The 57,671-nt window shown below is 60.6% G+C and carries 51 protein-coding genes and 1 pseudogene (1 of these 52 running past the window's edge); 42 read left to right on the top strand and 10 right to left on the bottom strand.

Going from position 1 to position 57,671, the window contains the following annotated elements:
• Positions 1-685: the 3' portion of a glutathione S-transferase family protein gene (locus tag AC1ECN_RS23020; protein WP_130663240.1), read on the top strand. The gene continues 2 nt to the left of window position 1, outside the view; 685 of the gene's 687 nt are visible here — the last part of the coding sequence; its start codon straddles the left edge of the window (only 1 of its three bases is visible, at position 1); its stop codon occupies positions 683-685.
• Between the two features lie 96 nt (positions 686-781).
• Complete coding sequence (locus tag AC1ECN_RS23015) at positions 782-1,753, top strand: alpha/beta fold hydrolase (RefSeq protein WP_130663241.1); 972 nt, start codon at positions 782-784, stop codon at positions 1,751-1,753.
• A gap of 74 nt (positions 1,754-1,827) precedes the next feature.
• Here the strand turns inward: AC1ECN_RS23015 and AC1ECN_RS23010 are convergent, their stop codons facing one another.
• Positions 1,828-2,040: a hypothetical protein gene (locus tag AC1ECN_RS23010; protein WP_226532357.1), complete on the bottom strand. Its 213-nt coding sequence runs from the start codon at positions 2,038-2,040 to the stop codon at positions 1,828-1,830.
• 21 nt (positions 2,041-2,061) lie between these two features.
• On the opposite strand from AC1ECN_RS23010, the gene AC1ECN_RS23005 reads away from it, so the two are divergent.
• The 25 genes from AC1ECN_RS23005 (at position 2,062) to AC1ECN_RS22885 (ending at position 30,233) form a co-directional block, all read left to right on the top strand.
• A complete protein-coding gene (locus AC1ECN_RS23005) occupies positions 2,062-2,484 on the top strand; it encodes a MarR family winged helix-turn-helix transcriptional regulator (RefSeq protein ID WP_024321542.1) in 423 nt (140 codons plus the stop codon).
• Positions 2,485-2,553: 69 nt separating this feature from the next.
• Complete coding sequence (locus AC1ECN_RS23000) at positions 2,554-3,447, top strand: NmrA family NAD(P)-binding protein (protein WP_477954180.1); 894 nt, start codon at positions 2,554-2,556, stop codon at positions 3,445-3,447.
• Positions 3,448-3,567: 120 nt separating this feature from the next.
• Positions 3,568-4,344, top strand: coding sequence for an SDR family NAD(P)-dependent oxidoreductase (locus tag AC1ECN_RS22995; protein WP_477954178.1), 777 nt, complete (start codon positions 3,568-3,570; stop codon positions 4,342-4,344).
• Between the two features lie 300 nt (positions 4,345-4,644).
• Positions 4,645-5,673 carry a ketopantoate reductase family protein gene (locus AC1ECN_RS22990; protein WP_024321545.1) on the top strand — a complete coding sequence of 343 codons (1,029 nt, stop codon included), beginning with the start codon at positions 4,645-4,647 and terminating at the stop codon, positions 5,671-5,673.
• Positions 5,674-5,725: 52 nt separating this feature from the next.
• Positions 5,726-6,295 carry a TetR/AcrR family transcriptional regulator gene (locus AC1ECN_RS22985; RefSeq protein WP_024321546.1) on the top strand — a complete coding sequence of 190 codons (570 nt, stop codon included), beginning with the start codon at positions 5,726-5,728 and terminating at the stop codon, positions 6,293-6,295.
• A 13-nt stretch (positions 6,296-6,308) separates the two neighbouring features.
• On the top strand, positions 6,309-6,911 hold the full coding sequence (locus tag AC1ECN_RS22980) for a 2-hydroxychromene-2-carboxylate isomerase (RefSeq protein WP_027688090.1): 603 nt from the start codon (positions 6,309-6,311) through the stop codon (positions 6,909-6,911).
• Positions 6,912-6,951: 40 nt separating this feature from the next.
• Positions 6,952-9,285 (top strand): molybdopterin guanine dinucleotide-containing S/N-oxide reductase, encoded by a 2,334-nt coding sequence (locus AC1ECN_RS22975; RefSeq protein ID WP_477954175.1) that lies wholly within the window; start codon positions 6,952-6,954, stop codon positions 9,283-9,285.
• Positions 9,286-9,822: 537 nt separating this feature from the next.
• Entirely contained in the window at positions 9,823-11,469 is a 1,647-nt protein-coding gene (locus AC1ECN_RS22970) for an ABC transporter substrate-binding protein (RefSeq protein WP_477954173.1), read from the top strand.
• A gap of 39 nt (positions 11,470-11,508) precedes the next feature.
• Positions 11,509-12,519 (top strand): ABC transporter permease, encoded by a 1,011-nt coding sequence (locus AC1ECN_RS22965; RefSeq protein ID WP_027688093.1) that lies wholly within the window; start codon positions 11,509-11,511, stop codon positions 12,517-12,519.
• Positions 12,516-13,364: an ABC transporter permease gene (locus tag AC1ECN_RS22960; RefSeq protein WP_027688094.1), complete on the top strand. Its 849-nt coding sequence runs from the start codon at positions 12,516-12,518 to the stop codon at positions 13,362-13,364. Before AC1ECN_RS22965 ends, AC1ECN_RS22960 begins: the two co-directional genes overlap by 4 nt.
• Entirely contained in the window at positions 13,343-15,073 is a 1,731-nt protein-coding gene (locus AC1ECN_RS22955; RefSeq protein ID WP_024321552.1) for a dipeptide ABC transporter ATP-binding protein, read from the top strand. Before AC1ECN_RS22960 ends, AC1ECN_RS22955 begins: the two co-directional genes overlap by 22 nt.
• Complete coding sequence (locus AC1ECN_RS22950) at positions 15,070-16,152, top strand: LLM class flavin-dependent oxidoreductase (RefSeq protein ID WP_477954171.1); 1,083 nt, start codon at positions 15,070-15,072, stop codon at positions 16,150-16,152. The genes AC1ECN_RS22955 and AC1ECN_RS22950 overlap by 4 nt, the downstream gene beginning before the upstream one ends.
• A 202-nt stretch (positions 16,153-16,354) precedes the next feature.
• On the top strand, positions 16,355-17,461 hold the full coding sequence (locus AC1ECN_RS22945) for an LLM class flavin-dependent oxidoreductase (RefSeq protein ID WP_130673675.1): 1,107 nt from the start codon (positions 16,355-16,357) through the stop codon (positions 17,459-17,461).
• 116 nt (positions 17,462-17,577) lie between these two features.
• Entirely contained in the window at positions 17,578-18,759 is a 1,182-nt protein-coding gene (locus AC1ECN_RS22940) for an acyl-CoA dehydrogenase family protein (RefSeq protein WP_130663244.1), read from the top strand.
• 73 nt (positions 18,760-18,832) lie between these two features.
• Positions 18,833-19,393: an FMN reductase gene (gene msuE, locus AC1ECN_RS22935; protein WP_130663245.1), complete on the top strand. Its 561-nt coding sequence runs from the start codon at positions 18,833-18,835 to the stop codon at positions 19,391-19,393.
• Positions 19,394-19,410: 17 nt separating this feature from the next.
• Positions 19,411-20,415, top strand: a complete 1,005-nt coding sequence (locus tag AC1ECN_RS22930) for a C-terminal binding protein (protein WP_024321557.1) — start codon at positions 19,411-19,413, stop codon at positions 20,413-20,415.
• 279 nt (positions 20,416-20,694) lie between these two features.
• The gene (locus AC1ECN_RS22925) at positions 20,695-21,981 is read left to right on the top strand and encodes a GGDEF domain-containing protein (RefSeq protein ID WP_024321558.1); all 1,287 of its coding nucleotides are present in this window, start codon (positions 20,695-20,697) and stop codon (positions 21,979-21,981) included.
• 151 nt (positions 21,982-22,132) lie between these two features.
• Positions 22,133-22,876 carry a FadR/GntR family transcriptional regulator gene (locus AC1ECN_RS22920; RefSeq protein ID WP_024321559.1) on the top strand — a complete coding sequence of 248 codons (744 nt, stop codon included), beginning with the start codon at positions 22,133-22,135 and terminating at the stop codon, positions 22,874-22,876.
• Complete coding sequence (locus tag AC1ECN_RS22915; protein WP_024321560.1) at positions 22,860-24,458, top strand: ABC transporter substrate-binding protein; 1,599 nt, start codon at positions 22,860-22,862, stop codon at positions 24,456-24,458. Before AC1ECN_RS22920 ends, AC1ECN_RS22915 begins: the two co-directional genes overlap by 17 nt.
• A gap of 58 nt (positions 24,459-24,516) precedes the next feature.
• Positions 24,517-25,476: an ABC transporter permease gene (locus tag AC1ECN_RS22910; RefSeq protein WP_130663249.1), complete on the top strand. Its 960-nt coding sequence runs from the start codon at positions 24,517-24,519 to the stop codon at positions 25,474-25,476.
• A 2-nt stretch (positions 25,477-25,478) separates the two neighbouring features.
• Positions 25,479-26,357: an ABC transporter permease gene (locus AC1ECN_RS22905; RefSeq protein ID WP_003550548.1), complete on the top strand. Its 879-nt coding sequence runs from the start codon at positions 25,479-25,481 to the stop codon at positions 26,355-26,357.
• 18 nt (positions 26,358-26,375) lie between these two features.
• On the top strand, positions 26,376-27,293 hold the full coding sequence (locus AC1ECN_RS22900) for a dihydrodipicolinate synthase family protein (RefSeq protein WP_027688105.1): 918 nt from the start codon (positions 26,376-26,378) through the stop codon (positions 27,291-27,293).
• Between the two features lie 8 nt (positions 27,294-27,301).
• The gene (locus AC1ECN_RS22895) at positions 27,302-28,318 is read left to right on the top strand and encodes an ABC transporter ATP-binding protein (protein ID WP_130726058.1); all 1,017 of its coding nucleotides are present in this window, start codon (positions 27,302-27,304) and stop codon (positions 28,316-28,318) included.
• Positions 28,319-29,272: an ABC transporter ATP-binding protein gene (locus AC1ECN_RS22890; RefSeq protein WP_027688107.1), complete on the top strand. Its 954-nt coding sequence runs from the start codon at positions 28,319-28,321 to the stop codon at positions 29,270-29,272.
• Positions 29,273-29,297: 25 nt separating this feature from the next.
• Positions 29,298-30,233: a dihydrodipicolinate synthase family protein gene (locus tag AC1ECN_RS22885; RefSeq protein ID WP_130726059.1), complete on the top strand. Its 936-nt coding sequence runs from the start codon at positions 29,298-29,300 to the stop codon at positions 30,231-30,233.
• A 47-nt stretch (positions 30,234-30,280) separates the two neighbouring features.
• Here AC1ECN_RS22885 and AC1ECN_RS22880 read toward each other — a convergent pair whose 3' ends face one another.
• Positions 30,281-31,045 carry an IclR family transcriptional regulator gene (locus tag AC1ECN_RS22880; RefSeq protein ID WP_130726060.1) on the bottom strand — a complete coding sequence of 255 codons (765 nt, stop codon included), beginning with the start codon at positions 31,043-31,045 and terminating at the stop codon, positions 30,281-30,283.
• A gap of 193 nt (positions 31,046-31,238) precedes the next feature.
• On the opposite strand from AC1ECN_RS22880, the gene AC1ECN_RS22875 reads away from it, so the two are divergent.
• From AC1ECN_RS22875 to AC1ECN_RS22845, 7 genes are all read left to right on the top strand, one after another.
• Entirely contained in the window at positions 31,239-32,813 is a 1,575-nt protein-coding gene (locus tag AC1ECN_RS22875) for an ABC transporter substrate-binding protein (protein ID WP_130726061.1), read from the top strand.
• A gap of 145 nt (positions 32,814-32,958) precedes the next feature.
• Positions 32,959-33,813, top strand: coding sequence for an alpha/beta hydrolase (locus AC1ECN_RS22870; RefSeq protein ID WP_130673665.1), 855 nt, complete (start codon positions 32,959-32,961; stop codon positions 33,811-33,813).
• Entirely contained in the window at positions 33,810-35,420 is a 1,611-nt protein-coding gene (gene ggt / locus AC1ECN_RS22865) for a gamma-glutamyltransferase (protein ID WP_024321570.1), read from the top strand. Before AC1ECN_RS22870 ends, ggt begins: the two co-directional genes overlap by 4 nt.
• A 128-nt stretch (positions 35,421-35,548) precedes the next feature.
• The gene (locus AC1ECN_RS22860; protein WP_024321571.1) at positions 35,549-36,523 is read left to right on the top strand and encodes an ABC transporter permease; all 975 of its coding nucleotides are present in this window, start codon (positions 35,549-35,551) and stop codon (positions 36,521-36,523) included.
• Between the two features lie 4 nt (positions 36,524-36,527).
• Positions 36,528-37,442 carry an ABC transporter permease gene (locus AC1ECN_RS22855; protein ID WP_477954162.1) on the top strand — a complete coding sequence of 305 codons (915 nt, stop codon included), beginning with the start codon at positions 36,528-36,530 and terminating at the stop codon, positions 37,440-37,442.
• Complete coding sequence (locus AC1ECN_RS22850) at positions 37,439-38,416, top strand: ABC transporter ATP-binding protein (RefSeq protein WP_130689985.1); 978 nt, start codon at positions 37,439-37,441, stop codon at positions 38,414-38,416. Before AC1ECN_RS22855 ends, AC1ECN_RS22850 begins: the two co-directional genes overlap by 4 nt.
• On the top strand, positions 38,416-39,420 hold the full coding sequence (locus AC1ECN_RS22845; RefSeq protein ID WP_130690090.1) for an ABC transporter ATP-binding protein: 1,005 nt from the start codon (positions 38,416-38,418) through the stop codon (positions 39,418-39,420). Before AC1ECN_RS22850 ends, AC1ECN_RS22845 begins: the two co-directional genes overlap by 1 nt.
• Before the next feature lie 46 nt (positions 39,421-39,466).
• Here the strand turns inward: AC1ECN_RS22845 and AC1ECN_RS22840 are convergent, their stop codons facing one another.
• Entirely contained in the window at positions 39,467-39,892 is a 426-nt protein-coding gene (locus AC1ECN_RS22840; RefSeq protein WP_164582401.1) for a CBS domain-containing protein, read from the bottom strand.
• A gap of 325 nt (positions 39,893-40,217) precedes the next feature.
• Positions 40,218-41,266, bottom strand: a pseudogene (locus tag AC1ECN_RS22835) (AI-2E family transporter).
• A 137-nt stretch (positions 41,267-41,403) separates the two neighbouring features.
• Here AC1ECN_RS22835 and AC1ECN_RS22830 point away from each other — a divergent pair.
• From AC1ECN_RS22830 to AC1ECN_RS22820, 3 genes are all read left to right on the top strand, one after another.
• The gene (locus tag AC1ECN_RS22830) at positions 41,404-42,378 is read left to right on the top strand and encodes an alpha/beta fold hydrolase (protein ID WP_024321577.1); all 975 of its coding nucleotides are present in this window, start codon (positions 41,404-41,406) and stop codon (positions 42,376-42,378) included.
• A gap of 164 nt (positions 42,379-42,542) precedes the next feature.
• On the top strand, positions 42,543-43,217 hold the full coding sequence (locus tag AC1ECN_RS22825; protein ID WP_024321578.1) for a L,D-transpeptidase: 675 nt from the start codon (positions 42,543-42,545) through the stop codon (positions 43,215-43,217).
• 14 nt (positions 43,218-43,231) lie between these two features.
• A complete protein-coding gene (locus AC1ECN_RS22820) occupies positions 43,232-43,768 on the top strand; it encodes an OmpA family protein (protein WP_024321579.1) in 537 nt (178 codons plus the stop codon).
• 93 nt (positions 43,769-43,861) lie between these two features.
• Here AC1ECN_RS22820 and AC1ECN_RS22815 read toward each other — a convergent pair whose 3' ends face one another.
• Positions 43,862-46,324, bottom strand: coding sequence for a glycoside hydrolase family 3 C-terminal domain-containing protein (locus AC1ECN_RS22815; RefSeq protein WP_477954159.1), 2,463 nt, complete (start codon positions 46,322-46,324; stop codon positions 43,862-43,864).
• 200 nt (positions 46,325-46,524) lie between these two features.
• Between AC1ECN_RS22815 and AC1ECN_RS22810 the strand changes: the two genes are divergently transcribed.
• Positions 46,525-47,163, top strand: a complete 639-nt coding sequence (locus AC1ECN_RS22810; protein WP_027688118.1) for a TetR/AcrR family transcriptional regulator — start codon at positions 46,525-46,527, stop codon at positions 47,161-47,163.
• 62 nt (positions 47,164-47,225) lie between these two features.
• Here the strand turns inward: AC1ECN_RS22810 and AC1ECN_RS22805 are convergent, their stop codons facing one another.
• Entirely contained in the window at positions 47,226-48,062 is an 837-nt protein-coding gene (locus AC1ECN_RS22805; protein WP_027688119.1) for an alpha/beta hydrolase, read from the bottom strand.
• 124 nt (positions 48,063-48,186) lie between these two features.
• Here AC1ECN_RS22805 and AC1ECN_RS22800 point away from each other — a divergent pair, with 124 nt between their 5' ends.
• Positions 48,187-49,098: a LysR family transcriptional regulator gene (locus AC1ECN_RS22800; protein WP_477954156.1), complete on the top strand. Its 912-nt coding sequence runs from the start codon at positions 48,187-48,189 to the stop codon at positions 49,096-49,098.
• A gap of 46 nt (positions 49,099-49,144) precedes the next feature.
• Here AC1ECN_RS22800 and AC1ECN_RS22795 read toward each other — a convergent pair whose 3' ends face one another.
• From AC1ECN_RS22795 to AC1ECN_RS22780, 4 genes are all read right to left on the bottom strand, one after another.
• A complete protein-coding gene (locus AC1ECN_RS22795; protein ID WP_130673659.1) occupies positions 49,145-49,744 on the bottom strand; it encodes an RES family NAD+ phosphorylase in 600 nt (199 codons plus the stop codon).
• On the bottom strand, positions 49,741-50,463 hold the full coding sequence (locus AC1ECN_RS22790; protein WP_027688122.1) for an antitoxin Xre/MbcA/ParS-like domain-containing protein: 723 nt from the start codon (positions 50,461-50,463) through the stop codon (positions 49,741-49,743). The genes AC1ECN_RS22795 and AC1ECN_RS22790 overlap by 4 nt, the downstream gene beginning before the upstream one ends.
• 148 nt (positions 50,464-50,611) lie before the next feature.
• A complete protein-coding gene (locus AC1ECN_RS22785) occupies positions 50,612-53,638 on the bottom strand; it encodes an alpha-mannosidase (protein WP_477954155.1) in 3,027 nt (1,008 codons plus the stop codon).
• 281 nt (positions 53,639-53,919) lie between these two features.
• A complete protein-coding gene (locus AC1ECN_RS22780) occupies positions 53,920-54,939 on the bottom strand; it encodes a LacI family DNA-binding transcriptional regulator (RefSeq protein WP_477954154.1) in 1,020 nt (339 codons plus the stop codon).
• Between the two features lie 170 nt (positions 54,940-55,109).
• Between AC1ECN_RS22780 and AC1ECN_RS22775 the strand changes: the two genes are divergently transcribed.
• The 3 genes from AC1ECN_RS22775 to AC1ECN_RS22765 form a co-directional block, all read left to right on the top strand.
• Positions 55,110-56,369, top strand: coding sequence for an ABC transporter substrate-binding protein (locus AC1ECN_RS22775; protein WP_027688125.1), 1,260 nt, complete (start codon positions 55,110-55,112; stop codon positions 56,367-56,369).
• 63 nt (positions 56,370-56,432) lie between these two features.
• Positions 56,433-57,314, top strand: a complete 882-nt coding sequence (locus AC1ECN_RS22770; protein ID WP_020047465.1) for a carbohydrate ABC transporter permease — start codon at positions 56,433-56,435, stop codon at positions 57,312-57,314.
• The coding region (locus AC1ECN_RS22765; RefSeq protein WP_477954152.1) for an ABC transporter permease family protein at positions 57,307-57,671 on the top strand (365 nt) is incomplete at its 3' end. The genes AC1ECN_RS22770 and AC1ECN_RS22765, both read left to right, overlap by 8 nt.

The following is a 57,671-nucleotide window of genomic DNA, read 5'->3' as shown; positions in this document are numbered from 1 at the left end:
GAAAATCTTCGATCGCCCTGGCTTTCCAAATCCGGCCCGTATCCGCATCGTGCTCGCCGAGAAGGGGTTCGAACCGCAGGTCGAGTTCGTCTCCGTCGACCTCATCGGCGCCGAACATAAGCAGCCGGCCTTCCTCGAAAAGAACCCGTCTGGCGTCCTGCCGGTTCTCCAGCTCGACGATGGCACCTACATCAGTGAGTCCACCGCCATCACCGAATATCTCGACAATCTCAACGGCGATCCACGGCTCACCGGCAAGACGCCGAAGGAAAAGGCCGTCATCCACATGATGCAGAAGCGGGCCGAGACCGAGCTACTCGATGCGGTCGGCAACTACTTCCATCATGCGACGCCCGGCCTCGGCGCCGAGCTGCAAGTATTCAAGAGCCCGGAATGGGCCGGCCGTCAGGACTGGGGCAACCGCCAGCGCGATAAGGCGCTAGCCGGAATGAGGTATTTCGACACGGTGCTGCAGGACCGTTCGTTCGTCGCCGGCGATACATTCTCGATGGCCGACATCACGGTGTTTGCCGGGCTGATGTTCGCGGACGCCGCCGGCATTGCCATCCCTGAAGATCATTCCGCGCTGAAGTCCTGGCGCGCAAAAGTCTCCGAACTGCCGAGCGTCAAGAATCGCAGCGGCCAGATGTTCGTCGCGGAGGATCTGCGGAGGCTCGGCTTCTAATCCCCCGCACGAAAAGCGATGCGAACACCGCACCGACGCCCAACCACAGTCGCCAATCGCGCCGCCCATGCGGCATAATTCTCACGGAGTTTCCTCATGTCTACGGTTTCAACACCCGACAGCGCTTCCCGGCGCAACCTGCTGAAAGGGGTCGCCGTCGCCGGCGTCGGACTGGCGGCGGCCGGTGCCAGCGCGAACTCGGCGGCAGCAAAAACGCCCGCGTCAATCCATACCGGGAAGCCCACAGGCGACCGCCTGGTCACGAAAGACGGCACCAGCCTCTACTTCAAGGACTGGGGCACCGGTCCGGCCGTGGTGTTCAGCCATGGCTATCCACTCTCGTCCGACGCCTGGGAAGACCAGATGTTCTTCCTGTTGCAGAACGGCTATCGCGTCATCGCCCATGACCGTCGGGGCTTTGGCCGGTCGAGCCAGCCGTCCGGCGGTTACGACTACGACACCTTCGCCGACGATCTGGCGCAACTGGTCGAGGCGCTCGATCTGCGCGAGGCAACCTTCGTCGGCCATTCGATGGGCGGTGGCGAGGTCGCACGCTATGTCGCGCGTCACGGCCAAAGCCGGGTCGCCAAGGTCGCCTTCGTCTCCTCGGTGACACCCTTCCTGCTGAAGACTGCGACCAATCCGAACGGTGCTCCCAAAGAGCTGTTCGATACGTTCCGCGCCGCCGTGCAGGCAAACCGGTCACAGTGGAATCTCGACGTCACCATGCCGTACTACAGCTTCAATCGTCCGGGGGCGCATGTCTCGGAAGGCCTACGGGAGAGCTACTGGCGGCAGGGACAGGTAACCGGCTTGCTAGCCGCCTACCATGCGCTCGGGGCGTTTTCGGAAACCGATTTCCGCGATGACCTCAGGAAGATCACCGTTCCCGCGCTGGTGGTCCACGGCAGCGACGACCAGATCGTGCCGCTGGAAATCTCCGCGAAGTTGACCGCGGGGCTCGTTCCACATGCCAAGTTCATTGTCTACGAAGGCGGCTCGCATGGTCTGCTGCACGTCGACAAGGACCGCTTGAACGCCGACCTGCTGGCGTTCCTTCGCGGCTGATGGCGTGCAAAGGCCGGGGGCCGGCCGTAGCCCGGCCGCCGGCCTTTGCGTACGATCGAATGCGGGTCTGGCGATCAGGACGCCGCGATCTCGTTCATCGACGCGTCGTAAAAGAGATCGTCACCAAACTCCTCCCCGACGATGCCGCCCAGTTCTGCCGACAGTGACACCGCGGCGTCCAAAGGCGAAAATGTCATCGTCACCCGCTGCACGAGCCCGGTCTCGTCGCGCTCGATGACCCCCACCGCTTCCAGATCGAGGCCGGTGCGAGACTTGACACTGTGCAATTGCACATTTAGATGTACCCCATGCCGACACCCACTGGTCCCCATCTCTGTTACGCCCTCGCCGCCCGCCAGAACGCGCGGCATCTGAGCCGTCTTTACGACAATCATCTGGCGCCTGCCGGACTGTCGGTCTCGCAGTTCTCGATTCTGTCACTGCTGGAAGCCTACCAGAGCCTCAAGATCACCAGTCTGGCCGAAATGCTGAGCATGGAGCGCACGACTCTGGTCCGCGCGCTGAAGCCGCTGCAGGCAGCCGGATGGGTTGTCGCCGGCAGAACCAGCGGCCGCGCCTTCGATGTCACCCTCTCCCCTTCCGGCGTCGCGAAGGTATCGGAGGCAGTCCCCCTTTGGGAAAACGCCCAGGCCGCGTTTGAGCGGGAGGTTGGACAGGACCGCGCCGTGCGCATGCGCGATGAAATTCTGGAGCTGAACCTCGGCGGGTAGCTCCCCTTTTTTTACCGAAAAGTGTGTAATTACACATTTTATGATGCAGCCAAACACAAGGAGATGAAAATGACCGACACGTTCCTCGTTACCGGCGCCACCGGTGAGACCGGCCGCTACACCGTCCAGCGCCTGCTCGAGAAGGGCCACGCCGTCCGCGCGATGGTCCACAGGCAAGACGAGCGCGCCGACGCGCTTCGCAGCGAAGGCGCGGAGGTCGTGGTCGGCGATCTCTTCGAACATGACGACGTGATCCGCGCCGCCGCAGGCGCCACCTCCGCGTATTTCTGCYATCCCGTCCGTCCGGGCATCATCCAGACGACCGCATACTTCGCCGATGCAGCCAAACGCGCCGGGCTTAAAGCCGTGATCAACATGTCGCAGATCTCGGCGCGCGAGGACTCCAAGAGCCATGCGGCGCGCGATCACTGGATCGCCGAGCGGATCTTCGACTGGTCGGGCGTCCCCACCATCCACCTGCGACCGACCTTCTTCTCGCAATGGCTGCTTTACCCGTTTGCGCGCAAGACGATCGTCGAGCAGAGAATCATCGATCTGCCATACGGCGCTGGCCGTCATGCGCCGATCGCCGCCGAGGATCAAGCCCGCCTGATCGCCACGCTTCTGGCGGAACCGGCCGCCCATATCGGCAAGACCTACAGGCTTCATGGGCCGACCGAGCTTGACCAGCCGGGCATCGCCGCAGCCATCAGCGAGGTGCTCGGCCGCAAGATCAGCTACCAGCCGCTGACCATCCCCGCCTATCGCGATCGGCTGGAAAAGTTCGGCCTGCCGGAATTTTTGATCCAGCATTTCTGCGCGATCGCCCTCGACTATCAGAACGGCATCTTCTCGGGCGCAGACAAGATCATCGCCGAAGTGACGGGCGTGCCACCGATGACCGTTCAGGACTTCGTCACGTCGCACCGGGCCGCCTTCAATACGCTGAACGCGGCGGCGTAAGCCGCTCCGGCATCGAGGACAGGACATTGGCTTCACCGGGTCCGAAGCGCCGGCTCCGTCCAACCCGCTGGTGGCGGCGCGATGCACGCGCCGCCCGGCCAACCTTCCAGGAGAAGCAAGTTGAACATCGACCTTTCAGGTAAAGTCGCGCTGGTTACAGGATCCACCGAAGGCATCGGATTTGCCATTKCCCGCGCCCTCCATGAGGCGGGCGCAGCGGTAATTATCAACGGCCGCAGCCAGCAAAAGGTCGATGCGGCGGTGGCGCGCCTCGGCGGCCCTGCGCGCGGTCATGCGCTCGACCTCGCCGGCGCCGAGGGGTGCGACGCGATGATCCGGGCCGAACCCGAGCCGGACATCGTCGTCAGCAACCTCGGCATTTTTCTGCCCCTGGACTTCTTCGAGACCGACGATGCGATCTGGGACCGCCATTGGCAGGTCAACGTCATGGCAGGCGTGCGCCTGGCGCGCGCCTACCTTCCGAAAATGGCTGCCAAATCGTGGGGGCGCTTCATCTTCCTCGGTTCGGAATCCGCCTTCAATATCCCTGTCGAGATGATCCACTACGGCGTCAGCAAGACCGCCGACGTTGCAGTTGCACGCGGTCTCGCCAAGCGCATGGCTGGCACGGGAGTGACGGTGAACTCGGTGCTACCGGGCCCGACCATGTCCGAAGGCGCCGCCGAGATGCTCAAGGGGCATGTCACCGCCGAGCGGTCCTTCGAGCAAGCCGGCATCGACTTCGTCAAGACGCATCGTCCGACCTCCATCATCGAGCGGCCGGCAACCGTCGAGGAGGTTGCGAACATGGTGGTCTACGTCGCGTCCCTCCAGGCGTCCGCGACGACCGGCGCGGCACTGAGAGTCGATGGCGGCGTCGTAGACTCGCTCGTCTAGCGCCCGATCGAAACGCGCGCCCCGCCGGTTCTCCGGCCTCCAGATCGCAGGAGAACCGTTAGGCTACGGAGTCCCCGGACCTTCCCCCTCGGCTCCTCGACCAGCTCGGTCGGCAGAGATCAAGGTGGCCGTAAAACGTCCAGATTCCAAACTATTTTCTACGAAAGCAGGAGAGAAAGAGAACGACCTGTCTTTCTTCGGTCCATTTACATGCCTATGTTTCAAACGTGGGCTTGTCGACCTCCTGGCTGACGCCACACGCTAGTCCGCATTGGTCATAAATCAGATTTGGGAAGAGAGATGACACGATACGTTATCGTGGGGGCAGGCGCGGTTGGTGCGAGCCTCGCTGCGCAGTTCGAACTTTCCGGCATCACATATGCGCTCGTCGGACGCGGCGCACAGATCGGTCATATAAAGAAGTATGGTCTGAGCTACCAACGTCCCTCTGGCAAGCGACAGATCGGGCTTAACGCTTTCGACCTCAGCGACCCGCCCAAATTGGCCCTCGATGATATCCTGTTGTTAACGGTCAAAACTCAGGACGCGGCAAGCTCCCTGGCCTCCTGGTCATGGCGTCAAGTGTCGGATTCAGCGGGGGCAACGGCTGCCAGTCTCGCCATCGTCACCTTTCAAAATGGCTTGGCGACAGAAGCGATGGCGCTCAGAACTTTCGCCAGGGTTTACGGAGCCAGTATTCTGACGCCTGCACGGTTTACCGAGACCGGCTCCGTTGCGGTGGCGGGTGATCCGCAGGTCGGCGTGGTCACCATAGGGCGTTTCCCGTCGGGTTTTGATGAAACAGCCGAGCAGATTGCGGCGGACCTCACCCGCGCAAATTATCTGGCGGAAACCAGCAATGATATCCGCCGTTGGAAATCAGCCAAACTTCTTCACAACGTCAGAAACGTCTTGGAATTGTTCGTTGGGGCCGAGGATCTCCGCGTCTCAATCGCCGATGCGCTGGTCAATGAAGCTCGTCAAGCTCTTGAGGCTGCCGGTTATAACCTCGCCTCACCCTCGGAGCGGACCACAGATCTTTCAGGGTGGCGCATAGCTCAGGACAGTGGCATCCATCCCGGTCAACAATCGACTTGGCAGAGTTTTACCAGAGGCGCTTCGAGTGAAGTCGATTTTCTCAACGGCGAAATCGTCTTGCTGGGTCGTTTGCACAATATTCCGACACCCTACAATGAGGTTGTCCAGAATCTTGCTGGCAGATTGGAGCATCAGGGCGGCTTCACGAAAGCACTGGCGCTTGACGCGATTCAATCACTTGTCGACAGACCCGATCAGGGCAGCAACACCGGTCTCGCCGCAGCGACCTGATGTGTCGCCTTCCAATTGTTCAACGATGCAACCACCAACCTGAAGCGATCCAATGAGAGAACCAATATCAGAACAGATCCTCGCCGCAGCCGGCGGGCTATTTTACAGCGAAGGTATTCGGGCTGTTGGGATAGATCGCATTATCGAAGAAGCGAAAGTTGCAAAGGCAACGCTCTATCGACACTTCCCGTCCAAAGATCATCTTGTTGCAGCCTATCTCCAGGATCGCCACGAACGTGTTATTCGCTCCTTGCGGGAGGCCTTGGACGCGACGGGTGCTCCGAGAGACCAGGTCAGAGTTATTTTCGAGCGCCTGTATGAAAAGGCCGACAGCCCGGAGTTCCGGGGCTGCGCATTTGCTCTTGCGGTAGCCGAGCATGGCGATTCCGAACGCGTCGTGACGGTCGCTCGCACACATAAGAAAGCCGTAGGCGACATCTTCCGCGCCGTCATATCCAAGGCCGGGCTCGGCCTTGACCAGACGGCCGCGCATCTATCGCTTCTTTATGAAGGCGCGCTTGCGACGGTGGCAGTGGGACGTGACCCGACAGCGGTTCTCGTCGCCCGAGACTGCGCACTTTCCGTCTTCGACGCCGCGATCCCACACGACCGGACATCTTGAGAGCACCAGAATAATGACAAAGATCATTGACTATTTCTTCGGCATCGGCTCGCCATGGGCTTTCATCGGTTTGGACCCATTCGCGGCACTGGCGTCCGAACAGAACGCAACGATCCGCCCGTATGTCATCCCCCTGATCGAGGATAATGGCGCGATCTATTCTCGCAACCGGCCGGAGGCCCGTCGCGCTTATTGGACGAAGGATCTCAAGCGTTGGGCGGCCATCCGGGGCAAAACGTTGAACTTCGAAAACCGTGCAGCCTTGTCGGATCCAACGCCCGCCGGCTTCCTTGTCCTTGCCGCCATCGATGCGGGCGAAGACTGGCTCAGGCTGACGAAAGCCCTGCAGGAAGCCTTCTGGTCAGGCGGTCAAAATATCGGTGACGCAGAGGTCCGTCGTGCGATCGCCGATGCCGCGGGTTTCGATGGCGCGGCTTTGGAAATACGTGCCCAGGGCGAAACTGTGCAATCCGCCTGGAAAGCAAATTATGAGACGGCCAGGGGCGCCGGCGTCTTCGGGCTTCCGACCTTCCGCTATGACGGCGAACTTTACTGGGGGCAGGACAGCCTGCCCTTCCTCGAGCGTCATATGAAGGGCGAAAAGCTCATCGCCTGATCCATCGCGAAAAAGGCTTGACCGCCGAGGATACTGTCAAATGAACAGGTTCAAGACCCATAGCTCCCATTGGGGCGCGTTTTCAGGCCGATACGAAAACGGAAGTCTTGAAGTCAGGCCTCATCCGGGCGATCCGGATCCGTCGCCATTGCTGGGCAATATTCCGGCGATCGCCCATAGCCCTATGCGCATCAGGCGGCCGGCGATCCGGCGCGGCTGGCTCGAAGGCACGCCGGATCACGCGCAGAATCGCGGGGCGGACGACTATGTCGAGGTCAGTTGGCGGCGCGCAGCTGACCTTGTCGCAAAAGAGCTGCAGCGCGTTTACAGAAATTTTGGTCCGGAGTCCGTGTTCGGGGGATCCTACGGCTGGTCGAGTGCCGGACGCTTCCACCATGCGCAAAGCCAGATCCATCGGTTTCTCAACGTGCTGGGTGGTTACGTCAGTTCCGTCAACACCTACAGCTCCGGCGCTGCAATGGTCATCCTCCCGCACGTGTTGGGACCATACGACCATTTCGACCGCAAGAGCGTCACCTGGGATGCCATCGAGCGGAGCAGCGAACTGGTTGTCGCCTTCGGCGGAATGGCGCTCAAGAACACGGACGTGCATGGCGGCGGCATCAGCGCGCATATCGTGCGCCAAAAGCTGAACGGTGCGAGCGCCCGCGGGGCGCGCTTTGTCCTCGTCAGCCCGCTGAAGAACGATTTTCCAGCCGAACTGAATGCACAATGGCTGCCGATTATACCGGGTACCGATGTCGCGCTGATGCTCGGCCTTGCGCATGCGCTCGCCCGTGAGGGACTGCACGATCGCGGATTTCTCGACCGCTATACCGTTGGCTACGAGCGTTTCGAGGCCTACCTGCTTGGCCGCAGCGATGGCGTCGAAAAGAGCCCGGAATGGGCGTCCCACATCTGCGGAATCGGCGCTGACGTTATCAGGAATCTCGCGCGTGCCATGGCCGGCGCCAGGACATTAATTACCGTCAGCCATTCCCTCCAGCGAGCCGACCACGGCGAGCAGCCGGTCTGGATGGGCATSGTGCTGGCCGCAATGCTCGGGCAGATCGGACTGGATGGCGGCGGCTATGCCTATTCCCTCGGCGCTTTGGGGAATATCGGTAAGGGCCAGCTTGGCGTTCCATTGCCGACCCTTGGCCAGTTCAAAAATCCCGTGGCGGATTTCATTCCCGTCGCGCGTATCGCCGACATGCTCCTCAATCCAGGCGATGAATTTCACTATAACGGCCAGGCGATGCGTTATCCCGACATCCGCCTCGTCTATTGGGCGGGAGGCAACCCGTTCCATCACCATCAGGATATCAACAGGCTGCGGGCGGCCTTCAAGAAACCGGAGACCATCATCGTCCATGAGACGGCCTGGACCTCGTCGGCGCGTCACGCGGACATCGTGCTGCCGGCGACGACCACGCTCGAGCGTGACGATATTGGTGCGGCGGACCGCGATCCGCTGATGGTCGCCATGAAGAAGCTGATCGAGCCGGTCGGCGAAGCACGGGACGATTATGAGATTTTCTCCGAGATAGCGGGCCGTCTCGGCAAGATCGAAGAGTTCACCGAAAACCGGACCAGCAAGGAATGGCTCGCCTTTCTTTTCGAGACGACGCAAAAGGCGCTTGCCGCCGCCGGGCACCAGGCTCCCGCCTTCGAGGCGTTCTGGGAGCGTGGAGAGATGCGCCTGCCGCTCAAGCCCAACGATGGCGGACCAGCGCGCGCCTTTCGAGACGATCCGTCTGGATCTCCGCTACAGACGCCATCCAGAAAGATCGAGATCTTTTCCGAGACGGTCGAAAGCTTCGGCTATGACGATTGCCGCGGCCATCCGCGATGGTATCCGCCCAGGGCAGAGACAGAGGGGGATGAAAGCCGCTTCCCACTCCATCTGGTCTGCAACCAGCCGCATCAGCGGCTGCACAGTCAGCTGGACTACGGCGATTTCAGCCGTTCCACCAAGATAAAAGGCCGGGAACCCGTTCGCATCAACCCGGTTGACGCGGCCGAGCGCGGCATCTCGGATGGCGATATTGTCAGGCTGTTCAACGCGCGCGGCAGTTGCCTTGCGGCAGCGGTGATCAGCGAAGGCGTGCGAGAGAGCGTGATGCAGCTTGCGACGGGCGCGTGGTTCGAACCGGACGATGCGGCCGCCGACAAGGCCATGTGCGTGCACGGCAATCCGAATATCCTTACCCGCGACGTCGGAACCTCCCAGCTCGCCCAGGCGTCGACCGGGCAGCTCACCAGAGTGGAGGTAGAACGTTTCGTCGGCGAGCTTCCCCCTGTGCGGATATTCGAGACGATGAAATTCGTGGAGGGTGCTGCCGAGCCCGGCAGGATCGCCGATCCAAAGTGAATCCCCGATGGCACCTGCCGCCCGGCGAACCCTGCCTATAGAGGCCGTTGCCTCCTGGGGTCACTGAACAACAAGGGCTGGAAATCCTCGATCCAAACGCGCCCTCTTGTTGAAAAACGTGCCGCGTTAAGGATCTCCACACACCGCAAAAAGCTGATCCTTACCGGGACCGGAAACGAAACAAAAAAATCTACAAAAACTATAGAAAAAGAATAACCAGTCTTTCTTGGTCGACGCGCATTGCCTAGGCTGTTCCCCATGAATTCTGTCAAAGAAACTGAGGAACGCATCCGATGCCGAGAGGCAAATAGCGATCAGAAAGCGAGCCTTGCGGCCGCGCCACGACACTCATCAGGCTGCTTAACCCAGTCATAATCATCTCGCGGTCAGGGCGAGCGCCTCGCCGGTCGATAGGTCTGCCGGCGGATGATGCCGTACGCCTGATGCAGCGACACCAGGATCAAAATGTATGTGCGGAACGGCAACAGCCCGCGCCGCAACCCTATCGAACACAACCCGAACCATCAGGATTTGCTCATGACCGAACGTTCTACGTTGCTCTCTCTTTCCCGGCGCCGTCTGCTGATAACGACGTCCGTGACGGCGACTGCACTTTTGGTGGTAACGGCAGGCTTCACTTCGGCTCAGAGCGCTGACGGCAATGGCGGTGAGATCACTTTCCTGATCGACTCGCTGGGTGACACCTGGATCCCGAACAACAGCGCGATCTCCAGCTTCCAAGGCCACATCTGGGGCCACGTGGCCGACAAGCTCCTCTACGTCGACGCTGACGGCAAGGTCAGCCCCTGGATCGCGGAGAAGTGGGAGCAGAACGACACGGCCACCGAGTTCACCCTGCACCTGAAGAGCGGCGTGACTTTCTCCGACGGCACCGCGCTCGATGCGTCGGCCGTCGTCGCCAACCTCGATATCTGGTACGCCGGCCGCAAGAGTGACGGTATCAACCCGATTGGGCTCTTTCCGAAGACCTACGACCACGCCGAAGCAATCGACGCGGCCACGGTGAAGGTCTTCTTCAAGAAGCCGACACTCGGCTTCATCCCGACCCTCGGTTATCACGGCTCGATCCTCATCTCCCCGAAGACCCTCGCGCAGCCCGCCGCCCAGCAGGCCGACCTCAGCAAGACTTCCGGAAGCGGCCCGTACGTGGTTGAATCCTGGAAGGAGGGCGACTTCGTCAAGCTGGTCAAGCGCAAGGATTACAACTGGGGTCCGGCGGCGGTCGGCCACACCGGTCCAGCCTATCTCGACACAATTACCTACAAGCTGGTGTCCGAGCCCTCGCTTCGCGTTGCCGCTGTGCAGTCCGGCCAAGCCGACGTCGCTTACAACGCCTCGCCGCAGGAGCTGGAATCTCTCAAGGCAGAGGGCTTCACCACCGCGACGCCACGCTATCTCGGCTTCGTGAACGGCTGGGCAATCAACACCAAGCTCGCGCCATATGATGACGTGAAAGTACGCCAGGCCCTCCAGGCCGGTATCAATCGCCAGGAGATCATCGACACCGTCTACACACCCGACTGGAAGCTCGCGACGTCGTTCATCCAGAGCAACGTGCCCGGAGCGACCGACCAAAGCGACCTCTTGGCTTACAACCCCGAAAAGGCCGAGAAGCTCCTCGACGAGGCAGGCTGGACCAAGGGCGCCAACGGCATCCGCACCAAGAACGGCGAGCCGCTGGTGCTGACGCTGCATTCCAACCCCTACCTCGCAACGTCGAAATCGGTCGACGAACTCATCGCCCAGCAACTCGGCAAGATCGGGTGGAAAGTCGCTATCCGTGCCTACGATGTCGTCACCTTCGGCCAAAAGGTCAAATACGGCGGTCCGGCCGTACCGGCCTACGAGGTGACGCGCAGCTTCATCGACGCAGGCACCGTCGCCAGCATCCTGACGAACGCCAACAACGGCGAGAACTGGTTCGCCCTCGACGAGAGCGACAAGACGCTCAACGAGCTACGCGACAAGATCGCCAGCGCTGGTTCCACCGAAAGCCGCAAACCGCTCCTCGACGAACTGCAGAAGTACATCCTCGACCAGGGCTACTTCATCCCGCGCACGCAAATCGTCCAACGCATCTACGTGCAGTCTCCCAAGCTCAAGGGCGAGATCTACAACGGCGTTGCCTATGCCAGCTACTACACGGYCACGAAAAGCGAATAGTCCCGCAATTCAACCGGACAACGCAAGAAGGTGACAGGCATGAGCAAAGCTTACCTCAACTACGCCGCAAAGCGCCTCGTGCAGGCGATCGTCGTGATCCTGCTGGCTTATGTCTTCACCTTCGTCGTCGTCAGCATCCTGCCCGGCGACCCGATAACCAATGTCCTGAACAATCCTCAAAACGGGTTCACGCAGGAGGAGATCAAGGAGATCATCGCCGCCCAGGGTCTGGATAAGCCGATCCCGGTGCAGCTATGGACATCCTTTTCCGGCTTCGTGACCGGCGATCTGGGCCTGTCGATGCGGACCAATCGGCCCGTGTCGACCCTGATCGCCGAGGTGCTGCCGTCGACGTTGGTCCTTGCTTCCGCGGGCCTCGTCGTCGCGCTGCTGTTGTCGGCGGTGATCGCCTATGGCACGCAGTTTCTTCCAAAACAGTTTGGCCAAGGCCTGCTGCGAGGTTTCCCGTCATTGTTCCTGTCGGTGCCCAACTTCGTGATCGGCCTGGTGCTGATCCACCTCTTCGGTTTCCAGCTCGGCGTCTTTCGCGTGATCGAGCCCGACAGCTTCTGGGCGACACTTTTCGCGGCGATCGCGCTCGGCATCCCCATCTCCGCGCAAATCGCCGAAGTCCTCATCGCCAACCTCGACCATGAGTCCGGGCAGGAATACGCCGCCGTCGCGCGCGGTCGCGGCCTTTCGCAAATGCGCCTGTTCGCCAAGCACCTGCTCAAGCCGTCGTCGCTCCCTGTCGTCACCGTCATCGCGCTGACCATCGGCGAACTGCTTGGCGGCTCGCTGATCACCGAGACGGTGTTCGGACGCACCGGTCTCGGCAGCCTGGTGCAAAGGTCGGTGAGCACGCAGGACCTGCCCGTGCTTCAGGCGGTCGTCTCGCTGGCGGCGGTGGTCTTCGTGATCGTCAACCTGATCGCCGATCTTGCCTACCCGCTGCTCGACCCGCGCGTAAAGCTCCTCGGCGCTCCCGAGCGTCGTCCAACCACAGCCGACGAAATTTCCGTCGGCATTTCCAAGGTGGTGACGCCATGACCCTCGCCTCCACCTACTCACCCTCGCGCGTCACCGCGGTCGGGCGGCTGACGGCGCTGCGCGTACCGCCGGTCGTCGCGCTCTCTTTGGCGATCGTCGCGCTGGCGATCGCCTGGTCGCTCGCCCCGAGCCTGTTCACCAGCTATGACCCGGTCAACGGCGTTCCCGCGCAAAAGCTGCTGGGCCCCAGTGCGGCGCACTGGTTCGGCACTGATCACCTCGGTCGCGACCTCTATACCCGCGTCGTCTATGGCACGGCCTCCTCTGTGGCGAGCGCGCTGATCGCCGTGGTCATCGGCGTTGTCGCCGGCGGCCTCATCGGCCTGCTGGCCGGCTTCTTCGGCGGCTGGGTGGATACCCTGTTTGCCCGCCTGGTCGACGTGCTGCTTGCAATTCCAAAATTCCTGCTGGCCGTCATCGTCGTCACCGCGATCGGCTTCGACACCACCAACGCCGCCATCGCAACCGGCGTCTCGGCGGTGGCTCTCTTCGCCCGGGTGATGCGCTCGGAGGTCATCAAGACCCGGCAGGCGACGTTCGTCGAGTCTTCATTTCTCCTGGGTGGCTCGCGCTGGCACATCCTGTGGCGCCACGTGCTGCCGAACGCGTCGCGCTCGGTGCTGCCGCTTGCAGTGCTGCAGTTCGGCGACTCGATCCTGGTGATCGCCAGCCTCGCTTTCCTCGGTTACGGCGACCCGCCGCCCGCCTCCGACTGGGGCCTGCTGATCTCGATCGGCAAGGATTACCTCAAATGGCCGTGGCTCGTTTACGCGCCCGCATTCGTCACGATCGCAACCGTCCTTTCTGTGAACAGGATCAGCCGATGGCTTCGCAAGACAGACTGACTGAGCTTTTCGCCCGTATTGACGCCACCGGATCGGCGCTCCCGCAATCGGCCCCCCTGCTCCGGATCGACGGGCTGTCGGTTTCCTACGGACCGCAGGAAGTCGTCAGCAACGTCGGGTTTGAACTCGGCCGCGGCAAGAGCCTCGCCCTCATCGGAGAGTCGGGATCGGGCAAATCGACGATCGCGCGCGCGGTGTTGCGACTGCTCCCCACGGGTGGACGCGCGACCGGCCGCGTCGAGTTCAACGGCCAGGAGGTGTTGGGGCTCTCGGAACGTCGTTTCCGGCCACTGCGAGGACGTGCGATCGGGTTCGTGCCGCAAGACCCCGGCAATTCGCTCAACCCCGTCCGGACGATCGGCGCCCAGGCGATGGAGGCGGCCGCGCTCATCGACGAACCCAACACGGCAATCCGCAAGGCGCTCGTCCTGGAAACCTTCGCCCAGGTCGGGCTCGACAACCCCCAGCGCGTATACGACTCCTACCCGCACCAACTGTCCGGCGGCATGCTGCAGCGCGTGTTGATCGGCCTTGCCGTTCTTCCACGCCCGTTGCTGCTGGTCGCGGACGAGCCGACCTCGGCGCTCGACGTCACGATCCAGAAGCGCATCCTCGACCTGCTTTCCAAGTTGCAGCACGAGCTTGAGATCAGCTTGCTCCTCATCACCCACGACCTGGCGATCGCCGCCGAGCGGGCCGATGCGCTGGTGGTCCTCAAGGACGGCGTCGTTCAGGAAGCCGGCAACACTGCGGCTGTCTTCTCTGCGCCCGCCTCGGCATATGCTAGGAAGTTGCATGCCGACGTCCCGGCGCTCAACCCGGACCGCTACCGTGCGCTGCGCGATCCCGCCTTCCGTTTCCTCGGGACCAAGGCCGACAAGGCACCGAAGATCGAGGTTAGCGGCGTCACCAAGACGTTCACGGTGGACGGCAAGGTTCTGACGGCCGTCAACGACGTGTCGTTTGCCGTCCAGGCTGGCACCACACACGCGCTGGTCGGCGAATCCGGTTCGGGCAAGACGACGGCAATCCGGCTGCTGCTTGGGCTCGAACAACCCGACATCGGCACGATCGCGGTCGCCGGCGAGCAGCTCCATGGTCGTTCGCACGAGTCGCTGCGCGCGGTATGGCGCCACCTTCAGCTCGTCTATCAGAATCCGTTCACCTCGCTGGACCCGACCTGGAAAGTCGAGCAGCTGGTGCGCGAACCGCTCGACCGGTTCAAGATCGGAACAGCCAACGAACGCGCCGAGCGAGTCCGCGAAGCGCTGGCCAATGTCGGACTAGGAGAACACCTGCTTTTGCGCAAGCCGGAAGCCTTGTCAGGTGGCCAGCGCCAGCGCGTGGCGATCGCCCGAGCGCTGGTCCTCAAGCCTGATGTGATCGTGCTCGATGAGCCCACTTCCGCGCTCGACGTCAGCGTCCAGGCGGATATCGTCGAGGTGCTGCTTTCGCTGCAGGCCAAGCTTGGCTTGACCTATGTATTCGTATCCCACGACCTGGCCCTGGTTCGCCAACTCGCCCACACCGTCTCGGTGATGCAGTGCGGACGCATCGTCGAACATGGGATCGTCACCGACATCTTTGAAAGACCCCAGCAGCCCTATACCCGCTCGCTGCTGGAATCGATCCCATCCGGCATTGCCGGGGATGCCCGCGTGTCACGCCTGGAACCCCGTCGCATCATCAGCAGGGAAAAGATCGCATGACCATCGCTGCCCCTCTAAATCCTCAGCCCGCGTCGTTCCGCCCAAAGCGGCGGCTTGGCTTCAACACCAGGGTATCGTTCAATGACGAGACCGGACCGGCGCAAGGTCTGCGCGACGGGATCGCGTTGTTCAAGGAAGCCGAGCGGCTGGGTTACCAGTCGGGCTGGGCCTATCAGCGACATTTCGATCACTACCTCTCCTCGCCGCTTCCGTTCTTCGCCGCCGCCGGTCAGCACATCAGGCGGATCAACCTGGGATCGGCGGTCATCCCGATGCGCTACCAGGATCCTATCCTGCTTGCCGAAGCGGCCGGTACGACCGACTTGCTCATCGATGGCCGGCTTGAACTTGCGATATCGACCGGCGCCAACGCGGCGTTCGACGCGGTGTTCGGTGCAGCCGACACCGACGCCCGGACGGAAGCCAAACGGCGCCAGGCACGCTTCCTCTCGGCGATTGCGGGCGAAGTCCTCCATACTGTCGTTTCGCCGGGCCAGGGTGCTCCGCAAGGTGCGGAATTGCGGGTAACGCCGCATAGCCCGACCCTGYGCTCCCGCATTCGGCAAGGTTCAGCCAGCCTCAGCTCGGCCGTGCAGGCAGCCGAACTCGGGATCGGACTCATCTCGGGAACCGTGCAGCACGGCCAGGCCGAGGGCGAGACTTTCGGGCAGTACCAGGCTCGCATCATCGAGACGTTCCGTACCACCTGGCTCACGATCTGGGGAACGGAGCCGCCACCCGTCGCCGTCGCCGCCTCCATCCTGGTTGGGACGACCGCAGAACTTCGAGAGAAATACGCTGCCTATGACCTCGAGCGTCGCACCATCGGAATTGCCGCGTCGCGTCCCAAAGGTGCCCTCGCGCCTCCCAGCCAGCCTGTCGGCGCTCAGATCTCGCCTGTCTTCCAGGGCACGCCCGATCAAGTGATTGAAGCCGTGTTCAATGACCCGGGCCTCGCAGCCGCGGACGAGGTCGTGCTCTTCCTGCCCCCCGCCTTCGGCCTCGCGGAGAACGTAAGGTTGCTGACCGATCTGGCCGAGACAGTTGCTCCAGCACTTGGCTGGTCGCCTGCCTTGTAACCCATGCAGAGGCTAAACGGCTTGATGCCAGGACAGTCAAAGACGGCCTGCGTCAACGCCATGGCGGGGAGTGGGTCCTATTCCATCCGTCGCGATAGCGAATATTTTCTATAAAATCGATAGAAAGAGAATGACCTGTCTTCCTCGTGGCGCTGCCGCGCCTTAACGTCAATGCAATGGTCTGCAACCTGAAGGAGCTCACATGCCCGCGGAATTCATTAGCGTCAGCTTTCCCAACGCGTCGAACGACCTCAACCCCATTCCCGACGCACCTGTGGATCCTCGGTTCCTGGAGCGCTATGCACGTGCCCTCGATGATTACGGTTTCAACTACACGCTGATCCCCTACTCCTCCTCGTCCTTCGATCCCTTCACGCTCGGCGCAACCGTCCTGGCGCACACGAAGCATATCAAGATCATCGTGGCTTTGCGCCCGAACACCGTCTATCCGACGGTCGCAGCCAAATCGCTTGCAACACTCGATCAGTTGAGCGGCGGGCGTGTCGTCGTTCACTTCATTGCAGGCGGCAGCGACGAAGAGCAGGCGCGCGAAGGCGACTTCCTCAACAAGGAGGAGCGTTACGAGCGGCAGGAAGAATACATCAGGATCCTCCGTCTGGCCTGGACGTCGAAAGAACCCTTCGACTTCGATGGGAAATACTACCAGTTCAAGCAATTCCGCAGCGCTGTGCGCCCAACCAGTGGCCTGATCCCGATTTCGGTCGGCGGTTCGTCGGATGCCGCCTATCGCATCGGGGGTTCTCTGGGCGACATTTTCGGGCTCTGGGGCGAGCCGCTTGCAGAAACAAAGCAGCAGATCGAACGGATATACACAGAAGCGGCAAAGGCAGGCCGGACGGATCGCCCTCGCATATGGGTTACCTTCCGGCCGATCGTGGCGGAAACGGACGAGTTGGCATGGGAGAAGGCGCATAGAGTTCTCGACCAGTTGAACGAAAACCGTCAGAAAGGCTTGGCACGCGCACCACTCAATGCGGCACGCCCGGCCAATGTCGGCTCTCAGCGGCTTCTTGACATCGCGGCGCGCGGCGATGTCCATGACCGCGCTCTATGGTATCCGACGGTGACCGCGACCAATGCTGGCGGCGCCACCACTGCGCTGGTGGGTTCGCCGCGCACCATTGCCGATTCCATCCTCGACTACATCGATCTTGGCTGCGATCTGATCTCGATCCGCGGCTATGACAATTACAATGATGCGGTCGATTACGGCCGTTACATCCTGCCGCTGGTGCGCGAAGGCATTCGCGAACGGGAAGAGGCGAATAAGAAGAAAAGTGCTGCGTGATATGTGCAGTCTGGCCCGAGCGCCGGACTGCACACCCCCTTTTCTCAACGCAGCCGGATCTGCTGTCCTTTGCCTAGGGGCATTGTTCCCTTAACAGCCAGAAAGCGTCGACCCGCATGGCCTATGATGTAATCGTTCCAGATGAAACCGTGCGTGTTCTCGCGGAAGCCGCACCGGATGCGGATCGAACCGGCCAATTTCCCTGGACCGGTATCTATGCCGTTCATCAGAGCGGCCTGCTCGAGAGCACCGTTGCAACCCGCTATGGCGGTGAAGGCGGAACACTCGGYGATGCGGCCCACATTCTGGCGGCGCTGGGGCGGGGTGATCCCTCGGTGGCGCTGATCAGCGCCATGACGATCTTCAATCATCTCGGCCAAGCCGCAAAGAACCATTGGCCTGATGATCTGTACAGGCGTCTGCTGGCGGAGGCTAAGCAGAAACCGTTATTGCTCAACGCCGCGCGCGTCGAGCCGGAACTGGGGTCTCCGGCACGTGGCGGTCTACCCGCGACCGTTGCCCGCCGCACGGCAAACGGCTGGTCGATCACGGGTCGCAAGCGCTTCGTGACCGGCGCATACGGTCTGACGCATTTCCTTGTCTGGGCGCATACCGACGAGACGCCCGCGCGTGTCGGAACGTTCGTCGTGCCGAACGGATTGCCCGGCATCGATGTGATCGAGAACTGGAACAGCCTGGGCATGCGCGCCACAGGTTCGCATGACGTCGAATATACCGACGTCGAGATCTCGGCGGAAAACGTGCTGGAACTCGTCGATCCGTCGGTGGCCCAGCAGGACAATCGCGCCCATGCGGCGATGACCTTGGCGCTGACCGCGATCTATCTCGGCGCGGCCGAAGCCGCGCAAGCGGCCTTCATCCGCTTCGCACATGAACGCGTGCCGGCCAATCTGGGCCATCCCATTGCCCGAACAGAGCGGTTTGTGGCGCTCTCGGGCGAGATCGACCTGCTGGTCGCTGGCGCCCGGCAGATCATTTTTGGCGCGCTTGAGGCCGACCATGGTGACGCGGAAAGGATGATAAGGGCTCGGCTGATCGCGGGCCGGCAACTGCGTGAAGCCGTGCAGATCGCGGTACGCGGCATCGGCAATCCGGGTCTTAGTGCCGACTTGGGGCTTGAACGGCATTTCAGGGATATCCAATCCGTGCTCGTCCACGCGCCGCAGGAAGATACATCCATTTCGATATTGGGCCGTGCCGCCTTTGACCGATGGAATAAAGAGGAAACTGCCCGCTCGAGCTATCCGGCAGAGCTGGCGGTCCTCAAAACAGCATAGCAAACAGAGCGCCTCGCCCGATGACCTCCCTCCTCCCTCGCATGATCGAGGCGAACTCGCGAAAGGAATTTAGATGAGCAACGATCTGATCGTCGGCTTCTCGGGCAATCTGTCCCGCCCGTCCAGCACCAGGCGCTTCGTGGAGAGCGTCGCGGAATCGCTGGCGAAGCAGGCAGGCCTGCAGCATGCGGTGTTCGACATCGAGGACCTCGGCACCTCACTGGCGGCCGCAAGATCGGTCGCGGACCTCGATCCCTCAGCAAAAAAGGTGATCCAAACAATCATCGAAGCTGAAGCGCTCGTCATCGGCTCGCCAACCTACAAGGGGAGCTATACCGGCCTGTTCAAGCACGTCTTCGATCTCCTCGATCCGGCAGACCTGCGCGGCAAACCCGTCATCCTGACGGCAACCGGCGGGGGCGATCGACACTCCCTCGTTGTCGAGCATCAGCTTCGCCCGCTGTTTGCTTTTTTCGAGGCCTTTGTGCTGCCGACGGCAATCTACGCCTCAAGCCGCGATTTCACGGATGGCATTCCGTCAACGGCTATTCTCGGTCGCGTAAACCAGGCGCTGGCGGAGGCTTCCGTCCTTGTGAAGGTCCGATCGACAGCAGACGCGATTGCCGCAGAATAAGCAGTCGGCGGGCAAAAATGACTGCACCAAAGAAATACGTCGTCGGCATCACCGATCACATGTTCGGCGCGCCTGATCTCGAGGCAGAAGTGCTCGGCGACGATGTCGAGATCGAGTTCTTCGCCAGCACCGACGAAGCATCTTTCGATCCAGATCGATTGGCGAGGCTCGATGCCCTGATGGTCTGGGGCGCGCGGCTCGGGTCGCGCAGCATCGCCCATCTTTCCCGCTGCAAAGGCGTCGTGCGCTACGGTGTCGGCTACGAGAAGATCGATCTTTCGGCTCTGGCGGATGCAGGCATTCCGTTCGCCAACAATCCCGATTATGGCACGGAGGAAGTCGCCGACCATGCAGTCGCGATGATCCTGTCCCTGCACCGGCGACTCTGGGAGCACGACGCTCGCGCCCGTGGCTACACGTCCGGATGGCAGGTCCATAGCCTGAAGCCGCTTAGCCGCTCGAACCGGGCCGCGGTGGGTGTTGTCGGCGTCGGGCGGATCGGCACAGCGGTGGTGAACCGCCTGAAGCCATTTGGATTCCGCATCCTGGGTTATGATCCCGGCCAGCCGCCAGGTCATGAGAAGGCGATCGGCTATGAACGCACCGACCGGCTTGACGACCTCTTCGCCCAGGCGGATATCATCACCCTGCATTGCCCGGCAAATAACCAGACGCGTGGCATTCTGGACGGGAGTGGGCTTTCCCGGCTCAAGCCTGGAGCCATCCTGGTCAACACCGCGCGCGGAGAGCTGCTCGACGATCTCGATGCGCTCGAAGCCTCACTGCGAAACGGCCAACTCGCGGCGGCGGCAATCGACACGCTGGCGCAGGAGCCGCCGCGCGAGCATCCGCTGCTGACAGCATGGCGCGATAGGAGTGACTGGCTTGAGGGGCGGCTGGTAATAACGCCACACAATGCCTTCTACTCCGATCATGCAGCCATCGAGATGCGCCACAACGCAGCGCAGACGGTCAAAATCCTGCTCGACGAGGGCCGGCTGCGAAATCAGATCACGGCGTGAGCGGCTGTCATTTGGAAACGAGACGTCAGGTCGAGCGCTTGCTATCCCGCTCTGACCGGAGGGCAAATCAGGTGTAGGTCTACCGACTGAAGGGTGATCGCCTTGACAGGAATCGAACCGTGAATTCAGCCTGGCACGCATGAGACTTTGGCTCGATATGACACGTTAACGACATACTGTCGTCCGCTGGTACAAAATCATTAGGGCAAGCATATCGTCTTTTGGAGCGGAATTCGCGGTTCGTCTTGCCGCCGGTCGTCTGCTCCCTAGATCCGACACATGGATACCGAGCGAACCACAGCTCCTATCAAATCGGTAAGAGCGTCTTCGCGGAAACCTCTCCAGAGGTTGAGCCCGGCCATTGTAGAGCAAGTCGAGCGCCTGCTCGGTGGACGCACGCGTGATATCCGTCTCAATGGCGAGCTGGCTCGGCTTTTTGGCGAACGCTCCTGGCCGCGGACTGCCAAGATCATCCGCGCGTGGATGGTTTGGGTTATCGTGCTCGACGTCCTGACGTTGGGCCTCAACGCGATCTTGCTTCCGACCGAAACCGTCATGTCGATGCTTTGGCCTGCGTCTATCCTTCCCCCCGCAGCTCTTGTCGCCGCGATAGCCTTCCTGCGGCCGCGCGCTTTGTGGGTGCAGGGAGTTTTCCTCCTCTCGGCTGTTTTTCTCATCCTCCTGTCCGTCGCCTTGGTGGGCGTGAACACCGGTGGCGAGTTTTACGAGCGGCATTTGACCATCATGCTTTTTGTGGCCGTCACCGCCATTATCATATTTCCCGTTCCACTCGGTTGGGCGATGGCGATCGGTGCTGCTGCCCTCGGTATCTACCTTGTGTTTCAACTGCGCAATCCGGGTATCGAAGCGGGAAGTGCTCTGGCCGGGACGCTGTTTTTCGCAAGCGGTGTGGCTGCAACCGTCGTTGCCCGACGCACCGCCACCATCTTCGCTCAGAAGACTTTTCTACTTGAGTTACGAGATCGAAGTCGCCTCGCAGAGCTTACTGATGCTAATTCGCAGCTGGAATTGCTGGCGCGGACAGATCCGCTGACGGGTGTCGCCAACCGGCGTTCGATGATGGAAACGCTCCATCATTTCTGGGATGAGGACCTAAAACGAACGAACGGCGCGGCGATGCTGATGTGCGATGTCGACGACTTCAAGCGCCTCAACGATAATCTCGGGCATGCCGAAGGCGACCGCTGCCTGGTGAAAGTTGCCGGCATCATTCAGAGCAGCATGAGGGACGAGCGGGACCAGGTCGCCCGGTATGGAGGCGAAGAATTTCTCGTCTTTCTCCCAGGCTCTGATGAACAAGAGGCCCGGGGGGTTGCTGAGAGAATTCGCAGCCGAGTAGAAGCTGCATCTCTTCCAAATCCTACCTCCCGCGTCGGCCCCTGGGTCACTGTCAGCATCGGAATAGCAATATTGATGCAAAACAGCGAACTCGTGTCGGCAGAGCACATGCAGCGCCAAGCGGATGCGGCGCTCTATCTTGCCAAAAAGACCGGGCGCAACTGCGCGATGGTCCATGCTTCAGAGGTCGGTCAAGCCTCCGACTAAAGCCCTTCGCCTTTTTTATTGTCCAAAAGGACGACCTTAAACGGCTGCAAGCCGGGTCCGGTGCCAGCCGCCCATACTTGACCATTTGACAGATATCCTACAAGTGGATATGCAACATGCATCTTATCGGCGATGCGAGAAAGTGACCGGCATGACACTGAAATCGATGAAGCCGCTGACGCGCGCGCCGCTGCTGCATGTCTCCGTTCAGGAAAGTCTGCGCGCCTACATCGACGACAACGGCCTTGCGCCCGGAACCCTGCTTCCGGCGGAAGGAGAGCTTGCCACCCAGCTCGGTGTCAGCCGCAATTCGCTGAGGGAAGGCATTAAGGCGCTGGAATCGCTCGGCGTGCTGGAGACGCGGCGCGGTGTCGGCATTTTCGTGAAGGCCTTTTCCTTCGAGCCGCTTCTCGACAACCTCGCTTACGGCCTCGGCGGCGCCCTGCGACAAATCGAGGAAGTCCTCGAAATCCGGCGCACGTTGGAAGTGGGATTGATCGGCAAGACGATCGACGTGATCGAGGAGGAGGACATCGCCGAGCTGCGTGCCACCGTCAATCGGATGCGCGCCCATGCCGAGCGCGGTGAAACCTTTGCGGAAGACGACCAACTGTTCCACCGACTGCTGTTTCGCTGCCAGGACAATGAAACGCTCGTGCGGCTGATCGATGTCTTCTGGCTCGCCTTCTACAAGGCATCGGATTTCGTCAATCTCGAAAATACCGATCCGATGGCGACGTGGCGCGACCATGCCGCGATCGTCGATGCGATCGAGGCAAGAGATCTGGAGGAGGCGCGCAGACGCCTGGATCGTCACTACGAGGGCATTGCCCGGGTGATTGCCAACAACAAGACAAGTTCAAACGTGGGAGGAACACATGAAAAGACTGTCTAGATTATCCGTTATTGCGCTTGGCGCCCTGCTGTCGACGGCGGCCGTTCCGGCTCTTGTCGTTTCGGGCGTTGCAGCTGAGGCTCAGGCAGCCACGCTATCCGGCGGCTTCGATGTCGGCCCCGGAGGCTTCCAGGGCAACTTCAATCCGCTCGCCGCGACCGCCGGCTTCACCTGGCTCAGCGTCTACTACGAACCGCTGATCACCTATGATGAGAAGCTGCAGAAGGTCGTCGGCGCGCTGGCAAGCTCCTACGAGGTCAGCTCGGACCAGATGACCTACACGTTCAAGCTGGCAGACGCCAAATGGCATGACGGCAAACCGTTCACCGCCAAGGACACGAAGTTCACCATCACCCTTGCGATGGATGCGAAAACCGGCTCGGTGCTCGCTGCCCGGCTGAAGGGCATATCGTCGGTCGAGACGCCGGACGATCACACGGTTGTCATCAAGCTCAGCGCACCCAGCAGCAGTTTTCTCGACACGATGACCAAGGTGATGATGCTCCCCGAGCATGCGCTCTCCTCGATTCCGGCCGACCAGCTGGCGAAGAACGCGTGGTGGTCCACAGCTCCGATCGGCACTGGTCCGTTCAAATTCACCAAATACGTCTCGGATCAATATGTCGAACTTGCTGCAAACACTGATTATCGCGGTGGCAAACCCGCACTGGAACGCGTCATCAATCGCTATTTCGCCAACCCGACCGCAGCGATCGCGGCGCTGAGAGCCGGCGAAATCCAGTTCACCTATGTCGATTCCAACGACGTGCCGACCTTCAAGGACAACAAGGACTTCAAGGTCATCGAAGGCAACTCTTTCGTCGTTAACTATCTCGGCTTCAACCACGATTCCCCGCTCTGGAAGGACGTGCGCGTCCGCCAGGCGGTGATGTACGCGATCAATCGCGATGCCATCATCCAGAGCCTCTATGGCGGTGCGGCCAAGCCTGCCAATTGCGCCTATGTTGCCGAACAGCTGATACCCCCTGATATCGATAGCTATGCCTATGATCCCGAGAAGGCCAAGAAGCTTTTGACGGATGCCGGCTGGGACCAGATCAATGGCGGCAAGCCGATCACGCTTCTGACCTATTACACCACGCCGCTGGCGACCAACGTGCTTGCCGCAGTCCAGGCGATGCTTGCCCAGGTCGGCATCAACATCGTCCCGCGCGCCGTCGATGCGCCGACCTATAACAGCATCGTGCTCAATGCGACGCCGGACGTTGCCCAGTTCCAGATGGTTTATGCCGGGCTGCAGAACGGGCCGGATGCCGGAAGCATCAATGTCGGCCTCAACGAGAAGCAGATCCCTCCGGCCGGACCGAATGTCGCCAGGGTTCGCATGCCTGACCTCACCAAGGCGCTCGATAGTGCCTTGGCCGAGCCGGACAGTGCCAAGCGGGATGCCGCCTACCAGGACGTCTGCAAGGTGATGAACACGAACCTGCCCTGGGCGACGCTCTGGGTGGCAAACCGCTACGGCATCGTCTCGACCAAGGTGAAGGATTTCGTCTGGACGCCGGCGCCAGGCGGCGGCCCCTACCAGGCCAACCCGCAGAAATGGTCGATCGCCGAATAGGCGGTTTCCGGGAAAGCCTTGAGGGTGGCTTCGGCCACCCTGACAAGACGGATGAACCATGCTCCAATACAGTCTCAGACGCCTGGTCATAGGAATAGGCATGCTCGTCGCCCTGAGCATGCTGATCTTCCTGCTGCTGCGCCTGACGCCCGGCGATCCGATCGATGCCTTTATCGATCCGAACCTGCCGATGTCGCCGTCAGACCTTGCCGATCTGCGCAGAAACCTCGGGCTCGATCAGCCCTTGCCCGCGCAGTATCTGGGCTGGTTGCAGCAGGCGCTGACCGGCAATCTCGGCTATTCGATCAAGCGTCTCGATCAGCCGGTTCTCGGCCTGGTGCTGTCACGGATCGGCCCGACGGTGCTCTTGATGGGCACTGCACTTGTCTTCGCCATCGTCGCAGGCATCGCCTGCGGAGTGATCGGCGCCGTCCGCCGCAATTCGCTTGCCGATCTCTCCTTATCCGTGGTTGCGCTTGCCGGCATTTCGAGCCCGGCATTCCTCAGCGCGCTGATCGGCCTTTATATTTTCTCCGTCCGCCTGCACTGGATGCCATCAGGCGGCATGCTGACGCCGGGCGAGGAATTCTCGGTGGGCGATCTCCTCCACCATCTGATCCTGCCGGCGGCACTTCTGTCTGTCGCGCAAGCCGCATTGATCATGCGTTACATGCGCGCTTCGCTGCTCGAAGTCCTGAACCAGGATTACGTGCGCACCGCCCGCGCCAAGGGCGTTCGCGAGTTCTGGGTCATCACCAAGCATGCCTTGCGCAATGCGCTTCTTCCGATCGTCACGCTGATCGGCTCCACCATCGGGCTTGCAATCGGCGGCGCCATCTTCATCGAGAGCGTCTTCAACTGGCCGGGCATGGGTCTCTTGCTCGTCGACGCAGTGCAGACCCGCGACTACCCCGTCATYATGGGGGCGACGCTCGTCATCGGCACCTGCGTTATCGTCGTCAATCTTCTGACCGATATCACCTATGCGGTCGTCGACCCGCGCATCAAGGTGGGCTGATCATGCTGGCACGCTCTTCCGAACGCCGGAGCCCCGGACCACTTGCCCGCGCCTTCAGTCGGTTTCTGCTCAATCGCGCAGCCGTTGCCGGCGTCTGCATTGCCATTCCGATGCTGCTGCTGATCCTTTCCTATCCGCTATGGTGGGCTTTCCGGCCGAACGACATCGATCTTCTGGCCATGAATAGCGGCCCGACGGCGACGCACTGGTTCGGAGCCGATGGTGTCGGCCGCGACGTCTTCGCCCGCGTGCTCGAAGGCGGCCGGATTTCGCTGCTGGTCGCCGTCGCATCCACCGCGCTTTCCGCGGTCATCGGTTTTCTTTTCGGGGCAATCTCGGCGCTGGCAGGACGCTGGACGGACGCCGTCTCGATGCGCTTCGTCGATCTGGTGATGACCCTGCCGCCCGTCATCTTCCTGCTTGTGCTCGCCTCGATTGCCGGCACCGGCATCTGGCCGACGGTGCTGGTCATCTCGCTGCTCTCCTGGCCGCTGCTTGCGCGCATGATCCGCTCGCGGCTGCTGGAATTGCGTGAACGCGACTTCGTCATGGCCGCTCGCGGCATGGGCGCCGGCATCGGACATCTGCTCTTTCGCCACGGCCTGCCGAACTCGATCGATATCCTGGTGGTCTATGCAACGCTGCAGATTGCCAATGCCATCCTGCTCGAGGCGGGGCTGTCCTTTCTCGGTCTCGGCATCGCCCCGCCGGCAGCAAGCTGGGGCAACATGCTGAACGCGGCCCGCTCGACCGCCGTGCTCGAACAATATCCGTGGCAATGGCTCTTCCCCGGCGCCGCGCTCATCCTTGCCGTCCTGGCGATCAACTTCATTGGCGATGGCCTCAGAGATGCCTTCGACCCGCGTGCCGAACTGAACTGACAATCGAAAGAAGCGAAAATGACCAAATTCAAGGGTGTCGTTCCCCCCGTCGTAACACCGCTCAATCCGGATCTCACCGTCGACTACCCATCCTATACGCGCGTGCTCGAGCATCTGATCGGTGCCGGCTGCCATGGCGTATTCGTGCTCGGCTCGACGAGCGAGGTGATCTTCCATGACGAAAAGACCCGGCGGGACATCATCGAACATTCGGCCATGGTGGTGAATGGCCGGGTGCCGCTGATCGTCGGGGTCATCGATCCAACCACGGATCGCGTCATCGCTCATGCAAAGGTCGCAAAGGCCGCTGGCGCCGATGCGGTCGTGGTGACGGCGCCATTCTATACGGTCACCAGCCAGTCCGAGATCCTCGACCACTTCCGTTATATCCGCGACGCGGTGGACATTCCGCTGATCGCCTACGACATTCCCGTCTGCGTTCACGTCAAGCTGCAGCGCCAGACCGTGGTCACGCTTGCCAGGGAAGGCGCGATTATCGGCCTCAAGGATTCCAGCGGCGACGACGGCAACTTCCGCTATGCGCTCCTCGATCTTGCCGAGCACAAGGACGTCTTCCTGATGACCGGCTCCGAGATCGTCGTCGACACCGCCCTGCTGATGGGCGCCCATGGCGTTGTCCCCGGTATCGCCAATGTCGATCCGCACGGCTATGTCCGCCTTTGGAATGCTGCGCAGCGCGGCGACTGGGTCGCCGCGAAGAAGGAACAGGAGCGCCTCTGCCGCCTCTTCGAAATCGTCTGGGTCGCGCAGGGCCGCGTCAGCGGCGGCGCAGCCGGCATCGGCGCCTTCAAGACCGCCATGCGCAGCCTCGGCATCATCGATTCCGCCGTCATGCCGCGGCCGCGTGCCTCCCTCAACGAAGCCGAAACCGCGCGGATCGATGAGATCCTGCGTGCAACCGGTCTGCTGAACTGAGCCAGCTGATGGAACAGACCGCCGAACCCGTACTCGACATCAGAGGATTGCGAACGATCTTCCGCATCCGCGGCGGTGAGATCACGGCGGTCAACAATATCGACCTGACCGTTGCCGCTGGCGAGACGCTCGCGCTCGTCGGCGAATCCGGCTCCGGCAAGTCGGTCACAAGCCTATCGGTCATGCGGCTGCTCACCCGAAACATCGGCGTGATCGCCGCAGGCAGCATCCGCCTTGCGACGAGCGACGGCGTGGTCCGCGATCTCGTCTCCCTCGACGACGAGAGCATGCGCAGGATCAGGGGCGACGACATCGGCATGATATTCCAGGAGCCGATGTCGAGCCTCAATCCCGTCTTTACCATCGGTGACCAGATCGCCGAGCCGATCCGCATCCATCGCGGTGCCGATCGCAAGGCGGCGATGAACGCAGCCGTCGCGTTGCTTGAAAGCGTCGGCATACCGGACGCTCGACGCCGTGCCGGCCAATATCCGCACGAACTGTCGGGCGGCATGCGGCAGCGTGCGACGATCGCCATGGCGCTCGCCTGTGATCCGGCGCTGTTGATCGCCGACGAGCCGACCACGGCGCTCGATGTGACGATCCAGGCGCAGATTCTCGACCTGCTCCTCAAACTGCAGCGCGAGCGCGGCATGGCCATGCTCTTTGTCACCCACAATCTCGGCGTCGTCGCCGAAATCGCCCATCGCGTCGCGGTGATGTATGCTGGACGGATCGTCGAAGAAGGGCCGGTCGGCGAGGTCTTCCGCAATCCGAAGCATCCCTACACGATGGGCCTTCTCGCCTCCATGCCGCGCCTTGGCCATGCGGCGCGGATGAAACAGGCCGGCGAAAAGCTCGCTGCGATCCCCGGCATGGTCCCGAGCCTGATGAACATGCCGAGCGGCTGCGCCTTTTCCCCGCGCTGCAAGTTCGCGATCGAAGCCTGTCGCGTCACGGTTCCCGCGCTCGAACAGGTCAATCCGCAGCACCGCAGCCGCTGCATCAGATGGCAGGAGATCTAGATGAGCGCACCGCTGCTTTCCGTCCGCGACCTTTCGAAACATTATACCTCCCGCGGCACGCGGCTGAACATTCTTCAGGGCATCTCCTTCGATATCGGCAAGGGTGAAGTCGTCGGGCTTGTCGGCGAATCCGGCAGCGGAAAGACCACGATCGGGCGTTCCGTCCTTCGCCTCGTCGAACCCTCGTCCGGCAGCGTCCGTTTCGACGGGACGGAGCTCACAGCGCTTTCCGCCTCCGCGCTCAGACGGCAACGGCCGCGCATGCAGTATATATTCCAGGACCCCTTCGCCAGCCTGTCGCCGCGCATGACCATCGGTGAGATCCTGACGGAAGGCTTGCAGATCCAAGGGATCGGCACTGCCCGCGACAGGCTCGACCGGGCACGGTCGGCCTTGGCAGAGGTCGAACTGCCCGCCGATGCGATCAATCGGTACGCGCATGAATTTTCCGGTGGCCAGCGCCAACGCATCGGCATTGCCCGGGCGTTGACCTTGTCGCCCGACTTCATCGTCGCCGACGAGCCGGTCTCGGCGCTCGACGTGTCGATCCAGGCGCAGGTGATCAACCTGCTGCGCGACCTGCAGCAGCGGCTTGGCCTGACCATGCTGTTCATCTCGCATGACCTCGCCGTCGTCGAATATATCTGCGACCGGGTGATCGTGCTCTATCTCGGCCGCATCATGGAAGTCGCGCCGAGTGCCGATCTCTATGCGAGACCGCAGCATCCCTATACGCGCGCCTTGCTCTCGGCGATTCCCTCGCCTGATCCGGATGCCCGCCGTAACAGGCAGATCCTGAAAGGCGATATTCCAAGTCCGGCCAATCCGCCGAGCGGATGTGTTTTTCGCACACGCTGTCCGAGCGCGCTCGAGGCCTGTGCCGGCGCCGTTCCGCAACTGCGGGAAGTCGCGCCGGGCCACTTCAAGGCCTGCATTCGCGACGACCTCAACTGATCCGTCATCCATCGGGGAAAAACAGATGAACGCGAAGATGCCGCGTCCCGCCATCGGCGGAAATTGGGCGAGCCTGCTTCTGCCGATCGCAGCCGATGACAACATCGAATTCGGCAAGCTCGGTGAAGAGATCGACATCCTCATCGATGCCGGCGTCGATGGTATTTACTCAAATGGCACGGCCGGCGAATTCCACAATCAGACGGAGGTGGAGTTCGACAGGATCCAGGCAATGCTGGCCGAGCGCTGCAAGGCGTCTTCAAAGCCATTCGTCATCGGCGCCTGCCAGCCCGACCCGCTGATCATGCTCAATCGCGTCCGCCGCGCCGCCGCGCTCGATCCCCGCGCCATTCAGGTCATATTGCCGGACTGGTGGCCGCTCAACGATGCCGAAGCGATCGACTTCCTGAAACGAGCGGCCGAGGCTGCCGACGGAATTCCGTTCATCCTCTACAATCCGCCGCACGCAAAACGCGTGCTAGCACCAAAGGAGCTGGGCATGGTCTGCGCCGCGGTGCCTGAGGTGATCGGCATCAAGCTCGCCGATGGCGACGCCTCCTGGTATGCCGAGGCGCGCCGGCATCTGTCCGGGCTGTCACTCTTCGTCCCCGGCCATCATCTCGCAACCGGCACCAAGGAAGGTGTGGCAGCAGGCTCCTTTTCCAATGTGGCCTGCCTTAGTCCCCGCGGCGCTCAGACCTGGACGGTTTCGATGCGAAACGATATCGACGCCGCACTCGATCTGGAGCGACGCATCTGCACGTTCATGGACGCGCATATCGTCCCGTTTCGCCAGGAATTCGGCTATTCGAATGCCGCTCTCGACAAGCTTTTGAGTACGATCGGCAATTGGGGACCTGTGGGCACCCGTTTGCGGTTTCCCTATCGCTCGATAGACATGGCAGAAGCGGTCAGGTTGCGACCGATCGCACGCGCCGAACTCCCCGATCTTTTCCGCTGAGTTTGCTTAAAGAAGGGGCTTTCCGATATGGCGCAGAACGAAAAGCTCTACCATCCCAGCCGGGCCGATATCTTGCTGGAGGCCTCCTTCAGCAGAACGATGAAGCGGTCGACATCGCTTTTTTGCGTGCGAAAGGCCGGGGCGCCGACATTCACCGCGGCGATCACGGATCCGTCGAATGCCAGAACCGGCACCGAGACGGAGACGAGTTGATCGCTGACTTCACCGTAACTCACACAAAATCCCTGGCGGCGGATTTTATCCAATTCAGCAACCAGCTTGCCACGATCCGTGATCGTGCGCTTGGTCAGCCGCGGTAAAGTCTCGGGGATCATTTGCAGCTGCACCTGGGGGTGGAGATAGGCGAGAAGCACCTTGTAGGAGCCTGCGGTGAGCGGCCGTCTTCGCCCGATCATCGCCTGCACCCGCAAGTCGCGCATCGGTTCGAACTTTGCAATACACAGGGATTCCCCATTGTCGATGATCCTGAGCTGGGTCGTTTCGTTCGCCTTCTGGCCGACTTCTTCAAGAATAGGATTGGCTATTCGCACCAGATCAACCTGTGTCGAGGCAGCGGTGCCGAGAATGATCGCAGTCGTTCCCAGCCGGTAAGTGCCCGTATCGCTCTTCCGCACCAGGCCGCGCCGTTCCAGTGTGCGTAACATGCGCAAAATTCTCGGCTTGGTTTCCCCAATGTTCTGTGCGACCTCGGTCAGTCTGATGTCCGGGTTTTTGGCGACATTCAGCAATACCTCGATGCAGACATCAACAGATTGCACGATATCACTTTTTGACGGTTGTCTTTTGTCCATGGGACCAGAATTTTCTCCGCGACCAAAGCTGAAGGATTGGCGTATTTTCAAGTTACGCCTATCGTAACGCGCTTGTTTTCCGTTTGACAGCCCCCTTGAGGGCCCCTTACCAATTTGTGTCGAGAGTGGACGGGAACCTGCTCGTACCGACCAAACAAGGTCGGCCTAAAAACGCTAAACCGGGATTGRAGAAATGGCCGCAAAAACATTGACGCGGGCAGCGATCGGGCTGCTTGGCACGATCGCTATTCCTGCGATGGTCGCCGCACAGGAAACCCCGCTGACGATCGGGATGTCGACGACGCCGACGACGCTGGATCCTCATGAAGACAGTTCGGCGCCAAACAATGCGACCTCGCGCCATATCTGGGACAGCCTCATAAACCTCACGGGAACGTCGTCAAATGCGCCGGAACTCGCCACCGAATGGAAGGTCGTCGACCCTACCCACTGGGAATTCAAGCTGCGGAAGGGCGTGAAATTCCATGACGGCAGCGAGTTCAACGCCGATGACGTCATCGCTTCGCTTCTGCGTGCCCGCGACAAGCCCAGCCAGAGCTTTGCCTCCTACACCCGCAATATTGTCAATGTCACCGCCACGGATCCCTATACCATCGTCGTCGAGACAAAGGTTCCGGATCCGATCCTGCTGAATTCCGTCAGCCGAATTCGCATTATCAGCGCCGATTGCAAGGAGGCACCGGTCCAGGATTTCGACAACGGCAAGTGTGCAATCGGAACCGGGGCCTATTCCTTCGTCTCCTATTCGCCAGGCAGCAACCTGACCTTGAAGCGCAATGACAGCTATTTCGCAGGCCCCTCGCACTGGTCGAACGTCACGCTGCGCTTCCTGCCCGATGACGGCGCCCGTCTGGCATCGCTTCTCTCCAACGAGATCGACATTGTCGAAACCCTTCCTGCCGATGGAATGGCACGCGTGGAAGCGAGCGATAATCTGCAAGTCATCAACGGCCTGTCTTCCCGCTTTGTTTATCTTGGCCTCGATGTCAGCCGCGATGTTTCGCCTTTCGTGAAGGCTGCGGATGGTTCCGATCTCGACAAGAACCCGCTCAAGGATGAACGGGTGCGTCAAGCAATGCTGATGTCGATCAACCGGCCGGCAATCGTCGACCGCGTCATGCAGAAGAACGGCACGGTGGCCGACCAATTCGTCACCCAAGGCTATGCGGGCTATTCCGAAAAAGTCGAGAAGGTGGGTTATGATCCCGCCGCCGCCAAGGCGCTTCTGGCCGAGGCCGGTTATCCCGATGGCTTCAGCCTGACCCTGCACGGTCCCTCTGGCCGTTACGTCAAGGATGCCGAAGTTCTGCAGGCGGTCGGCCAGATGTTCACACGCATCGGGATCAAATCGAAAGTCGAGGTCCTACCCTGGTCGATGTATTCGGAAGCCTATTCAAAGGGCACTTACAGCACCTATTTCGGCTCCTGGGGTGTGAACACCGGCGAAACCACCAATCCGACTGTCGCGCTCGTCGCGACGCGCGACGAGAAAAAGGGGACCGGCAGATATAACGGCGGCGGCGTGTCCGATCCGAAGATCGACGAGGTGCTGGCCAAGGCGAGTTCGACACTCGATGAAGCTGCACGCGCGCCCCTTCTCGAGGAGCTGTCGACCGAGACCTTCAACAACCTCTGGCTCCTCCCAATGCATTACGAAAACGTCGTGCTGGGTGCGAAGAAGACCGTGTCCTACACCCCGCGCGGCGACAAATATACGCTCGCTTATGACGTGAAGCCGGCGGACTGATGCATGTCGTCCAAAAGCGTGCAGCGGTTTTGGGACAAATAAAGATTTGAAGTGCGTCGCATCGATCCATTCGATGCGACGCGGTTTAACAGCAGCATGGGGCCGCACCAGGGCCGTCCCTTTCTTCATCTCCCAGGAGACATTCATGCAGGAACTTGGAACGGGCGATGCCGTCGCCCGGGCGAAGGCCATCTATGACTATGGCCAGACGGCCATCTTCGCCTCTCAGGCCGATCCCCGCCTCCATATGGTGCTTTATGTGCCACCGACGGCGGCAGACGGCCGCAAGCTCGACCTCCTGGTCGCGGTCCACGGCACCGGGCGCACGTCGGCCATCGACTTCCGCGACGGTTTTGCCGAATTCGGGCTCTACAACGACTGTGCCATCCTTTGCCCGATCTTCCCGGTTGGCGTTCTCGGCGATGGTGCGCGTTCCGGCTACAAGTTTCTTGAGGAAGGCGACATCCGCTACGATCAGGTCGTCCTTGCCATGGTCGTGGAGATGGCCGACAAATACCGCCAGGACTGGTCCAAATTCGCCATGTTCGGCTTCTCCGGTGGCGGGCATTTCGTGCACCGTTTCACCATCCTGCATCCGGAAAAGCTCTGGGCGGCATCGATTGGCGCACCTGGTTCCGTCACTCTTCTGGATCCGACGCGTGACTGGTGGGTCGGCATTCGGGATCTGGAGGCGCGCTTCGGCAAGGCCTTCCGACCCGAAGATCTCGCCAAGGTGCCGGTGCATATGATCGTCGGCGACGCCGATCTGGAGACCTGGGAAATCACCCACAAGCCGGGTGGCAAATATTATATGGATGGCGCAAATGACGCCGGCAAAACGCGGCCCGAACGCCTTGCCGCCTTGGCGAGCTCATTCCGCAAAGCGGGTGTCGATGTGACGTTCGATCGTGTTCCGGGCGTCTCTCACGACCGGATGAAAGTTCTGGGCTACGTCAAGGCCTTCCTGGCAAAGGTGCTGGAGGGTAGTCGCGCAAAATGAGAAATGCAACGATCGTAGCGCCTCAGCCGGAGGCCGTCGAAGCCGGCGCCGAAGTTCTCGAACGCGGCGGCAATGCCATCGACGCAGCACTTGCCTGTGCTTTCGTCCAGGGCGTGGTCGACCCACAAATGGCCGGCATCGGCGGCTTCGGCTCCATGCATGTCTACATGCCGAAAAAGGGCATGCACGAGATCCTCGAATTTTATGCGCGCGCGCCGTTGAAGGCTGCGCCGGACATGTGGCTCGACAAGATCAAGCACCAGAGCCGCGACGGCTTCGGCTACGTGCTTGAAGGCAATATTTCCGATATCGGCTACCTTGCCGTCTGCACTCCGGGCTCGCTCAAGGGCTATGAGACCGCGCTGCGCGACTACGGCACCTTCGATTGGGCCGATCTCATCAAACCGGCCATCCGCCTTGCCCGTAACGGTTTCATGATCCGAAACCACATGCACTGGTATTGGGCCAAGGACCAGTCGAACGACGGTTTTGCCAACACGCTCGACAAGCTGCGCTTTTCTGAAACGGGCCGGAAAGTCTATTTCCACGACGACGGCACGCTCAAGAATGTCGGCGACCTGCTCGTCAACAAGGACATGGCAGAGACCCTCGAACGCATCGCGCGAAGCGGCGGCTCGGACATCTTCTATCACGGCGAACTGGCCGAACAGATCGCCGGCGATTTTAAGGAAAATGGCGGCTTGATCGATCGGCAGGATCTGGCGCGCTACGAATTGTCGAAGGTAGAGCCGGTTTGGGGCGACTACCGCGGCAACCGCATCGCCACCTCGCCTCCGCCAGGCTCGGGCTTCCCGATGCTGGAACTCCTGCATATCATGGAGCAGTTCGATGTCGGCTCGCTGCAGCATGGCAGCGCCGAACATGTCCGCATCCTGTTCGAAGCCATGAAGCGGATGACGATCGACAAGGACGCGCATATGGGCGATCCCGCCTATGTCGACGTGCCCTATGAAAAGCTGCTGTCGAAAGAGCATGCAAAGGTGCATGCCGGCGCGATCAAGGCGGGCGAGATCGCCAGCGTATCGCGCCTTGATGGGTCGCAGCGCGACACCACCCACATCTCGGTGATCGACAAGGACGGCAATGCCGTCGCGATGACCCACACCCTCGGCAGTCCCTCGGGCGCGATCACCGACGGCCTCGGCTTCATGTACAATGGCACGATGAGCCGCTTCAATCCGCTTCCCGGTAAGCCCGGCTCCATCGCGCCCGGCAAGCGGCGTCCCAGCTCGGCGGCGCCGACGATCGTCTTTAAGGGCGACGAACCCAGCATCGTCATCGGAGCGCCAGGCGGCAGCTATATTGCGCCCGCCGTTGCGCAATGCCTGATGAACATGATCGATTTCGACATGTCCGTGCTCGAAGCCGTCTCGGCGCCGAGGATCGTAGGGGTGTCAAATACGATCGACATCTGCAATCGCATTCGACACTCTGTCGAAGACGAGCTGCGGGCGCAGGGCTACCCGGTGGCGCGGTCGCCGCAGACATATGCGTTCGCCGCAGTCCACGCGATCAAGATTGACGGCGGCATCTCGAAAGGCGCGGCCGATCCGCAGCGCGACGGGATGGCGATCTCCGTCGCTTAAAGCATGTCGCGCAAAAGTGCGCAGCGGTTTTGCGACAACGACGTGCGTAGAAACAAAGACGTCGATTCAAAACGTTACAGCGTCCTGCGGCTCTCGAAAAGACGAGCGGCGCTGTAGGGAGAGGTTCAATGGTCACATCCATCATCAGGCGGTTGATACAGGCGCTGTTCGTCGTTGTCGCGATGACGATCATTGTCTTCATCGGCGTCAATGTGATCGGCAACCCGGTCGACATCCTGATTAACCCGGACGCCAATCAGGCCGAGCGGGCACTCGTCATCGCGCATTACGGTCTGGATCAGCCGCTGTGGAAACAGTATCTGCTGTTTCTTCAGGGACTTCTGCACGGGGACTTCGGCAACAGCTTCGTTTATGGGCGGCCGGCGCTCGGTCTGATCCTCGAACGTCTCCCGGCAACGCTCGAACTGGCGATCACGGCTCTCGGCATCGCGCTGCTGTTCGGCCTGCCGCTTGGGCTATATGCAGGGCTCTACCCCAATCGGATTTCCTCCAAGCTGATCATGAGCGGCTCGATTCTGGGCTTCTCGCTTCCGACCTTCTGGGTCGGTCTCATGCTGATCATGGTGTTTTCCGTCGAGCTCGGCTGGTTGCCGACGAATGGCCGCGGCCCAACGCGGGAACTGCTCGGCGCACAATGGTCGTTTCTGACCGCAGACGGCATCCGGCACCTCTTATTGCCCGCCTTCAACCTGGCTCTGTTCAAGACGTCGCTCATTCTTCGGCTGACCCGCGCCGGCGTGCAGGAGGTCCTTCCTCAGGACTATGTGAAGTTTGCCCGCGCCAAGGGATTGCGAGAGCGGCGGATCATTTCCGTGCACGTTCTCAAGAACCTGATGATCCCGGTGGTGACCATCATCGGGCTCGAGTTCGGCTCACTGATCGCCTTTTCGGTCGTCACCGAAAGCATCTTTGCGTGGCCGGGCATGGGCAAGCTCATCATCGACTCGATCAATGTTCTCGATCGCCCCGTCATCGTCGCCTACCTGATGATGATGGTGCTGCTTTTCGTCGTCCTCAATTTCATCATCGATATCTGTTACACCCTTCTGGATCCGCGGGTCCGGCTGGAAGGAAAGGCTTGACCCCATGGCCGAACCAAACACGCAAGACACAAGCGCTCCAGCGCCCGAACCCAGTCGTCTGTCGAAAGGGATCGCGGATTTCTTCAGCTCTCCGGCAGCCGCGATCGCCTTCCTCGCGCTGGTGATCATCTGTTGCCTGGCGCTGTTTGCGCCATGGATCTCTCCGCAAAATCCCTATGATTTGATGCAGCTCGACATCATGGATGGACGGCTGCCGCCGGGGTCCGAATCCATGACCGGGCTTGTCTATCACGTCGGTACCGACAGCCAGGGCCGCGATATCCTGTCCGGCATCCTCTATGGCCTGCGCACCTCTTTGCTGGTGGGCGTTCTGTCGGCTTTTGCTGCTGCCATCATCGGAACCTCAGCCGGATTGTTCGCCGCTTACATGGGAGGGCGCACGGAAACCGCGATGATGCGGCTCGTCGACCTGCAGCTCTCGTTTCCGACCATCTTGATGGCGCTGATGATGCTCGCCGTGCTCGGCAAGGGCGTGTCCAACGTGGTGATCGCACTGATCATCGCCGAGTGGGCGACCTATGCCCGCACCGTCCGCGGCACCGCTCTGGTCGAGCGCGAGAAGGAATATATCGAGGCGGCCCGGATGCTGCGCCTGCCCGGATGGCGCATCCTCTTCAGGCACCTGCTGCCGAACTGTCTTGCGCCGGTCATCGTCATCGCCACCATGCAGATCGCCCGGGCAATCGGTCTGGAAGCAACCTTGTCCTTCCTCGGTCTCGGTGCATCCGTGACCGAACCCTCGCTCGGCATGCTGATCTCGACGGGCTACCAGTATCTTCTGACGGGCCTCTACTGGATCAGCTTCTTTCCCGGCATTGCCCTTCTGGTCACGATCGCGGCGATCAATCTCGTCGGCGACCGGCTGCGCGATGTGCTCAACCCGAGGAACATGTCATGACCCCATTGCTGCAAGTGAGCAATCTCGTCACCGAATTCGGTAACGGCAGGGGACGGCCCAGCCTTTGCGCCGTCAATGATGTGTCGTTCACGGTGGAGCGCGGCAAGGTCCTTGGTCTTGTGGGAGAATCCGGATCCGGAAAGTCGGTGACCGGCTTCTCGATCATGCGGCTCCTCGATAAACCCGGCCGGGTTGCCGGCGGCAGGATCATCTTCGACGGCGCCGACATCGCGAAATATTCGGATGAAGAGATGCGGCAGCTGCGCGGCAAGCGGATCGCCATGGTATTCCAGGATCCGATGATGACGCTCAACCCGGTCCTGACGGTCGGTACGCAGATGGTGGAAGCCGTCCAGGCACACGACCGGGTTTCGAAGGATGCCGCCCGGCAGCGGGCGCGGGATGCTTTGGCGCTGGTCGGAATACCAAGCCCTGAAGAAAGGCTTGCCGCCTACCCGCATCAGTTCTCCGGGGGAATGCGCCAGCGTGTGGCGATCGCCATTGCGCTTCTTCACAAGCCGGACCTCATCATCGCCGATGAACCAACAACGGCGCTTGATGTGACGATCCAGAGCCAGATCATCTCCGAATTCCAGAAACTCACCGAAGAGGGAAATACGGCGGTGATCTGGATCACCCACGATCTGGCGATCGTTTCAAGATTGGCCGACGAGATCGCCGTCATGTATGCCGGCCGCCTTGTGGAGACCGGACCGGTGGGCAAGGTTCTGACCGATCCTCACCATCCCTACACGGCCGGTCTGATCGCGTCCGTTCCCTCGCAAAACAGACGCGGAGAGCCGCTTCGCCAGATCCGCGGCATGACACCGGCGATCAACCGGCTCCCACAGGGGTGCAGTTTTCGTACGCGCTGTGATCGGGCAACCGACGGCTGTCTGGTCATGCCGGCGCTCATGCCGGAAGGCGATCGCTCCTTCCGCTGCATTCATCCCGTAACGAAAGAGGTAGCATGATGACGGCGACCGCCACGCCCCTGATCGAAGCGAGGAACGTGTCGCAGCGCTTCGGAGCCAAGCCCGACCTTGCCGCCAAGATCGCGCTCAAGCTCAAGCTGGCCAAACCTGCGCCTGTCGTTCACGCGCTTGATAATGTCAGCCTCAGCATTAGGCCCGGAGAGGTTGTCGGCCTTGTCGGCGAAAGCGGATGCGGAAAGTCGACGCTCGGCCGCGCCATTGCGGGGATCACCTCGCCAAGCCAGGGCCAAATTCTCTGGAAGGGGATGGACCGAAGCGCCATGTCGAAAGGCGAGCAGCATCAGTTCGGTCTCGCCAGCCAGATGATCTTCCAGAATCCGATGGCGGCTCTCAATCCGCGCATGACCGTCGAGGAGCTTATCTGGGAGGCGCCTCGAACACATCGGCTTGCCCGCTCGACGGAACGCGACGCCTATGTCGACAGATACTTGATGCTGGCCGGTTTCGACCCGGCTATGAAAAAACGACACCCGCATCAGTTTTCCGGTGGCCAGCGGCAGCGCGTCAATATTGCGCGCGCGCTCGCCGTGCAGCCGAAATTCCTCGTCTGTGACGAAAGCGTCGCGGCACTCGACGTTTCCATCCAGGCCCAGGTCATCAACCTGTTCATGGAACTTCGTGACAAGCTCGACCTGACCTATTTGTTCGTCAGCCATGATCTCGGCGTCGTGGAACATATTTCCGATCGCGTTGCGATCATGTATCTCGGCCGCATCGTCGAAGAGGCGCCTGTCGAGGAGGTTTTCAGGCGGCCCAATCATCCTTACACGAAAGCGCTCTTGGCCGAGGTGCCGCGCATCGAACCCGGCAAGCGGCAGTTCAAGCCCGTCGACGGCGAACTCCCCAGCCCGATAAACCCGCCGAAAGGCTGTCACTTTCATCCGAGATGCCCGTTTGCGATGGATCGCTGTCATATGGAAGCGCCGGTGAAAAAGGAAATTGCACCGAGGCACCTGTCGGCTTGCCACCTCAACGATGAATGATCTCAAACGATAGGATCGCTGATTGCTTCAGGCAATCATCCCTGTTCTAATGTGCATGAGCGCCGCCCGGACGGGACACTTTTTTCAACCCGGCTCCCGCTGCAGCGGTGTCCGCCAGGGACGCATCGCCGAGCGAGATGACGCCGGTTAGGCGTTTGTCACGATTGACGACGGGAAGGCGGCGGACCTGGACCTGCCCCATATTGCGGGTCACGTCGTCGACATCTTCGTCTTCGAAACAATATTTGACATCGCACGACATGACTTCGCGCACCTTTGCATCGCCCCCGAGCCCGTCGGCAAGCCCGCGCACGACGAGATCGCGGTCGGTGATCGTCCCGACGAGCCGGTCGTTGTCGCCGACCGGCAGGAAGCCGATCTGCCTGTCGGCCATGCATCTCGCGATTTCGGCTATCGTCTGACTAGGGTTGGCGATTTCTACATCGCGCGACATGATCTCTGACACTTTCATGGTCTTTCCTCCTGCTTGTGCGGTTAGCGGAACGTCAAACGTGAGAGTCGTTCCGAAAGGAGGCGGCTCCATTTATGCCCGCTCCTCCTGGTCGCTCCTCGAACCATCTTCAACGGGCTTATCAGGATCCGACCAGAGGGCCTGGACTTCTGCCGGCAGTCCGTGGCGCACTTTCCGCACCTTGCCCGGATCACTATAGTAACGTAGGCCCCCAAAACCGATCTTACGGTTGGCGTCGATTGAACATGATGATGGTTCGAATCTATCAAACCAGCCAGGGAGACGAAAGTTCCGGAAGCCATCGTTAATTGCTCCGGCCGCATCGTCAGGAATCCGACGTGCCCTCCTCCTCCACGAATATCCCCCAAGCGGCGATGAAGAGAGCGGCTATCAGCGGCCCGATCACGAAACCATTGATGCCTAGTAGAGAAATGCCGCCAATGGTGGAAATGAGGACAACATAGTCGGGAAGCTTGGTCTCCCTGCCGACCAGGCGCGGCCGCAGAAGATTATCGACAAGACCGATGACGAGGGCGCCGACCGCAACCAGCACAATCGCCTTCACCCAAAAGCCGGCAAGGGCCAGGTAAACGGCCGTGGGTATCCAGATCAATGCGGCGCCGACCGCAGGCAGCAGCGACAGGAAGCTCATCAGCACGCCCCACAGAAGGGCTGGTTCGACGCCGAGTGCCCAGAAGGCGATCCCGCCGATCGAACCCTGGATGATGGCGATGATAATATTGCCTCGCACGGTCGCGTGAATGACCGAGGTGAATTTGGAAGTGAAGCGCAGCGTATGGGCGTCGCTGAGAGGCAGCGCTCTTCTGATGACACCGGCAAGGCACGCCCATCCCGGAATACGAAGAACAGGAGATAGAGCATCACGCCGAAGGTCACGAAGAACCGCAGGGTGTTCTGGCCGAGGCTCAAGGCACGCCCGGCAAAGAAGCCGCCGCCCTGCATCAATGCCGAGGAAACGCGATCCTGAAACGTATCGGCGCCATTCAGCTCGATCTTCCGGAGCCAGTCGCGGAGGAACAAGGGCAACGCTTCCTGCATTTTCTGGATAAAGCTTCGGACATCGATCTCGCCGCTGTCCATGCGTTGGTAGAGAAGGTTGCCCTGCTGGACGAGTGAACTGAGGACGATCAGCCCGGGAATGATAACGACGCAAAGACAGATCAGCACGGAGAGCGCTGCAGCAAGGTTTGCCCACCCACCCAGCCGGGCCTCCAAACGGGCGTGAAACGGGAAGAAGATGATAGCGAGGACGACTGCCCAGAATATCGCCGAATAGAACGGTAGCACGACGGCGACGAACGCAATGGTCACGAGGACCAGAAGCACATAGAAACTGACACGCTGAAGGAGCATTCGATCTTTCCGCTTCGAGACCGCGATGATGGTAGCACAGATGCGGCGGTAGCGCTGGGCCTCCCCTCCACCCTAACGGCGCGATAACGCAGGCGCCGTCTCGCAACCGGCCGGAACTTCTACCTGCGATTTTCGTTATGCGGCTCATGTTAATGAAGCAATCAGTCCAGCCGACGCTCGGAACTACAATTCACGTAGAAGATCAGGATGTTCACATCATTGACGGTGGCAACCCACATGGCATTCCAGTCCTCCTGCTGCATGGCTGCGGCAGCCTTGCGCAGGAAATTTTGTTTCCCTTCGACAACAGCGATTTCCGGATCATTGCACCCGACCGCCCTGGCTATGGATTGAGCACGCCGCTTGCACCGGCTGAGCGTGGACCTGAGGGACAGTCCTTCTGGCTTGAACACCTTCTCGCCTCTCTTGACCTGCCGGAGGTGACGATCGTCGCGCACTCGATCGGCAGCGCAGCCGCGTTATACCTTGCGGCAAGAAGACCGGACCTGGTCAGGGGGCTTTTTCTCATCTCTCCATGTTGCAGGCCAGTGCCGCCGAAGCCGTTGATTGTGCTTAGATCGGCGGTCGCCCCGGTGGTCGGGCCGTTGATCCGCCAGCACGTCATCGGCCGGTGGCCCGCATTCTTTCTCGATCGAGGCCTGAGGTCGTCCTCCTTTCCCAATCCCCTGCCTTCTCATCTCTCGGACCTGCCGGCCTCTCACGTGGTCAATCCCATTACCATCCGCACGATGGCAGACGAGTTGCGCGCCTTCAACCGAGACATGGAGCGCCTTCCAGATCTGCCTGGCGATCTTCCCCTGCACGTTCTCTTCGGGATGGCGGACCGCGTGATTTCACCGAACTGGCATATCGATTGGCTTTGCAGGAAGCATCCGGGGCCGATCGTCAGATTGCTGAAAGGTGTCGGGCATTTGCCCCATCATGTGGTCCCTGCCGTGGCGCGACGGATGCTTGGTGACCTTGTGGAGGCATCCGCACAAGAAACGGAACTCCCGCGTGTGAGGAGCATCGGCTCGCAGGCGGTTGCGGAAGCGCCATCTCGCAAAGAGTACATGCCGGTCTTCAGAGGAGATGAATCCCCGGCCCTTTAATTCGAAGCGCCGCGGCATTCCAGAGCAACGATGGGGCAATACCAGACACAGGAGACCCGCGACCCGATCTCTGCCTTTAGGGTGGAGATGATTTTTCTATTGTGGCAAATGAAAAATCTGATTTACTGACGCTTCGCTGCTTGGCTTTAAGGGGGATATTGCCGATGCCGTGGACACGCAGAAATATTGTGCTTGGTGGATTGGCGTTACTTGGCGCCGGTGCAGTCCGGAAACCGGCATTCGCCGCGGCGTCTTCCTTTTTCGACGGCACCATCGTCGACAATGGCGTGACGTTCCGAAGAACCAACTTCGCCAAGATCGACAAGAAGTGGCACCGCCAGGTCGTCAAATATTTCAGCAGCGAGCCGATCGGCACCGTCGTCGTCGATACGAGACACCATTTCCTCTACGTGATCATGGAGAACAAGACGGCCATCCGCTACGGCGTCGGCGTCGGCCGCGAGGGCTTCAAATGGTTTGGCCGCGCGACGATCGACAGCAAATCGCTTTGGCCGCGCTGGACGCCGCCGCCTGAGATGCGCAAGCGCCATCCCGAACTGCCCGAATTCGTGGCGGGAGGCTCACCGAAAAATCCACTCGGTCCCCGCGCCATGTACCTGCATCGCGACGGCGTCGACACCGGCTATCGCTTCCACGGCACGCTGGAGCCGTGGAGCATCGGCAAGGATGCGTCGAGCGGCTGTATCCGCATGTTCAATGAAGACGCCATCGATCTTTACCAGCGTTGCCCGATCGGCACCGCGGTGCAGGTTCTGCCGCATATTGCCGATCAGGCTGAGAATGCCGCGCAGGTCAGCCAAACAACTCCGGTCGAATGAGGAATATCACCCTGATGTCTGCTCCGACCGGATATGTGAGGCGCCTTGCCGCCGCAGCCATGCTCCTGGCGCTCGCCGCCTGCAGCACCACCGATATCGCCTCCGTGGAAGAACCTGCTGCGGCGCCGATGACCGGCCAGACCAACGATCCGGCGCCCGGTTTCGAGAATGTTGCGATGGGCAGCGAAGAGGATTTCATCCTCAATGTCGGCCGGCGGATCTACTTCAAGCAGGATTCCGCAACACTCGATTCCGTCGCCATGGCAACCCTGGATAACCAAGCCGCCTGGCTCAACAAGAACCCGTCCTGGCTGCTCAAGCTGCAGGGCTTTGCCGACGATTCCGGTTCCGCATCCAAGATGGAGACGCTGTCGCAGAAGCGCGCCGATGCGGCGATGGCCTATCTCGCCTCGAAGGGCGTGGAGGCCAGACGCATGTGGGCCAAGGGCTACGGCAACGACCGCGAAGTCCGCGACTGCACGGAGCGCTCTTGCAAGGTCCAGAACAGGCGCGTCGTCTCCAATCTGCGTGCTCAGCCTGACGCGGTCTGATCCAGCTCGAACCACTCAACGCTTGGCGCAGAGGCGCCAAGCGCTATCGGCCCGGCTCAGCTCGAATACGACATGGATCTCGCTAGCCTGCGTTTAATACGAAGGTGGCAGTACATGTTCGAGTGGTGACGGCAGATCGATGATGAACCTGATATCCGCGGCATTCGACGCCACAATCAGCTGGTAATCACCCGGTTCGGCGCGGAAGGCCCCGGCCTCGATGTCGAAATAAGCGAGATCGCGCGGCAGGATCTTCATTACGGCCGTCCCAGTCTCACCGGGCGGCAACGAAAGCTTTGCGAAGGCGCGCAGCTCCTTGTCCGGCCGCTCCACTCTGGACTTTGGCGAACGCACATAGAGCTGGACCAGTTCCGACCCGGCCCTGTCGCCGATATTGGTCAGATCGATGCTGACAGTCACGCCTTCGGCACCCATGTCGCTCGTCGACAGGCGCGGCTCACCCCAGCTGAAGCGCGTATATCCAAGGCCGAAACCGAAGGGGAAGAGCGGCTCGACAGCGCGTGTATCGTGGTGACGGTAGCCGACGAACACGCCTTCGGCATAGCGCACATACCCATCCTTACCCGGATAGACGGCTGGATCGCCCGTCATGGCGGAATTGTCGGCAAGCGTTTTCGGGAATGTCTGCGGCAGGCGTCCACCGGGCTCGACGTCGCCGAACAGGACATCGGCGACGGCATTGCCCAGCTCCTGCCCGGGATACCAGATCTGCAACACGGCGCGAACCTTGCCGAGCCAGGGCATTTCCACCGGGCCGCCGGTCTGCAGCACGACCACTGTGTTGGCGTTGACGGCCGCAACCCGCTCGATCAGCTCTTCCTGCCGGCCCGGAAGCCGCATGTCGGGCAGGTCCAAGCCCTCGGTATCCCATTCGCCGTCGCGGCCGACGAAGAGAAGCGCCACATCTGCATTCAGCGCCGTCTCGACGGCTTCCTGCATATCGGCCTCGCCCAAGGGCTTTTCGACGCCGAACCGAATGGCCGTGAGGTTGATCCCCTCCCCGTTCGCCACCGGGGGATCATACTCGACGGTAACGGCATGGGCTCGGCCCGCATCGAGCGCCACCGTGCCGCGCTGTTCGTCATTGGCCGTGCCGAAATAGTTTTCGCCGCGTGTCCAGCCGTCATGGCCGTCGACCGTGAGCCTGCCATCGACGAAGAGCCGGGCCAGTCCGGCATTGGTCATGCCGAAGACATGATCGCCGCTCTCCTCCGGCACGAATTGCATCGTCATCCGCGCCGAAAAATCGGCGGGGTCGAGTTCGCCTGACGGCAGCTCGAACCAGAAGAACTCGCCCTTGTCGACGGTCTCGACGTGAAGCGGATTGCCCTGGCAACCACGCCCCTTGAAATATTCGACGGTGATCTTTCCCTTGGCCACCTCGATCAGACGGTTATGGCGGCAGCCGACGGCGTGGCTGACGCTGTTGGCATTCGAAAGGGCGGCTCGAATCCCTTCGAGCGGGCTGACTGTATAATGCGCCGCGATCTGCGCGCTGCCGCCGCCCATGACACGCGCGCTCGCAGCGTTGGGTCCGATCACGGCGATCCGGTCGAGCGACGTCTTGGCAAGCGGCAGGATGCCGTCGTTCTTCAAAAGGACTGCGCCTTCTGCGCCGAGACGCCGGATCAGCGCCCGGTCCTCCGGCAGGTCGACTGCCTGCTCCGTGAGATCGGGCCTTTTCTCGAACGCACCGACCCGCTCGAGCAGAAGCAGGATCCGCCGCGCCGCCGCCCGCACGGTCGCCGCTTCGACCCGACCCTTGCGCACGGCGGCAACCAGCTTCTCGCCGCGATCGCGCGCCGGACCGGGCATTTCGAGATCGAGACCGGCATTGATCGTCTCGGCCGTCGAATGCGAACCGAACCAGTCGGACATGACGATCCCGTCGAATCCCCATTCCTCGCGTAGCACCTTGGTCAGCAGCCACTCATGCTCGCTGGTATAGGTGCCGTTGAGGCGGTTATAGGAAGACATGACGGMCATAACGCCGGCGCGCCTGACAGCCTGTTCGAAGGGCGGAAAGTAGATTTCGCGCAGCGTCCGCTCGTCGATATCGGAAGACATGGTCTGCCGCTCGATCTCGGATTCGTTGCCGGCGAAGTGCTTGACCGTCGCCGCGATCCCCTGACTCTGTACGCCCTTGATATAGGCGACGGCCAGTTCCGCGGTCAGCATCGGATCCTCGGAATAACATTCGAAATTTCGCCCGTTAAGGCCGGAACGATGGATATTCACCGTGGGTGCGAGCAGCACGGCGGCACCCTTGCTCCTCGCCTGGTGGGCAAGTGCCACGCCCATGCGCTCGACGAGATCGGGATTCCAGGTGGCGCCGAGCGCGATGGCCACAGGAAAGCAGGTCGCCTTGACGCCGCCGACTAGCGAGCCCGCGCCGCGAGCCCCATTCGGCCCGTCCGTCACCTTGATCTTCGGCACATCAAGACGCTCGACGGGAACGGTCGTCCAGAAATCAGCGCCAGACAGCAGCGAGACCTGCTCCTCGAGCGTCATCTTGTCGAGAATGGAATCGATCATGCAAACCTCCCCTTCAATGGAATTCGGGCATTGCGAAGTGYTKGCCGAGCATGCCCGGGCAATTCATCCGGTGGCGACGCCAACTTCTCTACGCACCAGGCAGTTCTTAAACCTACCGATTACTCGGTATTTTTAAGATGTCAACCGCCGAGCCGTGATATATGGATAGAGGGCGGGAGAAGGGGCAGGCGGAAGAGACGATGGCAGAATTTTTCGAACCGAAGACCGGACAGGAGGAAAAGCGACGGCGCCGATCTCGCAAGGGCGAAGCGCGCCGCGCGGAGATCCTGTCGGCTGCGATGCGGCGCTTTGCCGAAGACGGCTATCAGAATGCCGCCATCGGCGATGTGGCTCGCGACGTCGGCCTGTCGCTGCCCGGCCTGCTGCACCATTTCCCGACCAAGGTCGATCTCCTGCTAGGCATTCTGGACAAGCGCGATCTCGAATGTGAAAGCTACATCGGGCCCTATCGCTCCGATCTCCGCGGCCTGCTCAAGGGCATGGTCGGGGTCTTCCGCCGCAACGCCGAAATGATCGAGGTTATCAGGGCCTTCGCCATCCTGAATGCCGAGAGCCTGATGAAGGATCACCCGGCCAAAGCATGGTTTCTCGATCGCGCCACCCAGCTGCAGGACGACATCGCCGCGACCTTCGAAAGGGCCATCGCCGATGGCTCGATAGACCGCAAAATCGATGGCAGGGCGATGGCGGCCGAGCTGATCGCCGTGATGGACGGCCTTCAGATGCTCTGGCTGCGCGATCCCACCCGCTTCGATATGGTCGGCGGGTTGGAAGCCTATGTCAGCCGCCTGCTGGCGAGCCTTGGCCTGGAGGACTGAGTTTTGGCTTGCGACTCTGCGCTCGGGAGCCGGTCGCGGATGACGCTCCATCGGAAGATCTTTCATCCATCAAAGCGTGCCAACCAGGCCATAATGCGGCTTACAGCTTCGTAATAGCGCTGCCCGACAAGCAGACCGGTATGTGTCGTACCCCAGAGACCTAAATACTCGCTGCCGATGTGACGTGCTGTCGCCCGGCCTCGATGTTCATCGGATTCGTCGTTGATGGCGCAAATGACGAGGCTGGGACAGGCGATCTTCTCGCCTTTGATGGAAATCCCCTCCGCCCCGAAATGAAAGGAAAATGCGCTGAATGCCTTTGCAGATTCCATTGACAGGTACTTCCGCTGGAATTCGATATCCTCGAATGTTTCATCGACGCTGATTTGCTCGTCGCGCACGGGAGCAGGTACGACGAGGCCGGGCATTCGCAACGCGAGATCGCGATAGGGCGCCTCCGCGTGCACTTCCTTGCAAATGCTGGAATCGATCAAGACCAGCCCGGCAATCTTCACACTTTCCGCCAGTTTCTGGCTCAGGATTCCGCCCATGCTGAATCCGATCACGATGGGCGGGGTTCCACATTCTTTGATGATTTCGGCGATCACCAGCCGGATGTCTTCCAGGTAATCTTCAAACAGGATTTTTGTGAAATCCACCGACCTGCTTTTGTAGTGGCCCCGCAGGTTGACGCAATAAGAGTTCCATCCAGCCGATATGAAATGAGGAATGTATTTGCTCCACATCCAGCTCCCGGTAAAGGCGCCGTGGACGAAGAGCAAAGGCGGCCGAACGGACTGCCTCGAAGCGCTGTGCGCATGAAATATTTCGAGAAATAAGTCRTTCTCTCCGATGTATTTTTCCGTGTGCTCGGGTCGTTCTTTTGCATAGTCCCGCATACCGCTCGCTCCTTTGATATTGGCTGGTCGCGCATCGAGACAGAGGATATTTTCTATGCAATATTGATCAATGGCACCTCGTGGCCGTACATAAAGGACAAAATATCTTCAATCAGGTGCTAATGTGGAGARTCTCGCAAGCGTTGTCGCCTTCGTTCACGCCGTCGAACAGCAGAGCTATGTTGCAGCCGCTAGGGTTGCCGGAGTTTCGCCGTCCGCGATCGGAAAGGCAGTGGCGCGTCTCGAAAGCCGGCTGGGCGTGCGGCTCTTCAATCGGACAACGCGCAGTATCAGCCTGACTGAGGAAGGAGCGGTCCTCTACGAGCGCTACAAACGCATCATCGACGACATGGATGATGCAGAAGCCACAATCTCACGAAGCCGGGAACGTCCAAGGGGGCGCCTTCGCGTCAGTGTGCCGCATATCGTCGGGCACCATCTTCTTATGCCGATCCTGCCTATTTTTGCCGAGATCGAACTGGACATCGATTTCGAAGACAAGATGATAGACCTGGTGGCAGAGGGCCTGGATGTCGTCGTGCGGAGTGGCGAGCTCGCCGATGCTCGATTGATTGCCCGCCATCTTGGCGACCAGCATTTCGTCGTTTGCGGAAGTCCCGATTATTTCAACCGCCATGGACAACCGGAGACGCCGGATGACCTCTCCCAACATGCCTGCATTCACTTCAAATACCCGTCCAGCGGCCGGCTCGCACCATGGGCATTCCGCTCGCCATACGATCGGGTAATTTTCCCGAGAAGCCTTACATTCAACAATACGGACGCAGGGCTACGGGCAGCACGGGACGGTTTGGGGATCGCGCATCTGCCTGTCTACGTCGCAGAGCCCCCTACGCGAACCGGGAGTTTGGTCCCCGTCCTGACCTCCTTCATGGTGCCGTATGGCTCGCTCTCGCTCGTCTGGCCGTCCAATCGTCAGCTTTCACCAAAAGTCCGCGCTTTCGTGGATTTTGTTGTTGCGAACTTTGCCGCCCGACCCGACGCTTTTCGACCAGCGCCAAGTTTGTCGCGATGATCGAGCTCGGCTGAATGCCGAAGCACGACAGCGCCACGCGTCCTTCTCACCGATTGGACATCATTCCCCCACCTATGACCGTGAGGTGCAAGGCATCGAGTATGGGGCCGAGCGCGGACAAGCGGATGAGATCCCATGCGGGGCCATCGGCCTCAATGCTGGCCGTAGCGCGATCATAGACGGCAACGCACTGCTTGTTGGTGATCCGGGACATGTAGAGAATGCCGTCGAAATCGGTGCGATCGTAGATTTCCTGACTGAGCCGGCGTCCGCTGGTCTGTGCCCTGGCTCGAACGGCATCTGTCGAAACCCCGAGCAGGTTTGCGCCTTCGTAGCGCAGGTCGAGCAGGAAAAGCGGACTGGGGTTTCGGATAACGGCGATCGAATAGCGGTCGAACTCCTCCCGCAGTATCAATCGCTCGGCCTTGCCTTGAAACCGGTCACGAACGATCGTCTCCGCGATCGCCGTCGCGGGATCCTGAGCGAGATAGAGCAACCGGAACTTATCCCTCGGGCTCGAAAACCGCGTCTTGCCGAAGCCCATACCGAGAGGCGTCGCGGCGTGAGCGCGCGAGATGATTCTGACATAGTCGGTGATGTCGGCGCGAACGGCGAGGCGCTGCAGGACGGCCTTGTCGAGCGTCATTGCGCGGAGAAATAGGTCTGGGCCGCGTCGACGACCTCGTCCGCATGATCCTGTTGCAAGAGGTTTATGGGCCTGCGCCCGCCCAGCATGGGATTCGGCTGGCTGAGCCAAAGCCATGCTACCCGCTGATTGGAAACGAGAGCGGCAATCGTTCCTATGCCCTTTGCCGGACGCCCGTCGATGAATTGTTCGATCGGATAGACGTGCTTCCTCGTTCCTTTCAGCAGCGCGATGACCTCGCCGGCATGCTGCCAGCGATTGAGGGTGGAGCGCGCAATTCCGAAATCGCGCTGGAGTTCATTTGCGCCGGCAACCGGCCCCGCCCAATCTTCGAGCTTGCGGGCAACCGCAAGCTCGTCCAGCAATCGCTCGCCTTCCTCCGCCGTGGCGATCTTCCCAAGCCCTTCGCCTTTGGAGGGTTCCACGGCCTTCGGAATTTCAAGCGCGATCTTGCCGCCATCAGGTGCATCGCTGAAGGACTCTACCAGACCACGAATGCGGCGGGTAAGTTCGCCCTGTCGCTTGCTGAGTTCGCGTCGCACGCTAACGGGAAGATCGACAATGGCCGCCGCCGCCGCTCCCGCAATTCTGGCGGACAGGGCAACCGAGCCGGACTCGAATGTAGCGTCGGCTCTCAGCACATCGGCGACTTTGGCGGCAACACGATCGGCAACCTGCGCCTGACGAGCACGACCCTGCTGCACATGGGAACCAGCCATGAAACTATCTCCATTCTTAGAGGAGCTGATATAGTCTCAAATGGCCAATTTGTCCAGTTTGTCTCATTAATCGGCTTTTGCTCTATGGTGAGACCCCGCAACGCCTCGCGGCATCGAAGCGGCAAGGCGTGATCTCCCCGGAGGAACATCAGGCCTTTTGTAGCTTCCAGGTCCGGATTTCAAACGGCATGATGTCGGCTGGTCCCTTCCGCTCCATCGGCTCTTCGAGAATGTTCAGCGGCTGCGATACCTTCCATCCGGAAGGCAGGCTAAGGGCGAGGCTGCCGCGCCGGCCGGCCGGTTCGTAAAGACGCAGGATAAGCCCATCGCCCTCTTCCGCCGGCTTCAGGCCTGAGAAAGCGACGGGGATGCCGCTGATCGCAAGCGGCGCGAAAGTGYCGGCGGAGAGGCCGCTGGATTCAGCCGAGACGAGCGGTTGGTTGAGATCAATCGCCTCGTCGAGAACGCCGCCTTCATGCCAGGCACCTTCATGCGGCATCAGCGCATAGGTGAAGCTCTGCTCACCTTCGTCGGCGAGCGGATCCGGATAGATCGGCCCGCGCACGAGGCTCATGCCGATCACGTTGCCGCGGGCGCTATGGCCGTATTTGGCATTGTTGAGCAGCGCGACTCCGAAATCCGGCTCGCTGATATCGACGAAGCGGTGCGCGACGGCCTCGAACATCGCCTGTTCCCAGGACGTATTCGTGTGCGTAGCCCGCTCGACGATGCCGAAGGCGCATTCGAAGGTCGCCTTGCGGGCCTGCGCGGCGACCGGGTTCAGGGTGCGCAGAAGTGTGCGGCGATCATGCCAGTCGATCGTCGTTTCGATGTCGAGCCGCCTGGCGTTGGCCTTCAGCACATAGGTCTGCGTGACGCTCGAATTCCGGTAACGGTAAACGACGCGGATCGCCGCGCGGTGCGGCCCTTCTTCAACGAGGGTGATACTGTCAGGCGCAACGAGGCGGATGGCCTTTTCGGCATAATCCGCGTCGATGTCCCAGGCGTCCCAGTTGCGCGGCTTGTCAKCCGGATAGACCCAGAGCTGATTTGCCGAGCCGTCGACCGCTTCCCGGCCCGATGCCTTGTGAATGAGGCTCACCACCGCCCCGTCCTTGCCGATGGCGACCGAGAGGTGGTCGTTTTCGAGATGGTCGTGACCTGCCTTCAGCCCGCCCGCCGGCTTGAGCGAGCCCTTGTCGAAAACCGCGACGGACAAGGGCGCGACGAGATCCGCGGTCGCGACGACCGTGCCGTCGGAGAGCGTTGCGCTGAGCGGCCTCGGCGCGAGGGACGGATTGACGACGACGAGGGCATCGCCAACCCCGCCCTTCGGCAGCTTGGCCGACAGCGCTTGCAATCCCCCCGCCTGTTCGGCCTTGGCATGTTCGATGACGCCGTCCAGTTCCTGCTCTGCATCCTGATAGACTTCGCGGATGCTCGAGCCCGGCAGAATGTCATGGAACTCGTTCTTCAGCACCACGCGCCAATCCGACTCGAGGCTTCGGGGCCTGCCTGCTCCGAGCATATGCGCCAGCGAAGCGATGGTTTCCGCGGTGATCAGCGCCCGTTCGGCCCGGCGGTGCTTGCGCTTGACGCCGCTTTGCGACGTCAGCGTGGCGCGGTGCAGTTCGAGATAGATTTCGCCATCCCACACCGGAAGGTTCTTTTCCCCAGCGGTGCGGTGTGCCTGCTCGTAATAGCTTTTGACGGTGCCCCATCGCGCCTGCGGGATAGCCGGGAAATCGCGCAACTGCACTTCGCGCTCGACCATCTCCGGCGTGACGCCGCCGCCGCCGTCGCCGTAACCGACGGCCAGAAGCGAAGTATCGTGCTGCGTCTTGCCGCGGAAATTCTTCCATGTCGGCACGTAACAATCGGGTTGCACTAAGCCGTTATAACCCTGCATCGGATTGTCGAACGTATGGGTCAGCACCCGGCTGCCGTCGAGGCCCTTCCACCAGAAGAGATCGGAGGGAATATGGTTGGTCTCGCTCCAGTTGACCTTGATCGTGAAGAAGCTGTCGATGCCACCCTGTCTCAGGATTTGCGGCAACGCGCCGGAAAAGCCGAAGCAGTCCGGCAGCCAGCAGACCGTATGGCGGGTGCCGAAGGTCTTTTCGAAATAGCGCTGGCCATAGAGAATTTGACGGGCGAGGCTTTCGCCGGTCGGCATGTTCGTGTCGGGCTCCACCCACATGCCGCCGACGGTTTCCCACTTTCCGTCCACGACCTTCTTCTTGATGCGCTCGAGAAGCGCCGGGTCTTCTTCTTCCATCTGCGCGTAATAATGGGCGGTCGATTGATTGAAGCGGAAATCGTCGGAGCGTTCCATCAGCGAGAGCGCCGTATTGAAGGTGCGCCGCATTTTCCGCTGGGTCTCGCGATAAGGCCAAAGCCAGGCGAGATCGATATGCGCATGGCCGGTCAGCAGCAATTCTCCGTTCGGGGGAAAGCGCTTCTGCAGCTCCTTCAACCGCGCCGTCAGAGCCTTGAAGGCTGCGGCTGCCGAGCCGCTCTGCTCGTCTGTGAGGCCTGCCGGATTAACMTCAAGTTCCGGCAGTTCCCAGATCTTCTGCTGCATGACGGCGCTGGATGTGCGGGAGATATAGGCCGCCGTATCCGACGGCCAGTCGAGGCTGCGCAACGCATGCTCGGCGGCATCCATCAGGTGCGGCACGACTTCATGCTCGCCCAGCACCTCGATTGCCTCAGAAACCTGCTTCAACAGAAGATGCAGGCGATGAGCCGGTCCATCGAGCCAGATAAACCGCGCCTTGTTGAGCTTGGGCGCTCGATTGGGCTCGCCGAACGGAAAGCGGGCGACGGTTTCTGTTGCGATCGAGAAGCGGCGGCCCTTCACCGGGAATTCCTGATGATAGGGATCGAGACCGAATGTTTCCGTCTCGCCATCGGGATAGCTCAGCGTAATCAGGCTCTCGCCGCCGAGATCGAGCTGCAGGCGAATATCTGCGAGAGGCCACGCCTCCGGCGCTTCAGCAGTGGCGGCAAAATGCACCACCCCCTGGCGGTGCGGCCAATCCTGGTGATGTGCGATCGGCTCGCCCTCGAAAGTCCAGCCGTCGATCGTAGCACTTTGTCGATCTCGCCAATGCGCCAACTCGGCAATGCGAACTTTCAGACGATCGAGGCGCTGGGCAATGGTCAGAGGCATGGCTTATCCTGTTGAAAATCGACGGCTGGCAATCTTGTCGTCATGCTTTTGGGGTCGTGGTCATGGTTTTGGGGGAGATGAAGATGGCGCGACCGACATCGCGATTGCCCGGCCCCTCCTCCAAGCGGGCTTGCAGAGTCTTAGATTAAGTAACTTTGATTTGGCGTCAAGCCCGGAAGAAGTGAACCGGGGTTTACCGGGGTTTACCGGGTGTCACCGTGACGCCATGTTCTTGCGAAAGCTTGCTTGCTCGACCAGACGCTCTCGTGCGTGAGGTTAGATTACAAGGAGCACACCGAAAGTCGCTCCACCAAATTGCAGGACATAACTCGACTGCTCGGGCAAACTTCGCTTCCCGCCACCACGCCATTCAACAATTCCGCACCTTGCAGACCGAGATCGTAATATGGCAAAGCGGCAGTGGTCAGCTCCGGCCTCAGCGCCAGGGAAACCGTCCGGAAATCGTCAAAGCCGACAATACTGACATCCTCGGGAATCCGAAGACCCATTGCCATCGCCGCGATGTAGACTTGGATCGCCATTTCGTCGTTGCCGCTCATGATTGCGGTCGGTCGATCCTTTTGTTGAAGCATCTCGGTGGCGGCAGCAAAAACGTAATTCTTCTCTGCTCCAACCGGTCCTTCCATGCCTAGACGGATACTAAGGTCGCTCTCCGCAAGGCCAAAGTCTCCGGTGGTTTTGCGGCAAGCATCGAGGCGCAGTTCCGCGCCAAGCAAAATGGGATTGAGTCGGATGTAGCCGATCTTTCGATGGCCCCTTTCAAGCAGATAGCGTGTCAGATCCTGCGCACCCTGGTAGTCATCGGGTTCGATTGACGGCAACAATTCGCTCGTGCGAGGTCGACAGTTGATCATGACTGTGGGGATACCGACGTCGCCGGTTTCGGGGTCAACGATGCGATGGTACATCGTTACGTAGAGAACACCGTCAATGCGGTGCGATTGGAACATTTTCCAAATTTTAATTTCCTGCTCGGACGCACCGCCGGTGTTTGCCATCAGGATGGTCTTGCCGTTGGCATTGGCCCAATCCTGGATCCCGCGAACGATATCCACTGAATAAGGCGTCGTCGACACGTAGTCAGCGATGATACCAAATGTGTTGGAGCGACTTGAGCGTATTTGGCGCGCGGCCATATTGGGCACATATCCGAGGTCTCGAATTGCCCTTTCGACCCTCTCCCTCGTTTCCTCGGTCACATATGGTTCGCCGTTGATAACGCGAGACACAGTTTTGTTGGAAACCCCCGCCACTTTCGCGACGCTGACTATGCTCACCATCTACGCCAATCTCCTTGCCCGGATTCGTTTTAAACCAGACGCATGACAACGTCGACATATTTTTCTGACAACGTCGTCATTCCATATTGACAACGTCGTCATACGAGGCCTACCTTCGCACCAAGAAGGAGGGCTCAGTGCAAGTGCAGCGAGCCGACAGGGAGGAATCAATGAAGAAATTGCTTGGTGCCAGCGCACTCGCGCTTGTTTTCATGGCCGCCACTGCCAATGCCGAAACCATCAACATTCTGGTGGAAGGCGGCGGCGAAATGTTGCAGAAGGCGGTCGCCGAGAAGTTTACTGCCGACACAGGCATCAAGGTGAACTTCACGGTCGTTCCCTATCAGGGTGTCTTTGACAAATTCTCAGCCGAGATCGCGTCTGGCTCTTCCGCGTTCGATGTCGTGACGATCGACGTCGTGTGGAATGCGAAGTTTGCAAGCCACATCGAGGATCTCTCGGCTCTTTTCACCGATGCGGTTCGCGCGGATCTGCCGCCTGTCTTGCTTGCCGATGCGAAGGTCGGTGACAAGCTGATCGGCATGCCTGCCTGGGCCAATGCCGAGATCGTGTTCTATCGCAAGGATCTGTTTGATAAGGCTGAGGAAAAGGAGGCTTTTCAGGCGAAGTATGGCTATCCTCTCGCGCCGCCAAAAACCTGGCAGCAGTGGCGCGACATTGCGAAATTCTTCACGCGTGACACTGACGGCGATGGAAAGACTGATTTCTGGGGCACCGACACGATCGGCACGTTTTCAGAGGAATGGATGGCGCATGTGCTGCAGGCGGGTTCGCCAGGGGTGATCCTCGATAAGGACGGACAGGTCATTATCGACAACGAGGCGCACAAGAAGGCACTTGAATTCTACATCGCGCCACATTGCATTGATCATTCCGTCCCGGAAAATGTAAACGAAATCGGCTGGGGCGAGGCGCAGAACCTGTTCTACCAGGGCAAAACAGCCATGATGAAGTTCTGGGCGCACGCCTACAAGATGACGCCTCCGGATTCAAAGGTCAGCGGCAAGGTCGGCGTGATGCCGATGCTGGCCGGCGACGCCGGGATCGCAGCTGTTCCCGGCCCTTGGTACAACGTCGTTCCCTCGACATCCCAGCACAAGGATGCAGCGAAAAAATTCATCTCGTTTGCTATCGCCAATAATGCCCTGGGTATCGAAGCTCCCCTCGGCCTTGCCGCGACGAATTCCGCCTATCGCAGCTATTCAGGCAAGGCCGGCTATGAGCACTTTCCCCCACTTCTTGAGACGCTGAGCGCGCCTGCCACCCAGGGCCGGCCGATCAATGAAAAATATCAGGAAATCGTCGATGAAGCTGTTCTCCCGGCTATCCAGCAGGCGCTGACCTGCAAGGCGGATGTCGGCGAGGTCCTGGCGGAAGCCAAGGAAACGATCGAGGACATTCTCAACTAGCCTCGTACATTCCTCCACATCGTGGGGCAAAATATGCCCCACCCTTAGCTTTCGGAGACGGACATGTCGGGTGAAGACCGATTTGTACTTTGCATGCTCGCGCCTGCAGTCGCCATCCTCGGGGTGCTGGTCGCTTACCCGGTGGGGCTCCTGGTATTCGATTCCTTTTTCAAGGTCGATACGATCACGCCCCATATTCGCGAATGGGTCGGCCTGCAGAACTATGTCGATGCCTTGACGTCGAAACGTGTCATGGAAAGCGCTCTGCGGACCGTTCAGTATTCGCTCTTCGCGCTGTTTTTTGAGTTCACGTTCGGCTTCTGTGCGGCGTTGCTTTTTTCGGCGCTTGCCGGTCAATCGCGGTGGCATCGCACGATCTTCGCTCTGCCGCTGATGGTTCCGCCGATCGTCGCGGGTCTGCTTTGGCGGTTTCTGCTCGTCGGCAATATCGGCATTCTGAACTACGGGCTCGTCCGTTTGGGTCTGATAAGCGATCCAGAAGCGATCGCATGGTTGTCCAGCGAAGATATCGTCATTTATTCTGTTTCCTTTGCCGACATCTGGCTGACGACTTCCTTTGTCGCCCTTGTGTCCTATGCCGGGCTGACGAACATCCCGAAAGACCTGCTGGAGGCAGCGCGGATCGACGGGGCGAATGCGCTCAAGCGCTTCTGGCATGTCACCCTTCCCCTCATGCGGCCAGTGATCGCCGTCGTGGTGATCGTGCGGGGCGTGGATGCTGCAAAGACATTCGACCTGATCTGGATACAGACGCAGGGTGGTCCCAGTCATGCTTCCGAAGTGTTCTCTATGAACATCTACCAGCGCATGGTTCGGTTCGGCGATCTCGGCGAGGCTTCCGCGTCAGGAACATTGTTCCTCATCGTCATGATGCTTTTGGCGGCAGTCGCCTATTGGAAGATATGGAGGCCGGTCCATGCGTAGAGCTACCCGCCTCAATCTCAGCGGAATCCTGATCAACGCGGCAGCCCTCGTGTTGGTGCTATCCTACGCGCTGCCATACATCTATCTCCTGATGACCTCCATCAAGCCCGCGGCTGATGTGCAGCAGATCCCGCCAAGCTTCTTTCCGGCCGTTGTATCGTTCGAGAACTTCCGCGAAGTGCTGCGATCCTCCACCTTGCCGAGAGCCTTCGTCAATTCCTTGACCGTCGCGGTGCTGACGACGGCTCTCTCGCTTTCGGTGGCCGTGCCTGCCGCTTACGTCGCCACGCAGTACCGGCGCCGGATCACCACCATTTTCCTGCTCTTCGCACTGGTGACGCGCATGGTGCCATCGGT

It is taken from the genome of Rhizobium sp. 01N447_2, assembly GCF_056399245.1.
The sequence above is the reverse complement of the archived record's forward strand: the minus strand, read 5'-3'. Positions and strand labels throughout refer to the sequence as shown.

Coding starts and splice junctions, on each gene's coding strand:
- AC1ECN_RS23015 (WP_130663241.1), top strand. CDS start 782: ATGTCTACGGTTTCAACACCCGACAGCGCTTCCCGGCGCAACCTGCTG.
- AC1ECN_RS23005 (WP_024321542.1), top strand. CDS start 2,062: ATGCCGACACCCACTGGTCCCCATCTCTGTTACGCCCTCGCCGCCCGC.
- AC1ECN_RS22990 (WP_024321545.1), top strand. CDS start 4,645: ATGACACGATACGTTATCGTGGGGGCAGGCGCGGTTGGTGCGAGCCTC.
- AC1ECN_RS22985 (WP_024321546.1), top strand. CDS start 5,726: ATGAGAGAACCAATATCAGAACAGATCCTCGCCGCAGCCGGCGGGCTA.
- AC1ECN_RS22980 (WP_027688090.1), top strand. CDS start 6,309: ATGACAAAGATCATTGACTATTTCTTCGGCATCGGCTCGCCATGGGCT.
- AC1ECN_RS22965 (WP_027688093.1), top strand. CDS start 11,509: ATGAGCAAAGCTTACCTCAACTACGCCGCAAAGCGCCTCGTGCAGGCG.
- AC1ECN_RS22960 (WP_027688094.1), top strand. CDS start 12,516: ATGACCCTCGCCTCCACCTACTCACCCTCGCGCGTCACCGCGGTCGGG.
- AC1ECN_RS22955 (WP_024321552.1), top strand. CDS start 13,343: ATGGCTTCGCAAGACAGACTGACTGAGCTTTTCGCCCGTATTGACGCC.
- AC1ECN_RS22945 (WP_130673675.1), top strand. CDS start 16,355: ATGCCCGCGGAATTCATTAGCGTCAGCTTTCCCAACGCGTCGAACGAC.
- msuE (WP_130663245.1), top strand. CDS start 18,833: ATGAGCAACGATCTGATCGTCGGCTTCTCGGGCAATCTGTCCCGCCCG.
- AC1ECN_RS22930 (WP_024321557.1), top strand. CDS start 19,411: ATGACTGCACCAAAGAAATACGTCGTCGGCATCACCGATCACATGTTC.
- AC1ECN_RS22925 (WP_024321558.1), top strand. CDS start 20,695: ATGGATACCGAGCGAACCACAGCTCCTATCAAATCGGTAAGAGCGTCT.
- AC1ECN_RS22920 (WP_024321559.1), top strand. CDS start 22,133: ATGACACTGAAATCGATGAAGCCGCTGACGCGCGCGCCGCTGCTGCAT.
- AC1ECN_RS22915 (WP_024321560.1), top strand. CDS start 22,860: ATGAAAAGACTGTCTAGATTATCCGTTATTGCGCTTGGCGCCCTGCTG.
- AC1ECN_RS22905 (WP_003550548.1), top strand. CDS start 25,479: ATGCTGGCACGCTCTTCCGAACGCCGGAGCCCCGGACCACTTGCCCGC.
- AC1ECN_RS22900 (WP_027688105.1), top strand. CDS start 26,376: ATGACCAAATTCAAGGGTGTCGTTCCCCCCGTCGTAACACCGCTCAAT.
- AC1ECN_RS22895 (WP_130726058.1), top strand. CDS start 27,302: ATGGAACAGACCGCCGAACCCGTACTCGACATCAGAGGATTGCGAACG.
- AC1ECN_RS22890 (WP_027688107.1), top strand. CDS start 28,319: ATGAGCGCACCGCTGCTTTCCGTCCGCGACCTTTCGAAACATTATACC.
- AC1ECN_RS22885 (WP_130726059.1), top strand. CDS start 29,298: ATGAACGCGAAGATGCCGCGTCCCGCCATCGGCGGAAATTGGGCGAGC.
- AC1ECN_RS22880 (WP_130726060.1), bottom strand. CDS start 31,045: ATGGACAAAAGACAACCGTCAAAAAGTGATATCGTGCAATCTGTTGAT.
- AC1ECN_RS22875 (WP_130726061.1), top strand. CDS start 31,239: ATGGCCGCAAAAACATTGACGCGGGCAGCGATCGGGCTGCTTGGCACG.
- AC1ECN_RS22870 (WP_130673665.1), top strand. CDS start 32,959: ATGCAGGAACTTGGAACGGGCGATGCCGTCGCCCGGGCGAAGGCCATC.
- ggt (WP_024321570.1), top strand. CDS start 33,810: ATGAGAAATGCAACGATCGTAGCGCCTCAGCCGGAGGCCGTCGAAGCC.
- AC1ECN_RS22860 (WP_024321571.1), top strand. CDS start 35,549: ATGGTCACATCCATCATCAGGCGGTTGATACAGGCGCTGTTCGTCGTT.
- AC1ECN_RS22855 (WP_477954162.1), top strand. CDS start 36,528: ATGGCCGAACCAAACACGCAAGACACAAGCGCTCCAGCGCCCGAACCC.
- AC1ECN_RS22850 (WP_130689985.1), top strand. CDS start 37,439: ATGACCCCATTGCTGCAAGTGAGCAATCTCGTCACCGAATTCGGTAAC.
- AC1ECN_RS22845 (WP_130690090.1), top strand. CDS start 38,416: ATGACGGCGACCGCCACGCCCCTGATCGAAGCGAGGAACGTGTCGCAG.
- AC1ECN_RS22840 (WP_164582401.1), bottom strand. CDS start 39,892: ATGAAAGTGTCAGAGATCATGTCGCGCGATGTAGAAATCGCCAACCCT.
- AC1ECN_RS22830 (WP_024321577.1), top strand. CDS start 41,404: ATGCGGCTCATGTTAATGAAGCAATCAGTCCAGCCGACGCTCGGAACT.
- AC1ECN_RS22825 (WP_024321578.1), top strand. CDS start 42,543: ATGCCGTGGACACGCAGAAATATTGTGCTTGGTGGATTGGCGTTACTT.
- AC1ECN_RS22820 (WP_024321579.1), top strand. CDS start 43,232: ATGTCTGCTCCGACCGGATATGTGAGGCGCCTTGCCGCCGCAGCCATG.
- AC1ECN_RS22810 (WP_027688118.1), top strand. CDS start 46,525: ATGGCAGAATTTTTCGAACCGAAGACCGGACAGGAGGAAAAGCGACGG.
- AC1ECN_RS22795 (WP_130673659.1), bottom strand. CDS start 49,744: ATGACGCTCGACAAGGCCGTCCTGCAGCGCCTCGCCGTTCGCGCCGAC.
- AC1ECN_RS22790 (WP_027688122.1), bottom strand. CDS start 50,463: ATGGCTGGTTCCCATGTGCAGCAGGGTCGTGCTCGTCAGGCGCAGGTT.
- AC1ECN_RS22780 (WP_477954154.1), bottom strand. CDS start 54,939: ATGGTGAGCATAGTCAGCGTCGCGAAAGTGGCGGGGGTTTCCAACAAA.
- AC1ECN_RS22775 (WP_027688125.1), top strand. CDS start 55,110: ATGAAGAAATTGCTTGGTGCCAGCGCACTCGCGCTTGTTTTCATGGCC.
- AC1ECN_RS22770 (WP_020047465.1), top strand. CDS start 56,433: ATGTCGGGTGAAGACCGATTTGTACTTTGCATGCTCGCGCCTGCAGTC.